The sequence below is a fragment of the Antricoccus suffuscus genome (genome assembly GCF_003003235.1).
GTDB lineage: Bacteria > Actinomycetota > Actinomycetes > Mycobacteriales > Antricoccaceae > Antricoccus > Antricoccus suffuscus.
This window is the reverse complement of the sequence record NZ_PVUE01000004.1, coordinates 172,623-230,293: the sequence shown is the minus strand read 5'-3', so window position 1 is coordinate 230,293 and position 57,671 is coordinate 172,623. Positions and strand designations below refer to the sequence as shown.

The 57,671-nt window shown below is 63.3% G+C and carries 52 protein-coding genes (2 of these 52 cut by a window edge); 19 read left to right on the top strand and 33 right to left on the bottom strand.

From position 1 onward, the window contains the following. Positions 1 to 815 carry the 5' portion of an MBL fold metallo-hydrolase gene (locus CLV47_RS07465; RefSeq protein WP_106348391.1) on the bottom strand. Its footprint begins 160 nt before the window's first position, so the window shows 815 of its 975 coding nt (coding positions 1–815); its start codon is at positions 813 to 815; its stop codon lies beyond the left edge, outside the window. A gap of 90 nt (positions 816 to 905) precedes the next feature. Then, positions 906 to 1,535: a TetR/AcrR family transcriptional regulator gene (locus CLV47_RS07460; protein WP_106348390.1), complete on the bottom strand. Its 630-nt coding sequence runs from the start codon at positions 1,533 to 1,535 to the stop codon at positions 906 to 908. A gap of 201 nt (positions 1,536 to 1,736) precedes the next feature. Between CLV47_RS07460 and CLV47_RS07455 the strand changes: the two genes are divergently transcribed. From CLV47_RS07455 to CLV47_RS07445, 3 genes are all read left to right on the top strand, one after another. Continuing rightward, positions 1,737 to 2,099 carry a hypothetical protein gene (locus CLV47_RS07455; RefSeq protein WP_106348389.1) on the top strand — a complete coding sequence of 121 codons (363 nt, stop codon included), beginning with the start codon at positions 1,737 to 1,739 and terminating at the stop codon, positions 2,097 to 2,099. Then, positions 2,065 to 3,168: an alpha/beta fold hydrolase gene (locus tag CLV47_RS07450; RefSeq protein WP_106348388.1), complete on the top strand. Its 1,104-nt coding sequence runs from the start codon at positions 2,065 to 2,067 to the stop codon at positions 3,166 to 3,168. Before CLV47_RS07455 ends, CLV47_RS07450 begins: the two co-directional genes overlap by 35 nt. Positions 3,169 to 3,461: 293 nt before the next feature. Beyond that, entirely contained in the window at positions 3,462 to 4,226 is a 765-nt protein-coding gene (locus CLV47_RS07445; protein WP_170110992.1) for a TetR/AcrR family transcriptional regulator, read from the top strand. Positions 4,227 to 4,229: 3 nt separating this feature from the next. Here the strand turns inward: CLV47_RS07445 and CLV47_RS07440 are convergent, their stop codons facing one another. From CLV47_RS07440 to CLV47_RS07410, 7 genes are all read right to left on the bottom strand, one after another. After that, positions 4,230 to 5,795: an AMP-binding protein gene (locus tag CLV47_RS07440; protein WP_238145270.1), complete on the bottom strand. Its 1,566-nt coding sequence runs from the start codon at positions 5,793 to 5,795 to the stop codon at positions 4,230 to 4,232. Positions 5,796 to 5,816: 21 nt separating this feature from the next. Beyond that, complete coding sequence (locus CLV47_RS07435; RefSeq protein ID WP_106348385.1) at positions 5,817 to 6,956, bottom strand: thiolase C-terminal domain-containing protein; 1,140 nt, start codon at positions 6,954 to 6,956, stop codon at positions 5,817 to 5,819. Continuing rightward, complete coding sequence (locus tag CLV47_RS07430; protein ID WP_106348384.1) at positions 6,953 to 7,369, bottom strand: Zn-ribbon domain-containing OB-fold protein; 417 nt, start codon at positions 7,367 to 7,369, stop codon at positions 6,953 to 6,955. The genes CLV47_RS07435 and CLV47_RS07430 overlap by 4 nt, the downstream gene beginning before the upstream one ends. A 9-nt stretch (positions 7,370 to 7,378) precedes the next feature. After that, positions 7,379 to 8,224, bottom strand: a complete 846-nt coding sequence (locus CLV47_RS07425; RefSeq protein WP_106348383.1) for a MaoC/PaaZ C-terminal domain-containing protein — start codon at positions 8,222 to 8,224, stop codon at positions 7,379 to 7,381. A 342-nt stretch (positions 8,225 to 8,566) separates the two neighbouring features. Then, positions 8,567 to 9,124 (bottom strand): MFS transporter, encoded by a 558-nt coding sequence (locus tag CLV47_RS07420; RefSeq protein WP_202862441.1) that lies wholly within the window; start codon positions 9,122 to 9,124, stop codon positions 8,567 to 8,569. Between the two features lie 131 nt (positions 9,125 to 9,255). Continuing rightward, positions 9,256 to 9,918, bottom strand: a complete 663-nt coding sequence (locus tag CLV47_RS07415; protein WP_106348382.1) for a DedA family protein — start codon at positions 9,916 to 9,918, stop codon at positions 9,256 to 9,258. Between the two features lie 84 nt (positions 9,919 to 10,002). Continuing rightward, positions 10,003 to 10,554 carry a Chromate resistance protein ChrB gene (locus CLV47_RS07410; RefSeq protein ID WP_106348381.1) on the bottom strand — a complete coding sequence of 184 codons (552 nt, stop codon included), beginning with the start codon at positions 10,552 to 10,554 and terminating at the stop codon, positions 10,003 to 10,005. Positions 10,555 to 10,777: 223 nt separating this feature from the next. Here CLV47_RS07410 and CLV47_RS07405 point away from each other — a divergent pair, with 223 nt between their 5' ends. The 3 genes from CLV47_RS07405 to CLV47_RS07395 all read left to right on the top strand — a co-directional run bounded on the left by CLV47_RS07405 (position 10,778) and on the right by CLV47_RS07395 (position 13,340). Beyond that, positions 10,778 to 11,701, top strand: coding sequence for an alpha/beta hydrolase (locus CLV47_RS07405; RefSeq protein WP_106348380.1), 924 nt, complete (start codon positions 10,778 to 10,780; stop codon positions 11,699 to 11,701). 71 nt (positions 11,702 to 11,772) lie between these two features. Further along, entirely contained in the window at positions 11,773 to 12,417 is a 645-nt protein-coding gene (locus CLV47_RS07400; protein WP_106348379.1) for a DUF1707 SHOCT-like domain-containing protein, read from the top strand. After that, positions 12,414 to 13,340: an aldose 1-epimerase family protein gene (locus CLV47_RS07395; RefSeq protein WP_106348378.1), complete on the top strand. Its 927-nt coding sequence runs from the start codon at positions 12,414 to 12,416 to the stop codon at positions 13,338 to 13,340. The genes CLV47_RS07400 and CLV47_RS07395 overlap by 4 nt, the downstream gene beginning before the upstream one ends. A 6-nt stretch (positions 13,341 to 13,346) precedes the next feature. On the opposite strand, the gene CLV47_RS07390 is transcribed toward CLV47_RS07395, so the two are convergent. From CLV47_RS07390 to CLV47_RS07360, 7 genes are all read right to left on the bottom strand, one after another. Continuing rightward, positions 13,347 to 14,042: a DUF998 domain-containing protein gene (locus CLV47_RS07390; RefSeq protein WP_106348377.1), complete on the bottom strand. Its 696-nt coding sequence runs from the start codon at positions 14,040 to 14,042 to the stop codon at positions 13,347 to 13,349. Between the two features lie 59 nt (positions 14,043 to 14,101). Beyond that, positions 14,102 to 16,015, bottom strand: coding sequence for a cation:proton antiporter (locus tag CLV47_RS07385; RefSeq protein WP_202862440.1), 1,914 nt, complete (start codon positions 16,013 to 16,015; stop codon positions 14,102 to 14,104). Positions 16,016 to 16,155: 140 nt separating this feature from the next. After that, positions 16,156 to 16,929: an SDR family NAD(P)-dependent oxidoreductase gene (locus CLV47_RS07380; protein WP_106348376.1), complete on the bottom strand. Its 774-nt coding sequence runs from the start codon at positions 16,927 to 16,929 to the stop codon at positions 16,156 to 16,158. Positions 16,930 to 17,066: 137 nt separating this feature from the next. Then, a complete protein-coding gene (locus CLV47_RS07375) occupies positions 17,067 to 18,053 on the bottom strand; it encodes a Gfo/Idh/MocA family protein (protein WP_106348375.1) in 987 nt (328 codons plus the stop codon). Positions 18,054 to 18,088: 35 nt separating this feature from the next. Then, complete coding sequence (locus tag CLV47_RS07370; RefSeq protein ID WP_106348374.1) at positions 18,089 to 19,297, bottom strand: NAD(P)/FAD-dependent oxidoreductase; 1,209 nt, start codon at positions 19,295 to 19,297, stop codon at positions 18,089 to 18,091. Beyond that, a complete protein-coding gene (locus tag CLV47_RS07365) occupies positions 19,294 to 19,485 on the bottom strand; it encodes a ferredoxin (RefSeq protein ID WP_106348373.1) in 192 nt (63 codons plus the stop codon). Before CLV47_RS07365 ends, CLV47_RS07370 begins: the two co-directional genes overlap by 4 nt. A gap of 28 nt (positions 19,486 to 19,513) precedes the next feature. Then, complete coding sequence (locus CLV47_RS07360; RefSeq protein ID WP_106348372.1) at positions 19,514 to 20,128, bottom strand: TetR/AcrR family transcriptional regulator; 615 nt, start codon at positions 20,126 to 20,128, stop codon at positions 19,514 to 19,516. Positions 20,129 to 20,215: 87 nt separating this feature from the next. Here CLV47_RS07360 and CLV47_RS07355 point away from each other — a divergent pair, with 87 nt between their 5' ends. Then, positions 20,216 to 20,866, top strand: coding sequence for a low temperature requirement protein A (locus CLV47_RS07355; protein WP_202862439.1), 651 nt, complete (start codon positions 20,216 to 20,218; stop codon positions 20,864 to 20,866). Here CLV47_RS07355 and CLV47_RS07350 read toward each other — a convergent pair. Beyond that, positions 20,811 to 21,269 (bottom strand): MarR family winged helix-turn-helix transcriptional regulator, encoded by a 459-nt coding sequence (locus CLV47_RS07350; RefSeq protein ID WP_106348371.1) that lies wholly within the window; start codon positions 21,267 to 21,269, stop codon positions 20,811 to 20,813. The two genes, CLV47_RS07355 and CLV47_RS07350, sit on opposite strands and share 56 nt — an antisense overlap. Positions 21,270 to 21,412: 143 nt before the next feature. On the opposite strand from CLV47_RS07350, the gene CLV47_RS07345 reads away from it, so the two are divergent. After that, on the top strand, positions 21,413 to 22,861 hold the full coding sequence (locus CLV47_RS07345; RefSeq protein WP_106348422.1) for an MFS transporter: 1,449 nt from the start codon (positions 21,413 to 21,415) through the stop codon (positions 22,859 to 22,861). 86 nt (positions 22,862 to 22,947) lie between these two features. Here the strand turns inward: CLV47_RS07345 and CLV47_RS07340 are convergent, their stop codons facing one another. After that, positions 22,948 to 26,193, bottom strand: a complete 3,246-nt coding sequence (locus CLV47_RS07340) for a DEAD/DEAH box helicase (RefSeq protein ID WP_106348370.1) — start codon at positions 26,191 to 26,193, stop codon at positions 22,948 to 22,950. 46 nt (positions 26,194 to 26,239) lie between these two features. Continuing rightward, positions 26,240 to 27,043, bottom strand: a complete 804-nt coding sequence (locus CLV47_RS07335; protein ID WP_106348369.1) for a thioesterase family protein — start codon at positions 27,041 to 27,043, stop codon at positions 26,240 to 26,242. 103 nt (positions 27,044 to 27,146) lie between these two features. Between CLV47_RS07335 and CLV47_RS07330 the strand changes: the two genes are divergently transcribed. Both CLV47_RS07330 and CLV47_RS07325 read left to right on the top strand, forming a co-directional pair. Next, the gene (locus CLV47_RS07330) at positions 27,147 to 28,355 is read left to right on the top strand and encodes an MFS transporter (protein WP_106348368.1); all 1,209 of its coding nucleotides are present in this window, start codon (positions 27,147 to 27,149) and stop codon (positions 28,353 to 28,355) included. Positions 28,356 to 28,561: 206 nt separating this feature from the next. Further along, positions 28,562 to 29,242 carry a response regulator transcription factor gene (locus tag CLV47_RS07325; RefSeq protein WP_106348367.1) on the top strand — a complete coding sequence of 227 codons (681 nt, stop codon included), beginning with the start codon at positions 28,562 to 28,564 and terminating at the stop codon, positions 29,240 to 29,242. A gap of 19 nt (positions 29,243 to 29,261) precedes the next feature. Here CLV47_RS07325 and CLV47_RS07320 read toward each other — a convergent pair whose 3' ends face one another. The 4 genes from CLV47_RS07320 to CLV47_RS07305 form a co-directional block, all read right to left on the bottom strand. Beyond that, positions 29,262 to 30,413 (bottom strand): cytochrome P450, encoded by a 1,152-nt coding sequence (locus CLV47_RS07320; protein WP_106348366.1) that lies wholly within the window; start codon positions 30,411 to 30,413, stop codon positions 29,262 to 29,264. A 168-nt stretch (positions 30,414 to 30,581) separates the two neighbouring features. Next, positions 30,582 to 31,025, bottom strand: coding sequence for a VOC family protein (locus CLV47_RS07315; RefSeq protein WP_106348365.1), 444 nt, complete (start codon positions 31,023 to 31,025; stop codon positions 30,582 to 30,584). Positions 31,026 to 31,143: 118 nt separating this feature from the next. Then, complete coding sequence (locus tag CLV47_RS07310; RefSeq protein WP_106348364.1) at positions 31,144 to 32,304, bottom strand: serine hydrolase domain-containing protein; 1,161 nt, start codon at positions 32,302 to 32,304, stop codon at positions 31,144 to 31,146. Between the two features lie 234 nt (positions 32,305 to 32,538). Next, the gene (locus CLV47_RS07305) at positions 32,539 to 33,189 is read right to left on the bottom strand and encodes a TetR/AcrR family transcriptional regulator (protein WP_146135311.1); all 651 of its coding nucleotides are present in this window, start codon (positions 33,187 to 33,189) and stop codon (positions 32,539 to 32,541) included. Positions 33,190 to 33,245: 56 nt separating this feature from the next. Between CLV47_RS07305 and CLV47_RS07300 the strand changes: the two genes are divergently transcribed. The 6 genes from CLV47_RS07300 to CLV47_RS07275 all read left to right on the top strand — a co-directional run bounded on the left by CLV47_RS07300 (position 33,246) and on the right by CLV47_RS07275 (position 39,328). Next, complete coding sequence (locus tag CLV47_RS07300; protein WP_106348362.1) at positions 33,246 to 33,392, top strand: DUF1059 domain-containing protein; 147 nt, start codon at positions 33,246 to 33,248, stop codon at positions 33,390 to 33,392. Positions 33,393 to 33,523: 131 nt separating this feature from the next. Then, positions 33,524 to 33,835, top strand: coding sequence for a 2Fe-2S iron-sulfur cluster-binding protein (locus tag CLV47_RS07295; protein ID WP_202862437.1), 312 nt, complete (start codon positions 33,524 to 33,526; stop codon positions 33,833 to 33,835). A gap of 107 nt (positions 33,836 to 33,942) precedes the next feature. Beyond that, positions 33,943 to 35,259 carry a cytochrome P450 gene (locus tag CLV47_RS07290; RefSeq protein ID WP_106348421.1) on the top strand — a complete coding sequence of 439 codons (1,317 nt, stop codon included), beginning with the start codon at positions 33,943 to 33,945 and terminating at the stop codon, positions 35,257 to 35,259. Between the two features lie 78 nt (positions 35,260 to 35,337). Beyond that, positions 35,338 to 36,594 carry an NAD(P)/FAD-dependent oxidoreductase gene (locus tag CLV47_RS07285; RefSeq protein ID WP_106348360.1) on the top strand — a complete coding sequence of 419 codons (1,257 nt, stop codon included), beginning with the start codon at positions 35,338 to 35,340 and terminating at the stop codon, positions 36,592 to 36,594. 123 nt (positions 36,595 to 36,717) lie between these two features. Continuing rightward, a complete protein-coding gene (locus tag CLV47_RS07280) occupies positions 36,718 to 38,829 on the top strand; it encodes a S9 family peptidase (protein WP_106348359.1) in 2,112 nt (703 codons plus the stop codon). A 304-nt stretch (positions 38,830 to 39,133) separates the two neighbouring features. Beyond that, entirely contained in the window at positions 39,134 to 39,328 is a 195-nt protein-coding gene (locus CLV47_RS07275; RefSeq protein WP_106348358.1) for a hypothetical protein, read from the top strand. 5 nt (positions 39,329 to 39,333) lie between these two features. On the opposite strand, the gene CLV47_RS07270 is transcribed toward CLV47_RS07275, so the two are convergent. From CLV47_RS07270 to CLV47_RS07245, 6 genes are all read right to left on the bottom strand, one after another. Further along, positions 39,334 to 40,767, bottom strand: a complete 1,434-nt coding sequence (locus CLV47_RS07270) for an amidase (protein WP_106348357.1) — start codon at positions 40,765 to 40,767, stop codon at positions 39,334 to 39,336. 47 nt (positions 40,768 to 40,814) lie between these two features. Next, a complete protein-coding gene (locus CLV47_RS07265; RefSeq protein WP_106348356.1) occupies positions 40,815 to 42,248 on the bottom strand; it encodes an amidase in 1,434 nt (477 codons plus the stop codon). Between the two features lie 75 nt (positions 42,249 to 42,323). After that, positions 42,324 to 43,295, bottom strand: a complete 972-nt coding sequence (locus tag CLV47_RS07260; protein ID WP_106348355.1) for an ABC transporter permease — start codon at positions 43,293 to 43,295, stop codon at positions 42,324 to 42,326. Continuing rightward, positions 43,292 to 44,236 carry an ABC transporter permease gene (locus tag CLV47_RS07255; RefSeq protein ID WP_106348354.1) on the bottom strand — a complete coding sequence of 315 codons (945 nt, stop codon included), beginning with the start codon at positions 44,234 to 44,236 and terminating at the stop codon, positions 43,292 to 43,294. Before CLV47_RS07255 ends, CLV47_RS07260 begins: the two co-directional genes overlap by 4 nt. A gap of 42 nt (positions 44,237 to 44,278) precedes the next feature. Further along, positions 44,279 to 45,901 (bottom strand): ABC transporter substrate-binding protein, encoded by a 1,623-nt coding sequence (locus CLV47_RS07250; protein WP_238145276.1) that lies wholly within the window; start codon positions 45,899 to 45,901, stop codon positions 44,279 to 44,281. Between the two features lie 23 nt (positions 45,902 to 45,924). Then, a complete protein-coding gene (locus CLV47_RS07245; RefSeq protein WP_106348352.1) occupies positions 45,925 to 48,069 on the bottom strand; it encodes a dipeptide ABC transporter ATP-binding protein in 2,145 nt (714 codons plus the stop codon). A gap of 452 nt (positions 48,070 to 48,521) precedes the next feature. On the opposite strand from CLV47_RS07245, the gene CLV47_RS07240 reads away from it, so the two are divergent. Together CLV47_RS07240 and CLV47_RS07235 are read left to right on the top strand one after the other, a co-directional pair. Continuing rightward, positions 48,522 to 49,229 (top strand): TetR/AcrR family transcriptional regulator, encoded by a 708-nt coding sequence (locus CLV47_RS07240; protein ID WP_106348351.1) that lies wholly within the window; start codon positions 48,522 to 48,524, stop codon positions 49,227 to 49,229. Between the two features lie 181 nt (positions 49,230 to 49,410). After that, positions 49,411 to 50,775: an aspartate aminotransferase family protein gene (locus tag CLV47_RS07235; protein WP_106348350.1), complete on the top strand. Its 1,365-nt coding sequence runs from the start codon at positions 49,411 to 49,413 to the stop codon at positions 50,773 to 50,775. Positions 50,776 to 50,933: 158 nt separating this feature from the next. Here the strand turns inward: CLV47_RS07235 and CLV47_RS07230 are convergent, their stop codons facing one another. Both CLV47_RS07230 and CLV47_RS07225 read right to left on the bottom strand, forming a co-directional pair. Further along, positions 50,934 to 53,507, bottom strand: coding sequence for a CaiB/BaiF CoA transferase family protein (locus CLV47_RS07230; RefSeq protein ID WP_106348349.1), 2,574 nt, complete (start codon positions 53,505 to 53,507; stop codon positions 50,934 to 50,936). An 87-nt stretch (positions 53,508 to 53,594) separates the two neighbouring features. Then, positions 53,595 to 54,272 carry a DedA family protein gene (locus tag CLV47_RS07225; protein ID WP_202862436.1) on the bottom strand — a complete coding sequence of 226 codons (678 nt, stop codon included), beginning with the start codon at positions 54,270 to 54,272 and terminating at the stop codon, positions 53,595 to 53,597. Between the two features lie 124 nt (positions 54,273 to 54,396). Here CLV47_RS07225 and CLV47_RS07220 point away from each other — a divergent pair, with 124 nt between their 5' ends. Further along, the gene (locus CLV47_RS07220; protein WP_202862435.1) at positions 54,397 to 55,119 is read left to right on the top strand and encodes a YdeI/OmpD-associated family protein; all 723 of its coding nucleotides are present in this window, start codon (positions 54,397 to 54,399) and stop codon (positions 55,117 to 55,119) included. Between the two features lie 72 nt (positions 55,120 to 55,191). On the opposite strand, the gene CLV47_RS07215 is transcribed toward CLV47_RS07220, so the two are convergent. After that, the gene (locus CLV47_RS07215) at positions 55,192 to 55,818 is read right to left on the bottom strand and encodes an isochorismatase family protein (RefSeq protein WP_106348347.1); all 627 of its coding nucleotides are present in this window, start codon (positions 55,816 to 55,818) and stop codon (positions 55,192 to 55,194) included. Continuing rightward, positions 55,815 to 57,671, bottom strand: partial view of a hydantoinase B/oxoprolinase family protein gene (locus CLV47_RS07210; RefSeq protein WP_106348346.1) — the 3' portion only. The gene runs 15 nt beyond the window's last position; only the last 1,857 of its 1,872 coding nucleotides appear in the window; the start codon falls outside the window, past its right edge — the gene reads right to left on this strand; its stop codon occupies positions 55,815 to 55,817. Before CLV47_RS07210 ends, CLV47_RS07215 begins: the two co-directional genes overlap by 4 nt.

Below are 57,671 nucleotides of genomic sequence, written 5' to 3'. Positions count from 1 at the left end.
AGCGCTTCATGTGTCGACTCGAACGCCTCTTTGACCGTGCCGCCGCTTTTATGTACGGCACCGACCTTCTCGCGCATGACGGCCAGGAACTCGCGGGTCTGCTCGATCGCCGCATCCACCGACTCGCGGCCGCGCGCCACATCTCCGCGGCCACCGACGAGCGCTTCTGCGCCGAAGGACTTCACCCGGTCCAATGTCCCACTGGACCAATCCATGTGGAACGCGTCGCCGGTGTAAAGCGCTGCGGAGGCCTCGACGAGGTCGCCGGCGAACAGAACTCCGGACTTGGGGATCCACGCCACGATGTCACCGGCTGTGTGGCCGCGCCCGCAGTACTGCAAAACCAGCTCGCCACGGTCGCCGCCGAGCTCGATCGTCAGGCGGTCGGAGAACGTCAGGTCTGGCCAGGTAAGCCCGGGAATGCTGTCCGGGTCGCGGAACAACCGCGGCATACGCCCGAACTCACTCTCCCAGTCCTCCTTGCCACGTTCCGCGATCAACTTGCGGGTGTTCTCATGCGTAACAATGATTTCTGCGTCGAATGCGGACGCACCGAGGACGCGTACGGCGTGGTAATGCGACAGCACCAGATACCGGAATGGTTTCTCCGTGTGCTCGCGAAGCTGTTCCAGCCAGCTTTTCGCAGCCGTGGGAGTGGCGAGCGCTTCGAACCCGATGAGGAACTCGTCTGCCTCAACGGCACCGACATTGGGATCACCTTCCGCGGTAAGCGCGTACACGCCGTCTGCAAGAATCTCGAAATTCTGCGTCTTATCCGCGAGGTCCTCGGATGAGGCGAATGCTTTGCTTGCCATATCGCAACTCCTTTACCAACTAGCTACGAATCTGCACCCAATCTGCCGTGCCGTCAACTAACGGGCGCACCACAACCGAGTACGGCGCGGTCAGGCCGTCACCATCTTGAGACCTAGTACGGCGAGGTTGTCCGCGAGCTCGGCTGGCGTGACTCCTGTGCCCGGGGTGTACCACCGAACAATGTCAATCGCGAGCGAGGTCAACGCCATCGTCGCGTAGCGAACATCGGGCACCGAGAACTCGCCGCAGTCGACGCCGCGCTGCACTTCGTCTCGCACGCCGACCTCTATCTCGCGCCGGATCCTGTCGATTTCGGCACGGTGCTCGGCGTTCAGATGTTGCAGCTCGTATTCGCAGACCCGCGCGACCGTCGTGTGCTCGGCGTGCCAGAAGGTGAACTCACGCAGAATCACCTCCAGCCGCTGCGCGGACCCGGCCGTTTGGTCGATCTCGGCAAGGGCAGCGCGCAGCCGATCTCGCGCCGTACTGTGGCCGACGAGTGCGATCTGGAACAGCATCGCCTCCTTAGACGGGTAGTGCACATACATCGCCGCCGGACTCAATCCAGACTTGGTCGACACATCTCGGGTCGTCGTCGCATGAAAGCCGCGAGCGGCAAACTCGTCGAGTGCGACTATGAGCAAGCGTCGAGCCGAGGCGTTTTCGATCGCTGCAAAGACTTCGTTGGGGGAATTCCCGTGCGCCGATGCGACGGTCATCTCAGTGTGGCCCCATTCACCAATGATTGATGTTCCATCGAATCTCCGCGCATACTAATTACGCGCCTACTAAGCAAGCGCTCACATAGCGTATCTCCGGCGCCAGAAAAGCGCGCACCAAACAGCCATTCAATTGCGTCGAGTTGCCCACCGGTGGACCTTCGCCGAAATTACGCATCAACCGAAGGAGTCGGACGCCTAATGGCATCCAATCGCAAACCGCTATGGCGCCAAATCTTCGATGCGGTTGACGGGATTGTGACGCCGCAACTGGAAGCGTTCGTCCGGAGCGAGCAATTCTGCAAGGAGCTTGGGCGATTTGGAAAGGCGCAGGCATTCCTCGAGTCCCAGGCCCGGGATGCCAGCGCGAGGATGTGGCACATCCTCAACCTTCCAGCGGGTTCGGACATCTCGCGGCTGCGTAAGCAACTCGGGGCACTTGATCGCGAGGTCCGCCGCCTGACGCTGCAACTGGAGCAGGAGCGCCAGGCTCCGGAATCACCCGCCGTACCGTTGAAGGAGAAGGGCAATGGCCTCGATGCCCACACCGCAGACGCTGCTTGATACGCCGCAGGCCGTGATCAATCGGGTCCGCACCGACGTAGACCGCGGAATCGGTCGGACGCGTAATGCGATCAAGGTGCTTGCCGGACATCGGCCGCGGACGGCCGCGTCACCGAAGGACGTGGTCTGGAGCCACGGCCGAAGCAGGATGTGGCGCTACCGCAGCGACGCGGTCACCCTCGGCCCACCGCTGCTGATCGTATTCAGCCTGGTCAGCAGGAGCCGAATCCTCGACCTCACGCCCGGCAACAGCTTCATCGAACGACTGGTCGACGCCGGCTTCGACGTCTTCATGATCGACTGGGGGGTGCCGGACGAACGGGACGCCAGCAACCGGCTCGAAGACTACGTCGATGACTACATCCCCTCGGCGGTCAGCAAGATACGCGATATCACCGGTTCGCCCGACATCAACTTGCTCGGCTACTGCTTCGGCGGCGACCTAACGCTCCTCTACGCCGCGCGCCACCCAGACGCGCCGTTGCGCAGCCTCACGGTGATGGCAACGCCGGTGGATTTCCGACACCTCGGCCCGATGACCGACAGCTTCCGAATCGGCGGGCTCGACATCGAGGACTTCATCGGTGACGACGGAAACGTACCGGCCAACACGATCCGGCAAGGGTTTCGGGTGTTGACGCCGACCTCGGAGGTAAGTCGCTACGTCAACCTGCTGGACAAACTCTGGAACGACGACTACCTCGCGTCGTACCAGACCATGACTGGCTGGTCCGACGATCACATCCCCTTCCCGGGCGCGGCCGCACGCGAGACCGTCAAGATGCTGGTGCACGACAACGGCATGATCAATGACGAGCTCTACATCGGAAACGACAGGGTGCATCTGAGCGATATCACGGTGCCATTCTTTGCGGTGCGCGCTACCCGCGACCACATCGTGCCCGAAAAGGCCGCCGCACCGCTGATCGACCTCGTTGGCTCCGAAGACAAAACCGAACTGGCACTCAACGCGGGACACATTGGGCTTGTCGTTGGAAAGACAGCACACAAGACCACCATCCCGACCATTCTTGAGTTCCTCACCAGGAAGAGCCACGTCCTGGTCTAGTTCTGATCGTGCCCTGAGAATTTGATCGGTCCGCCTCTCGTCGAGATGCGGAGCGGCGAGGTCTGCCGCAGTGTCAGGGAGGGTGGGCGGACCACGCCCGCCGTCATCCGGGGGGAACGACGGCGACTGTGGTCACGGTATCGGGGGAGATGACGACCGCATGGTTCAGCCATGCGGTCGTCATCCGTTTTGCGCTTGTCGCAGCCGGGCAGGAATAGTCGACATTAATGTCGACTCAAGGGTGCGTAGTGGCGCTTCTGTGTGCGACTATTACGCAGACAGAGAGGTGTGGAATGCCTGACTCACAGCAGAAGCGTCCACTCGACCCGTCCGATCGCGCGAGCGCAAGTTCGTCTCCGAAGAGGGCGAACGGACCGCGCACGAGAGGCGGCTGGCTGCCAGCCGGCACCGCCGCAGACCGTCGCGCAGTCCATAGCGAGCGCGGCACCGCGCGCGGACAGAAAACCCGGCGCCACCTCCTCGATGCCGCGCGCCGCGTATTCGAACGGACCGGCTACATCGACACTTCGATCGAGGACATCGTCAAGGAAGCCAAGGTATCGCGAGGCAGTTTCTATACCTACTTCGCCACCAAGCTTGACGTCTTCCGCGTCCTGTCCGCCGAGGTCGGCGCCAAAGTAGCCGAGGCGGTGTCCAGCCAGCCCGACGGTGAACGGCTCGATCCGATCGAAGCGCTTCGCGCCTCCAACCGCCGCTACATCGAAGTCTACGAAGAGAATCTCGCGATCTATGACATAGCTCGGCAGGTATCGACCATTGACGCTGACGTGCTTCAGCATCGGGTGGCCGTACGCCGCGCGCACATCGAACGCACCTCCGAACGTATTACTCGGTGGCAGCGCCGAGGCGTCGCCGACCCGGCCATCGACCCGACGACAACCGCGGCAGCACTTGTCTCCATGACCGGTAACTTCTGCTACTGGTGGTTTGTCGGCCGCGAGGACTACGACCGCAACCAGGCAGAGTCGACCATCACCGACATCTGGGTCCGCGCCGTCGATCTACGTCGCCGTCCCCGAAAAGCATGGCTCGACTGAGCTTCAGCTCAATTCGTCGAGGAGGGTCTTGCGCAGCGCGGAGTGACTGAGCTTGCCAGTCGCCGTCCTTGGCAACTCCCGAAACTCCAACGTCCGCGGGCGCTTGTACGCCGCCAACTTCCCGTTGCAGTGATCCAGGATCTCCTTCGCCAGCGCATCGTCGCCAGTCACGGACGCGACCGGCTGTACCACCGCGTGCACCCGGTTGCCCCAGTCAGGATCTGGCAGGCCGACAACGCCGGCATCCTCGACCGCTGGATGTTCGAGCAATACAGATTCGATCTCCGCCGGATAGATATTTACGCCACCGGACAGGATCATGTCCGATCGCCGGTCGGCCAGGAACAGCCAGCCGTCTTCATCGAGGTATCCCATGTCGCCCATGGTGAACACGTCGCCGCGCCACGCGGCGGCCGTCTTGTCTGGGTCCTTGTAGTACGAGAATGTCTCGCCGCTGCGGATATACACGGTGCCTATCTCGCCGGCGGGCAGCAGATTCCCTTGCTCGTCGTGGATCTCGACCTCGACACCGTCATCCCAACCGCGACCTACGGTGCCGGGATGTTGCAGCCACGCCTCCGGACGGACCGAGGTGCCGCCGCCTTCGGTCGACGCGTAGTACTCGTAGATGACCGGCCCCCACCAGTCGATCATCGCCTGCTTCTCGTGCACCGGGCACGGAGCGGCGGCGTGAACGACGTAGTTGAGCGATGAGTGGTCGTACTTGTCACGCACCTCGTCCGGCAACGCCAAGAGCCGGTGAAACATCGTAGGCACCATGTGGGTAGCGGTCACCTGGTAACGCTCAATCAGGCGTAGGCAGTCCTCCGGAGTCCACTTATGCATGAGAACCAGCGTCTGGCCCAGTTGTAATGCGTTGAGGCCAAAGCCATTGGGCGCCGCGTGGTAGAGCGGTGCAACGCACAGATGTACGCCGGGCCCGGCCGGCCAGCTCATCCTGCGGGTAAGCGGCGGGATCGAGGCCGCCAGGGCCAACTCCGGGGTCGTGTCGACAGTTGGCTTACGAACGCCCTTCGGCCGTCCGGTCGTGCCGGAGGTGTAGAGCATCCGCTGTCCGAGTCGACGTACCGACGAATCGACCGGCCCCGCGTCCGGGATCTCTGCTATATCCCGATAGCCGGGCAGCGCCCCGACGGCGAACCGCTTGTCCATCGGCAGCCCAACAGCGTCAGCCGCAGCCGTCGCTGTATCGGCGTACTCCGAGCTGACGAACAGCATCTTCGCCTCGCTGTCGCCGAGGATGTATTCGATCTCGGGTGCCGTCAAATGCCAGTTGACGGGCGTGTAGTAGATGCCAAGCTGAGAAGTGGCGAGCTGGATCGCCACGGCTGCGGGCATATTGCCGATGACAGTGGCAATCGTGTCACCGGCCGTCAACCCCTGCCGGAGCAGCTCCGCGGAGATCGCGTCGGTCCATTCCCGGAGCTCGCCGTACGACATCTTGTTTCCGTCGACGTCGATGAGCGCTACCCGGTCTGGCTGTACGTCGGCAATCTCCCAGAGCCCAAGGGCTCCGTCGATCAGGAACGGACGGACTTCGTCACTCACCAGCTTGGCATCCATGCGCGGCTACGGCTTCCGGTTAGCCAGCACGAGTGTCGAGGCCGCGGTGAACATGCCACCGACGCCTTGCACGACGCTGAGCTCGACGTCATCAACTTGACGGAACGCCTCGTTGCGCAGCTGACGTACCGACTCCTGGATCGCAAACATGCCGTACATCCCGCTGTGCGTGTAACGCAGGCCGCCACCGTTGGTGTTCATCGGCAGCTTGCCTCCCGGGGATGTGTTGCCCTCGGCGATGAAGTCCGCGGCGTCCTCGTGAGCGACGAAGCCGAGGTCGCCGAGCCCATACAGAGGCAGATGCGCGAACGCGTCGTAGATCATCAGATGGTCGACGTCACCGGTGGTGATCCCGGCTTCTTCGAACGCATCCTTGCTGGAGTTGCGGAAGCCCTTCGAAGTCGTCAGGTCGTCCATCATCGAGACCACGGGCGAGTCGGAGGCCTCGCCCGAGCCGAGCAGATAGACCGGCGGCCGCGGACCGTCCTCGGCGCGTGCGGCGGAGGTGATCACCAGCGCGCCGCCGCCGTCGGTAGCGACACAGCACTCCATCTTGTGGAACGGGTAGGCGATCATCGGCGACGCCTTCACGTCGTCGATCGTGACCAGCTTATTGCGGCTCGCCCGAGGGTTGCCCTCGGACCACTTGCTCTGTGCCACAACGACTTCCGCGAGCGCGTCGGTCGACATGCCGCGGTCCTTCAGGAACCGCAGCACCGGCAGCGTGAACATGTTGAACGGCGACGAGACTCCATACGGCCCCTCGAACTGCCGCGCGATGCTGTCCGCGCCCATCGCACGCGGCGGCTTGCCGACATGCGACCGACCGGACTCCCCGTGCAGCACTAGCACCGTCTCACATTGGCCGGCGGCGATTGCCGCGGCAGCATGACGCACGTGCACCAGGAAGGAGCAGCCGCCGACGCTGGTGCCGTCGTACCACCTGGGCGTGATCCCCATGTAGTGCGCGACCTCGATCGGCGACGAACTCGCGCTGGTGATCCCGTCGACATCGGAGAGGTCCAGCCCGGCATCGGCGAGCGCAAGGTGCGCCGCCTCTACACGTAACTCAATTTCTGAAACACCTGGTACGGCGCCGATCCGACTTTCGGCTGCGCCGCGAATCGCGACCTGTGCGGGCTTCACTTGGCATCACCTGTGGGACGGAAGACGGGAATGGACATGTCGCCGCGCTGCTCGAACTCGACCTGGAGCGGCATATCTAGGACCAGGTTTTCCGGAGTCGGCTCCACGCCGACGATGTTGCTCAACATCCGGACGCCCTCTTCGAGCTTGACGATCGCGATGGCGTACGGCGGCTCAAAACCCGGTGCTGGGCGCTCGCTGATCACATAGCTGTCGAGGGTGCCCTTGCCCGAAGACTGCACCCACTCCAGTTCGTCGTCGATACCGTACGGCGACTGCGACCTCGGGTAAAAGACGTAGTTGCCAGTGTTCTTGCTGCGCTGAATCCACAGTTCGCCGCGCGCCGTGCCATCCCAATAGGGCTGGGTCGACGCGGTCGCCTTGGGTATCGGCTTATCGGTCTTGGTGCTCATTCCGCTCCTTTAGCGAGTTGTCAGTACGCCGCGGTCAAGGACGACGTCGCCGCTCGAGTCCGAGGTCTGGAAAAGATGGGTCTTGCCGTCACTCCACACGTTTACCGTCAGTGTCTCGCCGGGGAGGACGGGTTTGCTGAAGCGTCCATATATAGAAGCGAAGGAGTTGCCGTCGACGCCGACCGCCCGACTGATCACGCGGGCCGTGACGCCGTACGTGCACATGCCATGCAGGATCGGCTTGCTGAAGCCGCCCTTGGCGGCGAACTTCGGGTCGGCGTGCAACGGGTTGCGGTCGCCAGACAGCCGGTAGAGCAGCGCTTGGTCGGGGCGGATCGTCACGTTGATCGAGTGGTCCGGCTTGCGGTCGGGTGCGGCCCATTCTGAGGATGGTCCACGGTCGCCACCGAAGCCACCTTCGCCGCGTATGAAGGCGGCAGACCGAGTGGTGAACAGCGGCTTCCCTGCATCGTCGACCGCTTCGATCTCAGTGCTGACGAGCGCGCCTGAGCCCTTGTCGAAGATTCCGGTGACTTTGCTGCTCAGCTGCGCGCTTCCCTCTACTGGCAGCGGCTGATGCAGAATGAGCTCCTGCTCGGCGTGGACCAGCTTCGTACGGTCGATATCGCCCGACGGAACGTGCAGACCCTTGGTCTTCTGGGTGACGACGACGGCGTACACAGGGAGGACCTGCTGTTCGATGCCTTCCGAGTTTTCGGTCGTGAGCTCAAGCTCGCTGAGCGGATCGTCCTGTCCGGCGCCGACGCCGAGCGCGTAAAGCAGAGCGTCCTTAGAGTCCCAGCTTGCCGATACCGGCCCCGCCGTACGTCCGACCGCGTCGAGATCAATGCTCATTTCTTGCTCTCCTTCAGTTCAGGTTGCCCAGGTGGAGCTACTTCGACATACATGTGCTCGGATGGCTGGCACCGTCCAGTGCAGAATCCCGGTCTAAGAAGTCATCCCTTGGTTACCGTAATCCGACCGCCGCGAACGCCGTGGACCCGGCCCGTGATGCACCTAACTCAAGGCTCGCGGCCTACCGAACATTAATCGACAACGATGTCGATTAATGCGAGCACATTAACTCACGGCAAATGCCGACGGCAACCCTCATGATTCCGGGGGATGCCGGCACTGCCAGCGAGGCCGGTTTGCAGACGACCATGGCCACGATCGCCGTACACATTCACGCCCCGCCTAACTGCCGCGGTTACTCGGGCCGTCCGTGCGGCGAGTCGTAGTGGTCAGCGTCACGATCAGTACCAGGACCGCGGCCAGAGCACCCAGGCCTAGACCCAGCGTTCCTACTGCTGCGATAGCGCCAACAAGAAGCGGGCCGCCGGCATCGCCGAGCTCGCGGCCGACCTCCGCCGCACCCATGGTCTGGCCGAGTCGCTCGGTAGGAGTGCCGCTGGCGAGCCGCGCGAAACCCAACGGTGTGACCAGCCCCGATCCGGCGCCGACCAGGACCGCCGTCGACACCAGTCCACCGAGGCCGTGCAGTGCCACTGACATACCGAAACCGGCCGCAGCCAGGAGAAGGCCCGCGGCCATCCCGGCACCGCTCGGTAGCCATCCCGCATCTAGCGCCCGTCCGGTCCACGGCTGTACGAGGGCGGCTGTGGCAGCCAGGATAGACACCACCGCGCCGGTCGCCAGCGGCCCGAGTCCTGCCGCTGCGCCAGCCACCGGCAGGAAGCCGACACCCACAGCTAGCGCGGCGGTGGCGCCGGCCAGCGCCGCAGTCGGCTGCACGAACGACGCTCTTGCCAGCCGCCGGCCGAGATCAACGATGGTTTGGCGCCGCCGCGGCCGCGAACAGCGGCGCGAGTAGTCGGGTTCGATGAGCCGGTAGTGCGGGCCCGGCGCCGGCGGGCGCGTCCCGATTACTGCTCACTGGGACCGCGCACCGTCCCTCCGGAAGGATCAGATTCCTTGCGCCGACGTAGCCGATGCCTAATCACGAGCCCGACGATCAGGACGATCCCGCCAGCAACCGCATACAGCGAGTAACGCCCGATCGCGTGATAGATCGCAGTGAGGTGGTTACCGGCCAGGTAGCCTAGCGAGACCCATAATCCTGTCCATAACGCCGCACCGATTGCGTTGTATATCAAGAATCGTCGCCAGCTCATCTTGATAATCCCGGCCATGATGCCGTTGACCTGGCGTAGACCTTCGATGAAACGGGCGACGACGATGATCCCCGCACCGTGTTTGTTGAAGAATTGTTCGGCGCTGGCCAGCCGTTTCGGGGTGAGGAATACGTATCGGCCGAATCGTAGCGCGAGCGGCCGACCACCGAAATGTCCGATCGCGTATCCGATATTGTCGCCGAGCACTGCGGCCGCGAAGCCGATCAAGCCCACCGCGACGATGTTCAACTGCCCGGCGCCGGCGTACACCGCCGCGGCGATCAGGATCGTCTCGCCCGGCACCGGGATACCGAAATCCTCGATGAGCACCAGCGCGCCGACGGCGAGGTAGCCGTAATTCTGCAGGACCGGGGCGAGTGTTCCCAAGAAGCCGGGCAGGACCGGCGCGCTCATGCGCTCCCCCAGACCTTCAGCTGCACCGAGGCAGTCGCCAACGGGCGGGCGGGGCCGCGCTCTTCGGCAGCACGAAGCAACATCTCAGATCTCGTGCAGCGCATCGAAAACCAGATCGGTGTAGCCGGCCAACAGCTCGACGCAATGGGCAAGTTCTCGTTCGGCGGTGACTGACGACGGAGGGCCCAGAACGTCACGGGCCTTCAGGGCGCGATACCAGCGGCGTAGTCGCTCCAGGCTCTGCTCTTCTTCTTCCAGCTCGGCGAGGGTGAACTTTTGTTTCGTTATCTCGCGGTCTATCTCCGCCGCGAATTTCGCGCAGTCGCCGACGAACTCACGCCACTCGTCTTCCCTTTGCGCGGTAAACATTTCCGCGAGGCGCGCATCGTCATGTGTCGCCCGGCCGGCCGCATCGAGCATGACAATCTCGCCGCCGCCTCGGTCCGTCAGGGCTCGGATCTTGACGATGCCCTCCGTGAAGGCTGGCAGGTCCGGAATCATCCACGTCCCCTGACCGAGCGACAACGCGCCGATCCGGCGCAACTCCCGCCACACCGCTACGCGGTGCCGTGAGGGATCGGCGGGCACCCGTACCAGTAGCAACAACCATCGCGATACCTGCCGTCGGTGCGTCACATCGCTGATTGTAGCGCCCGTTACTTCTGAATATGGATCGTTTTCCGGTCCGCGGGCAGCCTCAGTGTCTTTCGCGGGGCCCCTTACCGCGGGTCACCCTGTTAAGCGGACTGCACATCGACGATCATGAAAGGGAAAACGACGACGGCCGCTTCCTCTCCGGTAGATTCGGGACAGCCGCAGGTTCGTTAGCTTGATCTGCAAGAAATGACGGGGAGTCCACATGCCGCTCGATCCTCAGTTTCGCGCCGTACTCGACCAACTCGACGCCATGGGCGCGATCCCGCTGATTCGCGGCTCCGCCGACGACACCAAAGCCCACTACAAGGCGATCTCGATGGCCCGGCGCGCGGAGGGCTACACGCCTGAAGAGGTCGCCGACGTACGCGACGACACCGTCGACGGACCGGGCGGCCCCGTCCCGGTGCGCGTCTACACGCCGCTCACTGATCGCGGACGGTTGGTGACCTACGCGCACGGAGGTGGTTGGGTCGTCGGCGATCTCGACACCCACGATCCGGTATGCCGCCGGGTGGCCAACGCGCTCGGCGCCGTCGTGGTGTCAGTCGACTACCGGCTCGCCCCTGAGCATCCGCATCCCGCGCCGCTCGACGACTTCGTCGCCGGGATCGAGTGGGCCGCAGCGACGTACCCGGACCGCCCACATGCAATCGCTGGGGGCAGCGCCGGCGCGAGCCTATCGGCCGGGGCGGCAATCCGGGTGCGCGACAACGGCGGCCCGCAGCTCGCCGCACAGGTCCTCATCTACCCCTCGACCGACACCTCGATGAGTAGTCCATCCGTCGACGAAAACGCAGATGGCTACTTCCTGACGAAGTCGGACATGCAGTGGTTCTACGACCAGTACGTGCCCGACAAGTCCACCCGCACCGACCCGGTACTCGACGTACTGCATGCGCCCGACCTCAGCGGTCTTGCGCCGGCCGTGATCGCGACCGCCGAGTTCGACCCGCTGCGCGACGACGGTGCGGCGTACGCCAAGAAGCTCGAGGCTGCCGGCGTACCGGTGACCTACCTACCCGGCCCCGGTCTCATCCATGGCTACTTCTCGTTCCTGGGGGTCGTGGACAAGGCCGACGAGCGCAGCAAGCAGGTCCTCGACGCCACCGATAAGCTCCTCGGCTAGACCTCCTTCCAACGATCCGCGGGGCGAGTTGCCGCGGATCGCGTGGCGGGCCGGGCGGTAACGTAGAGGTCATGGACCTCGAACCACGCCCCGAGAACCCAGCCGTACCTCCGTCGACCGTCTCCGACGACGCCCGGCAGCAGGTCACCGACCGGTTGCAGCGCGCGGTCGGCGACGGACTGCTCACGCTTGAGGAGTTCATGGCGCGCCTCGATGTCGTCTACGGCGCGGTCACCAATGATGAACTGCGAACCGCGACCCGGGACATCCCGGCCGCGCCCAATGTCGGCACGTCTCGGACGATCAAATGGTTGTTCAACATCTTCGGAGACGAGCAGCGCGCCGGCGCGTGGCGGGCCGCCGACTCGATCACCGGGATCAGCATCTTCGGTGACATCTCACTCGATCTGCGCGGCGCGTACGTCGACAGCGGCGAGGTCGTGATCCGCACCTGGCTGTTGTTCGGCGATGCCGAGCTCATCGTGCCCGAAGGGATCGAGGTCGACCTCAACGGATTCACCCTGTTCGGCGACCGCAAACTCGATCTGGCGCCCGTACCGCGAATCCCGGGTACGCCGCGGATCCGACTCCTCGCCTTCTCGCTGTTCGGCGATGCGCATGTACGCAACACCAAGCGCAACGACAGCCTGCGGGAGCGCTTTCAGCGCATGCTCGGACGCGAACCCGAGTCCCCAACCGACAAGGACGGCGCATGACCACCACCGACGTACACCCCTCCGGCGAGCAGCACGAAATCACCTTCGGCAAGCAACGCGCGACCATCGTTGAGGTCGGCGGCGGCGTACGCGAGTATCACGACGGCGACCGTCCGGTGCTGCACCCGTACGACGTCACCGCGATCTGCGACGGAGCCCACGGCGCACCCCTGATCCCATGGCCAAACCGGATGGCGGACGGTAAGTACCGCTTCGACGACATCGACTACCAGGTCGACCTCACCGAACCCGAAAAGCACAACGCCATCCATGGGTTCCTCCGGTGGCGTTCATGGAACGTCACCGATCAGGGGGCGGACTTCGTCACGATGGCGATCCGGCTGCATCCGATGAGCGGATATCCGTTCACGCTTGATGTTTCGACGACGTACCGTCTCAGCAACGACGGCCTGACCGTAAGCACCACCGCGACCAACCTGGGCAGTTCCGCACTGCCATACGCGCATGGACAGCATCCGTACCTATCGCCCGGCGACGGCGTAGTGGACGGCTGCTCGCTCGAGCTCCAGGCCGAAACCCGCATCGACACCGACGCAGAACGCCAGCTGCCTACCGGTCTAGAAGGCGTGGCCGGTACGCCGTACGACTTCCGCGAGGCCAGGAAGGTCAACGATGTGCAGATTGACTACGCCTTCACAGATCTCACCCGCGACTCGGACGGCAGGGCATGGATCCGGCTGACCGGCACCGACGGGAAAACAGCGGCCCAGTGGGTCGATGCGCATTACCCGATCATCCAGGTCTACACCGCTGACACGCTTCATCCCGATCGGCGCCGCCGTGGACTGGGCGCGGAACCGATGACCTGCCCGCCGAACGCTTTCCAAACCGGTGAAGGGATCATCCGTCTCGAGCCGGGTCAGTCGATCACGACGACGTGGGGGGTCCGGCTCGAAGGCTGAGACTGCTTACGGCATCGACGTCCTGGCGACAACCTCGGCCCGGGCAGGTACGACGACCGAAATCCGCGCGACCATGCACATGAGATAGATGAGCACGACGTCCAGCACGACCGAGCTCGATTCGTAGAGCGCCCACGCCGAGTGCGGGCCGAGTCCGGTGATGTCGATGCCCGTCGCGGCCAGCACCAGCAGGCCCAGGCTGAGTTCGCTCGCAAACGCGAGCACGCAGATCGTGATCCGCAATGGCTTAGGCGGCTGTCTGCGGGCCATCGTCACCCGGATGACTGCCGCGATGGGAAGCACAATGAGCGCGAGACTCGCGAAGAGCGTGTGCGCTCTGCCGGCGAGCGTCGGTATCGACTGGTCGGGATCGGCCGGCACAAGACCGGTAAGTACGACGCCAACCGCCCAGATTGCGATCAGGATAGTTACTGCGCGCGGTGGGGGCGGGAATCGGCGTAGATCGGCGATCGCCATAGTCATCGATCCCGCGGCCAATAGTATGAGCGTGATGGTGAACGTCCAGCCAAACGGCCCGACGCCGTACTGGCTCATCGAGACCTTCGGCGGCAAGAAATCACCCTTGCCGATCTGCATCACAATCGACGAGACAACGGTGGCGTGCATAAGCCAGAGTGCGGCCCGGTCCAATGTGCGCACACTTGCTCGGGTAACGGTTCGGCCCCCCGCGTCATCCGTCATGGCTTGATTGTTCACGGTCGACAGTGCATTTGCCAAGTTCTTAGGGGTCGGCCACCTCGCTACGTCACGTCTTCTTCACGCACCATAGAGATCAGCGCGCCGTCGTCGTACGGCAGCTTCATGTCGGCGTGCGCGACCTCCGTGGCGCCGTTTCGCTGCACGAACATCACCACGGTGTCGTCTCCGTAGTAGTCGGTGAAGTCGTCGTAGGTGAACTCCTTCGAAAGCCGCGTGTACTTGAGCCGCATACCCGAGAGCATCCGTTCGTCTAGCTCGGCACGCGAGAAGGACGGGACGAAAGCGAAGTGCGCGCTCAGATGCCCGGCGGTGTCCCTGCGGGCGTTGCCCGTGCCGGTGGTCTTGGAATCACGGTGCAGCTGGAAGGTGTTGGCCCGGCCGAAGACATGCACGAACTCGCGTGCGGCGGTCGCGTTAATCTCGTCCTCCGGCGTACACGCGAGGAAGCTACCGATGCCCGCAAGATCCATATCCTTGACTGCGTACTCCGAAATAATGTTGGCCGTCTCGGTCTGCAGACCGGCCATTCGCGCGTTCGCCAGATCGGCGTAGTTGCGCGCGACGACGAGCGTGCTCACCCCGTGCTCCTCCAGCAGCGCTGCCGCGTCGATGACCCAGCGATTGACACCGGCGAACATGATGCCCTGCGGTTTGGCGGTCGCCAGCGACAGCCGCTCGCCCACCCGGCCGATACCGAATCCGTAGATCGCGACCGTGCATACGATCACGATAAAGACCAGCGGCACCATCGAGGAGGCCTGTCCGGCAAGTTTGTCCAGTTCCGCGGCCTGCGCGAGGAGCGCGGTCTTATCGCTGCCCGTGGCAACCTGCGCGTCCGCGAGCAGGCCCTGTGCGGCGTTCGCGAATCCCAGCGCGAAGATGCTAGCCACCGCCGCCGCGACGATTCCCCGCGGCGCCATGCATGACAAAAGTGTCTTTTCCTGCCGAGTGACATTAGTGCCCAGGAGCCCCAGCCAGACACTGACCGGCCGCACAATCAGGACTAGCGCGGCCAGGAAGATCAGCGCCTGCGGTGCCACATCGACGATCTGGGCTGGGCTGACCCGGCCGGCAAGTACGACGAACAACGCACCCACGAAGAGAATTTGCAGATGTTCCTTGAACTCGGCGACGTGCTCGAGGTGCAGACCTGGCCGGTTGCCGAGGTAGACCCCGAGCACCGTCACCGTGAGCAGTCCGCTCTCCTCCTGCAGGACGTTGGACACGACCAGCGCGCTGACCGCCGCGGCCAGGAACACCACGCCATGCAGGAAGTCGGGAATCGCCTGGCGACGCATCAACACCTCGAGCAGTACGCCGAGGGCTAACCCGATCCCGAAACCGATCAAGACCGTCTTGCCGAGGACGAGCAGCACGGTGGAGAACGCGGCTTCGGCCTCGCCGGCCAGGATCCCCTGGAAGACAAGCAGAGCGAGGACCGCGCCGATCGGATCGACGACAATTCCTTCCCAGCGCAGCAGTGAGGACACCCGACGCGTCGGGCGCAGCGCGCGCAAGATCGGGTTGATGACGGTCGGCCCGGTGACCACCAGGATCGCGCCGATCAGCAGCGCGATCTTGAGGTTGAACCCCAGCAGCCAGGCCGCCACCGTGATCATCACCCACGCGAGTGCAACGGTAAGCGAGCAGAGTCGTCGTACCGGACTTCCGAGACCCCGCACATGCTCCAGCCGCAGCGACAGGCTTCCCTCGAACAGGATGATCCCGACGGTCAACGTGACACAGTCCAGTACGACGTCCTGCCCGAGGACATGCTCGGCCGATACGACTTGGCCGAGGCCGAACCCGACTGTCAGCAGCAACAGGATCGACGGGAACCTCAACCGCCATGCGACCCACTGACACACGACGCTGAGCGCGATGACGAGGCAGATGTAGCCAGCCGGAGAAATGCGGCCGAGCACGTCGTACGCGTTGGCCAGGAAGTCGGACATCTAGAACACGATTCCGGCTGCCGCGGCGCCCCGCAACTAATTGCCCCGTCGGGATTGTCACAGGTCTTTGCCCTGCGTTTCCCGGGGTGGATCTGGCCGCGACTTCCAGGCCAAACCCATCCCGGAAAGCACGCGCGGTGCTAGTGGGCTCCCATACCGCCATCGACGCGGTACTGCACGCCGGTCAGGAAATTGCTCTCATCAGAGGCGAGGAACAGCACGAGGTTGGCGATGTCGGTCGATTCGGCGTATCGGCCCAACGGGATATTGCTGGTAAACCGGGCCTGCGCGGCCTCCGGGTCCGCCGGGTTCACGCCCTTTTCCAACGCCCGCATCATGCGCGTGTTGACCGGCGATGGGTGGATGGAGTTGACGCGCACGCCGTATGGCGCAGACTCAAGCGCCGCCGTGCGGGTCAACCCGACGACGCCATGTTTGGACGCCGTGTACGGGCCGATGCCCATGCTCCCGCGCAGCCCGGCGACCGACGAGGTATTGATGACACTGCCGCTCTTCTTCGCATTCATGACGGGCAGCACATGTTTGAGACCCAGGAACACGCCGCGCAGGTTCACGCTGATCACCCGGTCGAAGTCTTCCACTGCAGTCTCGACCAGCGGGACGGCCACCTTCCCCTCGATACCGGCGTTGTTGAAGAACACGTCAATCCCGCCGTACGCCTCGACCGCCTGCTGAACGTAGGACTTGACATCCGATTCCTGCGACACGTCTGCGGTGATGGCGAGTACGTCGCCGAGCTTCGACAGCCTGTCGCGGGTCGCCAAGAACTCGTCGCTGTCGAGGTCGACGATCGCCACCCGGGCGCCACGTTTGACGAACTCCTCGGCAACGGTCGCGCCCAAGCCACGCGCTCCGCCGGTGATTACTACGCTACGTCCCTGAAAATCTGCCACTTCGTGTCCTCTCAGTCGTTACCTGCGGACTATGCCATCGACGACCGCATTCCCGCTAGAGGAACGTGAATGACGAGTGCTTCGGGGTCGCTACGATTGCGGGCATTTCCCGCTCGCTGCGTCGCGAGGACCGCAGTTCACGGGGCTTCGTTGTGGTGGACGCCGAGCTGCTCGCAGGCGTCGTTCAACAGGGTCTGCACCGCCAATGTGTCGTCGAGCGGCATCATTGCGCTTTCGGTACGCCCCGCGCGCATGCCGTCGGTGACCTCGATCAGTTCGTGCGAGTAGCCGACGCCAAGGGGCTCGCGGGTGATGTGTTCGGGCTCCGCACCGGAACGGTGTAGCACGATCGCCTTCGGATGATGAAAACGCGGCGGGACGTCGATCCAGCCCTTAGTGCCGAAGATCCGCGCGTAGCCCGGCAGCGAGTGGCGCAGCGAGATCTGAAGCGCAGCGGACTTGCCGTCGTCGTACCCGAGCAGCAGACCGGCCTCCAGGTCGACGCCCGTCGGCGCCAAGGAACCGGTAGCGACGATTTTCTCCGGCGTACCAAGGAAATGTTGTGCGAACGAGACGACGTAGACACCGAGGTCGAGCATCGCGCCGCCGCCTTGGGCAGGGTCGAACAGCCTGTCCGCCGGGTCGTAAGGGCGATCGACTCCGAGCTCTGCTTGTACGGCGCGGACTTCACCAATCGCACCGTCCGCGATCAGGTCGCGCGCGGCGACGATCGCCGGCTGGAAGCGGGTCCACATCGCCTCCATACAAAAGATCCGCGCCGCACGCGCCCGCTCGACGATTTCCCGTGCGCCTGCGACCGTGGCGGTAAACGTCTTCTCAATGAGCAGCGCCTTGCCGGCATCGAGCGCCGACCGAGCGATCGCCAAGTGCTGCGGATGCGGCGTGGCGACGTAGATGACGTCGACCTCGGGATCTGCAACGAGTGAGTCGTATGAGCCGTGCGCGACCGGGATCGCGTGACGGGCGGCAAAACCGTCCGCCCGCTCCTGCGAGCGCGACCCGACAGCGGTGATCACGGCGCTCTCGACGTACTGGAAATCTGGTACGACGAGATCCGCGATCCGTCCAGGGCCGGCTATCCCCCAGCGAACTTTACGTTCCATGACGGCCACGCTACCTGCCCGCGTCGCGTGACTAGTCAGGCCGAGGCGCGTTCGCGACCGAACTCGAGGGCCTCCGCCCAGCTCGCGCGGCCGGCGATCAGCGGGCGAAACTTCATCAGGTGCCGCGGCTGGTTGATCGCGAACGCACCGACCACCGTGTCGCCCTCCCGATAGAGCGACAGGAACGAGCCATCGTCAGTCGAGCCGATAACTACCTGCACCTCGTCGGAAGGGATGCCGATGAAGCGGATGTTGGCGTCGTACCAGTCGGACCAGAAGTACGGCGCGCCGCTAAATGGCTTGCGCGCCTGCGGATCCACCGCGCTCTGGCCTGCGTGCCGGCCCTGGTCACCCGCCGAGGTCCAGTGTTCGAGCCGCATCAGCCGGTCGAAGGTCGGGTTGACCCAGCGCGCGACGTCACCGGCGGCGTACACGCCCGGCGCACCGGTCCACAGCGTCTCGTCACAGACGATGCCATTGTCCAGCCGCAAACCGGAATCACCCAGCCAGCCGGTCGCCGGATCCGCACCCGTACCGACAACGACCAGGTCCGCTTCGAGGACGGCGCCGTCCGAGAGAATCACGCGTTCGACATGCCCGTCGCCCTCCAGCCGGTCGACGGGTACGCCGCACATCAGTTGCGTGCCGTTGCGCTGATGCAATGCGGCGCACGCGGCGCCCATCTGCTCGCCGATCGCGCGCACCAATGGGGTGGGCAACGCCTCGACGATCGTCACCGGCAGACCACGCGCCCGTCCCGCCGACGCGATCTCCGAGCCGATGAAGCCACCACCAACGACCACCAACCGGGTCGCCCGATCGAGACCGGCTCGCAGCACCCGCGCGTCGTCCAGGGTGCGCAACGTCAGTACGCCGCCCAGCGTGCCTACTTCCGGCATCGTCCGGGCGGTAGACCCGGTGGCTATCACGAGCGCGTCGTACCGGTGCTCGGTCGCGCCGGTGTGCACCACTTGTTCGGCGACGTCGAGACCAGTGGCCGGCTGGCCCAGGAAGAGGTCGACGCCGAGTTGCTCGCGCATCGCTTCTTCGGTCCGATAGAACGTCGGCTGCGGCTGCTCGTCGGTGAGATAGGTCTTGGACAGCGGCGGTCGGTCGTAAGGCAGATGCTCCTCGGCGCCGATCAGCGAAATCCGTCCGGCGTACCCCGTCTTGCGGGCACCCTCGACGGCACGCAGTCCGGCGACCGAGGCGCCGACGATGACGAGGTGGTCGACGTCCGTCACCGCTCGATCCGCAGCGACCGCGTCGGGCAGCTCTCGACGGCCCGCTCGACAAGTTCCAGCTCGTCGTCGGTGAAGTCCGGTTTGATGACGGTCATCGTGCCGTCGTCGTTGGTTTCGAAGTGCTCGGCCGAAATCGACTCGCAGATGCCCAGCCCTTGGCATCGCTCTTGGTCGTGAATGATCTTCATCTTTAACTCGGCTCCCGTTCTGTCGGCGCTAGATCTTGAGTCTGGGTGAATCGAGCTCGTGGTCCACGATAGATAGCGCGATCGCGGCGTACTCGCGGGCGATCTCTCTCGGACTTTTTGGCCCGTCAGATCGGTACCAAAACGCGACTGACTGGCACATCCCGACCAGCGCACGGGCGGTCCCGTCGGGGATCTCGGCCGTGAACACGCCGGTCTCGACACCCACCGCAAGCAGGTCGGCGATACGGCGTTCGACGGCCCGCCTTGCTTCGGCGTACGAGTGACTGGTCTCTTCCTTCAGAAAGCGAAATTCCGGGTCCAGGAATGCGAAGTCCGCGTGGTAGGTCATGTGGAGTACGACGGCCTCGATCGTGTTGGCGAGCTGCGTCCGCAAGTCGTCGCCGGCCGCGGCCATGGCCAGCCGGACCCGCTCGACGACCGCGTGAATCGAGATGTCGATCAACGCTGCGAGCATCGCCTCTTTATTGCGATGGTGGTAATACAGTCCCGGCACGGTGACTCCGACGCGCGACGCGATGTCGCGCACCGAGGCACCGTGGTAGCCATGCTCGCGGAAGGCCGCCAACGCCCCGCGCAAGACAGGCGTGAGCTGGAGTTCGTCGTACTCTCGCCACTGGTCCATCCGCGCCTCTCTGGATTTGCTCGAACTATATCCCCGACGCGAGCGCCAATCTGAGTTTCGGCAAAATGTGCAATTGAGATCTGACGCTTGTCGTCGCGGTTCGGAGTTGCCGCCGCGCAGCTGGCGGACCTGCTCGCGACCGGGCACGCCACCAGCGCCGTAGTCGCGTTCGCATTTGCGCTGTTCGCAATCCTGGCAGGCTGGATCAACTTTTCCTGGTTCGCATCCGCATTTGACACCGACGTAGTCGACTTGTCACTCATTCCCACCTTCGTCGCGATCGCGGTACTCGGCGCTCTCGAACTGCTGCTCCCGGTAGTAGCCCAAGGGCGGGCAGGCGGTACACCGTGGCACCCACACCACATCGCCGACCGGTACGGCGGGTTCGCGATCATCGCACTCGGTGAGGGCATTGTCGGCACCGTCGCGTCCTCTCGTAGTGCGTTAGGCGGATCGTCCGGGCTCGATTGGGACGTGGACGCGGTACTGGTCGTGGTCGCGGGGATCGGACTCACCTTCGCGATGTGGTGGACGTACTTCCTCACGCCGTACGGCGATCTGTTGCGCCTTCGCCCGAGCCGGGGCTATCTCTTCGGCTGCGGCCATATCCTGTCGCGGATCGCGAGGCGAGTTGTCGCGGACGGTCGAGCAAGTTGTCGCGGATCGCGAGGTCGGCCTCTAGCTACGACTCGGGACGGGGCCACGGCCGGCCGTCGAGCCGCTCGATATCGGTATTGAAGCGCTTGAGCCAACGAGAGAATTCGGCCACTTCCTCGGGCTTCCAATCGGCCAGTACGCGCTCGAGGCCATTGGTGTTGAACGCCCGCTCGGCCTCGAGCCTGCTCGACCCCTCAGCCGTGATTCGAAACTTGCGCGCCATGCCGCCACCGGGATCCGGGATGCGCTCGACGAGCGCCGCGGACAACAACGCGGCCGTCTGCCGGTTCAGGGTTGATGTGTCCAGTCCAAACGCGTCGCTAAGCTCGCCTATCGACATCGGGCCTTGCACGCCGATGCGGCTGAGCACGATGTACGCGCTGCGGTCGAGCCGCTCATCGTTGTCGCGCGGACGAGCACGCAAATCCATATGCCGACCCAGCACCATCGTTTCGAATTCGACTAAATGGGTGGGCTTGTCCATCTCACGATCCTCCCTCTCCTGTGCGATCGGGCACACGTCGGGTCACGGCTATCGCCAAACACCACGCCCGTGTAACGTGCACAATGCACAGAATATGCACGATACACATTCGGGAGCAGCAGTTCCAACGTAAGGAGATGCGCGTGGACAGTTCCACGAAACCGGTGGTTCACCCAGGCCGCTTGATCGGCGTACTCGCATTCACCGGCATCGTCGGCGCGCTCATGCAGACACTCGTAGTCCCCTTGATCGGCGTACTGCCGAAGATCCTGGACACCTCGGCGTCCAATGCCACGTGGGTCATCACCGTGACTCTGCTCGCCGGTGCCGTAGCCACGCCCGTGATCGGTCGACTGGGCGACATGTACGGCAAGCGCCGCGTTCTGTTGATATGCACCGCGCCACTCATTTTGGGATCGGTCGTGTGCGCGACGGCCTCATCACTGGCGCCGATGATCATCGGCCGTGGCTTGCAGGGACTCGGGGTCGGTCTGATCCCGCTCGGTATCAGCGCGATGCGCGACCTGCTTCCTCCCGAGCGACTGCACTCCTCGATCGCCTTAATGAGCGCCTCGATGGGCATCGGCGGCGCGCTCGGCCTGCCTGTCGCGGCCGCGGTCGCCGAGAACGCTAGCTGGCGGGTGCTGTTCTGGGCAGTCGCGGTACTCAGCGCGATCATCTTCGTACTGCTGTGGATCATCATTCCGGAAATCCCTGTCAGCGGGAAGGTCGGCCGCTTCGACGTCATCGGCGCGATCGGTCTCGGCGTGGCCTTGGTCTGCTTCCTGATGGCGGTGTCGAAGGGCGGCGACTGGGGATGGGCGAACGCGAAGACACTTCAGCTTTTCGGCGCGGCCGTCGTTGTCGCACTGATCTGGGGCTGGTGGGAACTGCGCGTCTCCAGTCCGCTGGTTGACCTTCGGATGACGGCTGGTCGTCAAGTGCTACTCACCAACGTCGCATCGGTGGTCGTAGGTTTCGGGATGTACGCATCCTCGTTGATCATCCCGCAGCTGATGCAACTGCCGTCCGCGACCGGCTACGGCCTTGGACAGTCGATGCTTGCCATGGGACTGTGGATGGCGCCCGGCGGCCTGATGATGATGGCGGTCTCGCCGATCGGCGGTCGCATCTCGTCTACTCACGGGCCAAAACTCACACTGCTGCTCGGCTGTCTGGTGATCGCTGCCGGCTACGGATCCTCGATCTTCCTAATGGGGTCGATCTGGGGACTGATGATCGCCGTCTGCATTATCTGTGGCGGCGTCGGTCTGGCGTACGGCGCGATGCCGGCACTCATCATGGCCGCCGTACCACTGTCGGCCACCGCCTCCGCCAACAGCGTCAACACCCTGATGCGTTCCATCGGCACCTCGATGTCCGCGGCGGTGGTCGGCGTGGTCCTGGCGCAGATGAGTACGCAGGTCGGTGGGTACAACCTGCCGACCGAGGCGGGATTCCGCACCGGTCTGCTCATCGCCTGCGGTGTCGCGATTGTCGCCGCAGCAATCACGCTGGCTATTTCGTCCGGGCCTCGACGGACCGCGCCCGAGCCCGAACCCGCACTGGCGGCGCCGGTTCCCAGCGCCTAGTCCACTACCTGCGTAGAGTCCGGCCGCTACGTCTGAAGCGCGCGTTGCGGCTACGCTCGTGCCTCGCGGCGCTCAACGGGCGAGACTCAATCGGTGAAGAGGCTCCGAATATCGGCGGCGCTCAACGCCGCGTCTTGCATCCCGTCGCCACCCATCACCGAGTCGAACAACTTCGCCTTGCGGCCCTTCAGCGCCATCACCTTCTCCTCGATGGTGTCGGCGGCGACGTATCGGTAGACCATGACCGTCTTGTCTTGGCCGATCCGGTGCGCGCGGTCGATCGCCTGCGTCTCCGTGGCGGGGTTCCACCACGGATCCATCACGAAGCAATAGTCGGCCTCGGTCAGGTTGAGGCCAAAACCGCCCGCCTTGAGGCTGATCAAGAACACCGGAGCATCGCCGTCCTTGAACGACGAGATCACCGCGGCCCGGTTACGGGTGCTGCCATCGAGGTAGCAATAGGGGACGCCCGCCGCATCGAGCTTCTGCTTGATCCGTCCGAGGAAGCTGGTGAACTGGCTGAACACCAGCGCACGATGACCCTCCCCGGCGAGCTCAGTCAACTGCTCGCATAACAACTCAACCTTTGCCGACGGCACGTTGGCGTAGTCGTCCTCGACGAGACTGGCATCCAGCGCGAGTTGGCGCAGCAAGGTCAGCGACCGCAAGATCACGAACCGGTTGGCGTCGAGGTCGTTGATCATCCCCAGGACCTTCTGGCGCTCGCGCTGTAGGTGTGTCTGGTAGATCTTGCGGTGCTTGGGCAGCAGTTCGACCTCGACGACCTGTTCTTGTTTGGGCGGAAGCTCCGAGGCGACCTTCTCCTTGGTACGCCGCAACATCAATGGTCGGATCCGTCGTTGGAGCTGCGCCAGCAGCTCGGTGCTGTTGCCGCGTTCGATCGGCTTGCGATAGGTGTCGGCGAACCTGTCGGGCCGCGGGAAAAGCCCCGGGGCGACGATCGACAGCATCGCCCACAGGTCCATCAGGCTATTTTCCAGCGGCGTACCGGTGACGGCGAGCTTGAACGGCACGGGCAGGCGGCGTACGCATTGGTAGGTCTTCGCGCGGTAATTTTTGACGAACTGTGCTTCGTCAAGAATCAACCCGGACCACGGCAGGCCGGCGTACGACTCGAAGTCGATCCGCAGCAAGGTGTACGACGTGATCACGATGTCGGCGCCGGCGACCAACGCGGCGGTGTCGCTCTTACGCTTGGCCTCGGTCTGATCGATTGACACGACGCGCAGATGTGGCGCGAATCGTTGGACCTCCCGCGCCCAGTTGGACACCACGCTCGACGGCGCCACCACCAGGAACGGCGGCGCCTCCGGATCACCCTGGCGAGCCCGGCAGATCAGCGCGATGGTCTGGAGCGTCTTGCCCAGGCCCATGTCGTCGGCGAGGATGCCGCCGAGCCCGTGGTCGAACAAGAAGGCCAACCATTGGAAGCCGGTCAGCTGGTAGGGCCGCAGCTCGGCGTCGAGCGTGGTCGGCACCGGCGCCGGGTCGGCGGGTTGGTCATCGAGCAGCCCGGCCATTGTCTCGGCCCACCGCGACGACTGATTTTCAACGACCCCGAGCTCGACCAGGTCCTCCCAGAACCCAGCGTGGTATTTGCTGATCCTTAGTGACTCGCCCTCGTGTTCCTGGAGCTCACGGGCCTCGGCGATGAGCCGGCGCAGCGCCTCGAACTCGGCGCGTTGCAGGCTGAAGTATGCGCCCGATTTGAGCATCAGGAACTCGTCGTCGCGAGCGAGCGCGGCGAACAGCTCGATGAACGGCACCGTCTGGTCGTCGACGGTGACCTGGACACCCAGGTCGTACCAGTCGGCCTCGCCGGGTAGGTCCGAGGTCGACACGCGTACGACGGGCGCGGTCTCGATGTAGCGGTAGTCCGGCAGGTCACCGTTGATCTCGACTAGGACGTCGTGCCCGCGCAGCGCGGAGATCGTCTCGTTGACGAACGCCGCAGCGTCGATGCTCATTAACGCGACGGGCGGCCGCTCGGCGTCGTCGAGTGGCATGCCGACCGCGACCGGCAGCGCGCGCACCAGCGCCGTTTCGGCGGCCAGGTCGCGCACGGCATGGCCCGGCTCGTCCGCGGCATCGGAGCCGACCGCGAACCGCGACGTCGCCTCGCCGACGGCGTACTGCACCTTCCAACGCAGCCGCAGACTGAGGTCCGGCTGTGGGTCCACGATGACGACGAGGGTCGGCGCGGAGATAGACGGCAGGTCGACCGAGTCATCGGAGGACGTGATCCGGGTGGTATTACGCAGCCGCGGGTAGAACTCGTCGGCCAGCCGGTCGATGTCCGCACGCGGCACCGTCATGTCCTGCGGGTCGAACACCCAGTCCCGCAGATCACGGCTGGGCCGCGCAGCAAGCTTGGCGATCGTCAGCGTGCCGGGCCGGCGGGGCTCCTCCGGTGCCGTCTCGTGAAACAGACTGTGCGTGGGCGAGCCGAGCCAGCCGATGCCTGCCGGCGAGAATACGTCGCCTCCGATGCTGACCCGCGGCGCTATCGCGAAGTCTTCACCGCTGCGCCGCACGTCAAGCACGATCTCTGCCGGCTGGGCCGAGAGCACGAGTTCGGTGGGCGTCGCCGTACCCCGCGACTCGAGCAGCAGCGGTATCCCGGCGTCGGACATCGTCGACAAGAACGACCAGAGCATCGGACCGACCGCGCTCAGCGACGTCCACCCACCGCTGCCGTAGTAGCGGTAGTCGCTGCGCAGCTGCGTGTAGGAGTAGAACTCGCTCAGCTGTTCGCGGTGCCGCGGCGGGAAGCCACGGTCCCCGCGCAGACTCGCCCACGAGAGCCCACTGCTGACCCAACGGCCGCTGCGGCCCCACCCGACGGGTCGTACGCCGAGGCCGATCGGCGTACTCTGCCGGTCTCCGGTGATGCTGCGATCAACCCGAAACATCAGGCCGACCGGCTGATGGCGGGACTGCTGTTGACGTGCAGGAGACTGCCCGGCGAGCTGGCCGAGGCGGCTGTCCCACGTCGCGCTGGAGACCCGCGACTGTTCCCCGCGAGCGCTTCGAACCGCGATCATCAAGGCTGCGGCGTGCTTGCAGTCGAAGCCGACCGGGCAGCTGCACGAACCGGCAGGCTCGGCGCGATCGTTGAAATAGACCGTCGTGTTGTAGGGCTTCGGCTGGGTGCCGTCGACCCGTCCGCGCAGCTGTAGCGGATCTTCCGCGACGTCGATTTTGCTGACCAGGCCGCGCCGCGCATAGGACCGCCCGCGCTTGAACGACTCGCTACCAACCATGCGGATGATGACGGAGTCGTCGAGCAGTTCAGCTAACGCCACGGACATGCCGCGAGGATAACGCGCGACGCCGACACGGCTCGCGGCGCTGGCGCTACGGAGTGCGTACGCCGGTCAGCTGGGTCGCCTGCCCGACAAGCCTGCCTTTGCTGTCCCACGCATACGTCGTCTCGTCCATCCGGTCGTTACCGATGTCGAGGCTTTTGGTGAAGACCCGGACCGGACCGGGCGCGGGCAGCCGACGAATGTACGCCGAAAGCTGCATCGTCGGCGCCCAACCCGCAAGTCCCATGTCAAAGGAGATCGGCGGAGTCGGGTCGAGCGGTATCAGCAGGCTCATGGGGTCCCAGGCTGCGCCGTCCGCGAGGCGGATCCAGCCGCCGATCGTGCCGGCATGTCCCGGTTCACCCCGCGTGAACCCCATCCCCTTCGGGTCGAACCGTTGCTCGACCATGTCCATCATCGGTACGTCGAAGCCGGCGCCCGGCGCCGACCTGGGCATCAGGTCACAGTCCGACTCGTCCGGGATGTCGGGCGGCGTCGCCGCCGTCCACCACGCGTCCGCGTCGTCGAGCACGCCCTGGACCAGCAGCGAGTCGACGCACGGCTTGTCGTTTTGCAGGAGAGTGGCGCGCAGCTGCGACGCGCCTCGACCCGCTCGCAGTACGTCGACCTGCACCGTTGCGGGCCCGACGTCCGGCGCTTGCAGGAAGCTGCTACTGATTGCCTGCAGATGCGGATGCGAGTCACCGACCATATCGGCGGCGGCCCGCGCGACGATCCCGAGCAGGTAACCGCCTTGCGGTTTGACTCCGACCGTCCATTGCTCGCTGATGTATGCGTCGTACATTCCCGCGCCGACGGCCGTAACCGCGGTCGCCTTCTCATAAATCCCCATCGGACGAGCCTACCGGGCGCGGCGCGGCAGATTCTTTCCCGACTACATCGATAAGCCCGCCCCACAATCGGTCCGTCGCGACGCGGTGACAGGATGACCACCTATGCGGATCAAGAACGACGTCCCCCGCGACGTCCTGACGATGGCCGGGGTCGCGCTATGCGTCTCGCTGGGCTTCGGCATCGTCGCGCCGGCGATCCCGCTTTTCGCAACCCAGTTCGGGGTGTCGGCGACCGCGGCCGGCGTCGTCGTTTCGTCGTTCGCCTTGATGCGTCTAATTTTCGGTCTCGTCGCGGGCCGACTGGCCGACCGCCTCGGTGGCCGCACCAGTCTCATCATTGGCCTCGCCGTCGTCGCGGTATCCAGTCTGCTGGCGGGCGTCGCGCAGGACTACCCACAGTTGCTGATCTTGCGCGGGATCGGCGGTATGGGTTCGGCCTTGTTCGGCGTCGCATCAATGGCGATCGTGCTCAACGCCGCCGGCAAACAGCTGCGCGGCCAAGCGATGAGCATCTACCGCATGGGTTTTCTGGTCGGCGGCATCATCGGTCCAGCGGCTGGGGGCGCGGTACTGGGCATCTCCCTGCGTGCACCGTTCTTCTTGTACGGCGGCACCCTCGCACTTGCTGGGGTTGTCGGGCTTGTGTTCCTCGGCCGGGATGCTGAAAAAGCCACGCCGAGCGACTCTGACGAGGGGGACGCCGTACCCGAGACCCCTGCACCGGACCGGACGTTCGGCGAAGTTCTGCGCACCCGCGAGTATCAGGCCGCCCTGACCACCAACTTCGCCGTAGGGCTAGCGGTTTTCGGAATCCGAAGTACGGTCCTACCGCTGTTGATCGTGGAGCATCTGCACGCCTCACCGGGTTGGGTCGGTGTCGCTTTTTTGGTGTCGGCGCTCGTGCAGACTGCGTTGATGTTTCCCGCCGGCAAATGGTCCGACACGGCAGGAAGGCGGCCGCCACTTGTTGTTGGCTCGGCGATCGCGGGCGCGGGCCTGCTCATGCTCGCGTTCGCCGGATCGCTCGCGATGGCCCTCATCGCGATCGGCCTGTTCAGTGCTGGCTCTGCGTTTCTGGGGACCGTTCCAGGCGCCCTTGTCGGCGATGTCGCAGGAAAGCGCAGCGGCACGGTGCTCGCGGTATTCAACATGGCCAGTGACTTCGGCGCCGTGATCGGGCCGGTGGTCGCCGGCTGGCTCGTCGATCAAGGGTCGTACACGGCCGCGTTCGGGCTCGGGGCAGGCGTCGTACTGCTCTCCGGCGTACTCGGGATGCGGTTGCGTCCCCGTGAGGCTTCCACGATTCGGTAGGAAGTTTGACCCTTCCAGAAGACCTCGAGCGATACCGCGGCTGCCGCGGCCACCTGAATTGCCGATCCGGTCGCGTGGGCGAGTGATACTACGGTGATCGCTATGGCCATCAGCGATATTCCCTCACGCAGATGCGGCCGTTCGGCCACGCTGCTCGGCAACCCGAGCGACCGTCCTCGCGCGGCTCCGGATGAGGTGGACCTTCCATGCGTGTAGTGATTGCCGAGGATGAAGTACTGCTGCGCGAAGGTCTCAGACACGTGCTTGACACCGACGGGTTCGACGTGATCGCTACGGTCGGCACGGCCGTGGAGCTCGACCAGGTGGTTACGCGCATGCGCCCAGATCTGGTGATCACTGACATCAGGATGCCTCCGACTCACACTGATGAGGGGCTTCTGGCCGCGCTGAGGATCAAGAAGACGACGCCGTCCATCGCGGTGGTGGTGTTATCGCAGTATGTGCAGCGCCGGTATGCCACCGAGTTACTCCAACGGGACGGCGGGGGCGTGGGCTACCTGCTCAAACAACGCATCGCCGATGTGCCCACGTTTACGGCAGACCTGCGACGGGTCGCCTCCGGAGGCACCGCACTCGACCCTGACGTCGTGTCGGTGATGGTAACGCGGGCCAGCGTTCTAGGCGGGGCCGTCGGGACGCTGACGCCTCGACAACTCGAGGTGCTGGGCTTGATGGCCCAGGGCCGCAGCAATGCGGCCATCGCGAGCGAGCTACACCTGAGTGAGAAGTCTGTCGTGCAGCACACTTCGCACATCTACGACGCGTTCGGCTTACCGGTCGACGCCGATGACCACCGCAGGGTCCTGGCAGTCATCCGCTATCTGACGGACGCCGGCGAGGCCCGCGCCTCGCGGCACGGACCGTGAGGTACGAAACGTCGACCAGCTATCGGACGGCCAGAGTGAGTCGGCGCGGTTTACGGAAGATCAGGCCGACCGGCGTCTCGCTGCGGCGTACGTCGAGGTGGGCCTCCGGCAGGTGCCGCCGCAGCGCGAAGATCGCCTCGCGCGCTTCCAGCCGGGCGAGGTGTACGCCGAGGCAGTAGTGCGGACCGAGCGCGAATCCAAGCTGACGGGTGAGATTCGCCCGATCTGGATTGAAGGTGTCAGGATCGGCGAACTGCCGCGGATCCCGGTTCGCGCCGCTGACCGAGACCATCACCAGGTCACCGCGGCGAATCTGGGCGGCGCCGATCTGGATATCGGTCGTCGCGTAGCGGTCCAACCGGGCGGCGGCCGGCTCGATCCGCAGCGACTCCTCGATCGCCCGGTCCACCGCGCGCTCGTCGAGCGCATCCGGGCTTTCGGCGAGCGGGTCGGCACCGCGTCGCCAGAGGTACTGCACGGCATGCGCAATCATCCCTTCGACCGTTTCGACGCCGCCGATCATCATGATCGCAAGGTTGCCGACCGTTTCCTCGACGGTGAGCGGATCGGCGCCCGAGGTCGCGGCATCGAGCAACGGACTCGCCTCGGTCCGTCGTACCGTCTCGAGCACCCGGGAGCGCAGTTCGTCGAGGGCACGCGTCGGGACCGCAGCCGGACGGCCCGCCGCGTCGGCTTCAAACGCGGCAGCCAGCAGGTGGTGCCACTCGACGACCTCGGCCGCCGACGTACGCGGCAGCCCCAGAGTCTCGGCCAGTACGGCGATCGCGAGAGGTTGCGCAAGCTCGGACAGCACCTCGATGCTCGCCCGGTCGGCGCGGGCCACGACGAGCCCGTCTGCGATCCGTCGGGTTGCCTCGGTGAGTCGCTGCCGAATGGCGGCCGGACGATACGGCGCGGCAAAAGCCCCGCGGTGGCGAGAATGTGCCGCCCCGTCGACGGTCAGCATGCTCTCGCCAGTGAGCCGTGCGGTCGAGAATCGAGCGTCCTGGACGGTGAAGGTGCCTGAGTCCTTCAACACTTGCACCGCCTCGTCGTACCCGGTGACCAGCCAGCCGTCGAGCTCATCGACCCACAGCACCGGGGAGCTTTCACGGCACGCCCGCAGGACTGGGTGCGGGTCGTTTGTCAGCGCCTCAAGGTCGATCGGCATGTTGTCCAGTCTGTCAGTCGCGCAGTTGGGTGCTGCGTTTGTGTACGACGTCCGGACATTTCGTTGCACTTAGATCGCGAGCAGCTATAAGAGGCTGTTCAAGATCAACATCACCGACGCGACGGATGTCGGTCCCGCCTCGACTGTCCCCACGTCCTCTCGGCCGGACTACTGACCGCCGGAGGCGCCCTCACCTGGCGTGCCCGCCGGCGGTCGTAACCCTGGCTCGACCGGCGCTAGGAGCTCGACCCGGTTGCCCGGACCGTCAGCGGTATGGCACCGCTCGTTACCCGGAAAGTTATACCGCTGGCTCCAGTCAACGTCGAACCCAAGCTCGACCAGCCGCTCAGTGATGGCCTCAAGTTCGGCCACACTAGCGAACTGCACCGCCGGATGCGCTTTGAGGGCGGGTGAAAACGGGTCCTCGACCCCGACATGGATCTCCGCTGTCACCGCTCCCGAGTCGTCGTATGCCCGGAACCACACCCCGCCTTTGGGCTTGAGATCTTCGGGCTTCTCCACCTCGGTCAGTCCGAGACCGTCGGCGTAAAACCGTCGGGCCTCGTCCTCGGTCCCAGGGGGGCAGGCGACCTGGACATGATGCAGCCTCATCTTGCTCCTCCTGCTCGCATTTGGTCTATCTATAGACAGGCTAAGCAGGAGAGCCAGCCGTCGTGTTGCCCGCCGTGCGACGAGTCCCTCGCCGGGCATTCGTATCTAGCAGCCTCGGCTAGGCGGACTTCAGGGTCGCGGCGATCTTACGCATGAGCTTTGTCGGCGGATGGCCATCGAGATTCGAGATATTCATGAGGATGACGACCGAATTGTCCGTCCCCTGCTGTCCCATAACGGCAAGGGTAAAGCCGAAGCCCTCGCCGGTATGTCCCCACCAACCGGCGATCTCGCCAATACCAAGCGCGTACTGGTCGTACTCGGGGCCTTTATCTAACGGCGCACCGACGAGTCGCGCGGCCTGGAGCTGCGGGTTGAGCAAGGTCCCATTGGCCAGCGCAGGCGCGTAGATCTGCAAGTCCGCGAGGGTCGAGACCATAGCCCCGGACCCCGCGAAGATGGAGAAGTTGTTGCCCTGCGGCTCCATCTTCGTGTTATCGGGCTGGTAGCCGACAGCGTGCGGTTTTGGCCAGTCTGAGTCACTCGTCGCGTAGGCCGTGTGCGTGAGCTTTAGCGGCGTGAAGATCTGCTGCTGAAGCACCTGGGCAATGGGCATGCCGGTGACCATCTCGATGATCCGGCCCAGCACTACGGTGTTGGTGTTTGTGTAGACGTGCTTGGCTCCGGGCGGAAACTGCGCCGGCTCGGTTGCTGCAAAGCCGATGAGCTCGTCGGCCGTGAACTCTTTATCTGGATTCGCCGAGTAGGCCTTGATGAAGGCGTCGTTGGTGTATTCCGGCAGCCCACTCGTCATATTCGCTAGCTGTCGAACGGTGATCTGGTTGGCGTTCGGAAGGTTGGGCATCCATTTCGCGATCGTGTCGTCCAGACTTAGCTTGCCCGCTTCGACCAACTGCAGAGCCGCGGTAACCACGAAAGACTTCGTCACGCTGCGCAGCGGCCACGTCATCTCGGTGGTCAGCGGCGCCTTCGTCTTGAGGTTGGCGACGCCGACGGTCGCCGTATAGTCGCCCTTGTCGGCGAGATGAATTCCAACGACCGCCCCTGGCACGTTGTACGTCGCCACTGCCTCAGCGATGTCATCATCGATCGCCTTCTTGAGGGCCGGCTTGAGGGTGGTCACGGAGGCCACCTCTGGGACGGTGCTGGGCGGGGATTTGCTGGCCGTGCTCGCCGTCTTAGGTTGGGCGGCACAGCCACCGACTACGAGCGCGAGAATCGGAACGAGCCAAGCCGCGCGGATCCTGTACTTTGCCACGACGCACCCTCAATCGGCGCCACCGCCGTGCCGCTTGCCGCGGAACGCCCCCCGACGCATTTCCGAGATTACTACCGATCGAGACTCAGCGATATGGGCTGGCGGGTTGCCGCCAGTTCCGATATCGCACTTACTGCGGCTATGCTCGGCGCCATGGTCACGCGAAGTTTCCATCGCACGGCGCTTCGAGGTAGTCGCAGGACAAGTCCACCGTCAGTGGTGAGACTTTGAATGCTAGTCCGGTCGTCGAGCCGCAGGCAGCGCCAGTTGCCAGATATCGGTCAGCTCATCCAGCATGAGTTCTCGGTCGATGCGCTGCAGGCCCTGGACGACGAGCCTGAACGCGAGCTGATCAAGCTGGATGATCAGAAGCTGAAGCCGCAGGTGCGCCTGAGTTCGTTGGTCAGACGAGACACTGGCAAGGTAGTCGGACATCTCGTCCGCGAAACCCGCAATCGTTCCCTCGGTCTTCTCGGCGAGATGAGGATCGGAGGTCATGGCCTCTCGCACGGCCCGCAGCATCAGTCCGTGCTTCTGATACCAGTTGAGCGTCCTACCCAATGCGGCCCGCAGCACGTCCCGGCCGCCGTCGATCAGCGCAGCATCGACCTGTTGCCAGTACGCCGGAGTATCGGCGAGATTAGTACGCATGATCGCGAGGAGAACGGTGGACTTGTCGGTGAAATGAAGGTAGAACGTCGCCCTCGAAACGTTAGCCGCCTTGGTTATACCGCTGACGGTGGTTCGCCAGTAACCTTCGCTCTCGAAGATGGCTTCCGCCGCGGCCAGCAACCGTTGATGAGTCAGTTCCCGAAGCTCGTCTCGCGCGGTCATACCGGGACGACTGTCGGCAACTCGCTGGAAGTCTGGCGGCGGCGCACTCACGGCGCGACTTTAGCAGAACGATTCGTATGCAAAGACCACCATCGAGAGGACATGAAGTGGACCTGTACCTGAACTGCCCCTGCGGCGAGGTCGTGGAAGGCGAAGACGAGGACCAACTCGTAGAGAAGACGCAGGAGCATCTGCGCAACGCCCATCCGGAGCGCACCTACACCCGTGAGCAGATCCTCTTCTTCGCTTCCTAGGTGTGAGGTTCGCATAAAGAACCCGCATGCCGGTCAGCCATCAAAGATTTGACGCGACAGAGCGCCATTGACTAGACACTATGTCTAGCGTAGGTTCAGTCACATTATTTTTGACGCGAGGAGCACGCGGCGTGGAAGTTACCTTTGTATTGCAGGACAAGACGACTCGCACCGTTGAGGCCGAGCCGGGCTGGAAGCTCATGGAAGTCGCGGTCGACAATGCCGTTCCCGGTATCGACGGGGACTGCGGCGGAGAGGCGGCCTGCGCGACTTGCCACGTGTATGTGAGCCCTCAGTGGCGCGAAGCGACCGGCGAGCGCACGAGCGACGAGCAAGCAATGCTCGACAACACGTTTGGCGTGCGCGAGGACAGCCGCCTCTGCTGCCAGATCACGACGGATGAGGAGCTCGACGGACTGATCGTCGAGGTCGTCGGCAGCTAGATCGAAGCATCTCGCCGCTCGCGGGATGCCCCAGACCACCAAAGCGACACCCGAACCAGGCGATGATCAAACTCCACTTTCGCCGCAACGATCTGGAAGAGACAAACATGACCATCACAGATTCGCATGACGCGGCATTAACTGCGGAGCAGGCCGAGGCGCGCGAGCGCATCTATGCGTTGCCCCTGGAGTCGCTGGACCCGGCCAATGAGGCTCACTATCCGTCCGGTGACATCCACTGGGTCTTCGAGCGCCTGCGCGCCGAGGATCCGGTGCACTTCACGGCGGCGGAACACTCCGAATATGGTCACTACTGGTCGCTGACGAAGTGGGACGATATCCGGGCCGCGGACACCAACCCGAAGGACTTCTCCGCGAACGGCATCATTACGTTGGCTCGTCCAGTGCCCGAGTCGATGACGGAGGAGGAAATGGAGGCCCAGCGACGTCAGGGCATCACCTCGCTACTGAGCATGGACCCGCCGGACCACGAGATCCACCGCGGTGCGGTGTCCGAGGCCGTGGCTCCCGCGAACCTCGCCGCAATGGAGCCCCTGATCCGCGAACGCGCCGGGGCGATCCTGGACGGCCTGCCGATCGGACAGGAGTTTGACTGGGTCGACAAGGTCTCCATCGAACTCACGGCAATGACGTTGGCGACCCTCTTCGACTACCCCCAGGAGCAGCGCCGGAAGCTGACATGGTGGTCCGATGTGATCACCTCGGCCCCCGGTCCCGGCCGGGCGGTCGAGAACCAAGAGGACCGGGTAGTCGCGATGAACGAATTCTTCGACACCTTCAACGACATGTTCACGCGCCGCCAGTCGGAAGAGCCACGTGTGGACTTCCTTTCCCTGCTGGCGCACAGTCCGCACGCCACGGACTTCACGGACCGGGAACTCTTCGGCGATGGAATCGTGCTCCTGGTCGGCGGCAATGACACCACGCGCAACACGATCACCGGCTCGGTATATGCGCTGAGTAAGAACCCGACGGAGAATGCGAAGCTGCGGGCCAACCCCGCACTGATCCCCTCGATGGTGTCCGAGACGATCAGGTGGCAGACACCGCTCACCCATATGACTCGCCGGACCACCCGCGACGTCGAAATTAACGGCAAGATCATCCCCAAGGGCGACCGTGTCGCGATGTGGTACGTGTCGGGGAACCGCGACGAAGACAAGATCCAGAATGCCGCGTCGTACATCATCGACCGTAAGAATCCCCGTCAGCACCTTTCCTTCGGGTTCGGAATCCACCGTTGCCTGGGTAACAAGCTGGCCGAGTTGCAGCTACGGATCATCTGGGAAGAAATGCTCGCGCGTTTCCCGGAAATCAACGTCATCGGCGAGCCCGTGCGTAGCCACAGCAGCTTCATCAAGGGCTACGAGTCGATGACCGTCGTCATCCCCCGGCGCAACTGACCTACGCGATGGTGAGCGGCGATGATCCAGCGGTTCTTGTGATCCGTTGCCAGGCACTGATGGCGAGAACGGTGTGACATGAACCAGTCAGCAGTAGTGATCATCGGCGCCGGCCAAGCCGGCTGCCAAGCCGCAGCCTCGCTGCGGCAGGGCGGGTTCGAGGGCTCGATCACTTTGGTGAACGGCGAGCCCGGCCTGCCGTATCAGCGACCGCCGCTATCGAAGGGATACCTGCTGGGCAAGGTCGATGCGGCCAAGCTGCTGCTTCGACGGGATCACTGGTACCCGAAACAGCGGGTGGATCTGATCTCAGATCAGGTGGTGGCTATCGACAGAGCGGGCCATCAGGTCCAGTTGGCCGGCGGTCCTACGCTGGCGTATGACCATCTGATCCTGGCGACGGGCTCCCGCAACCGGGAGCTGCCGGTCCCCGGTGCCGAGCTGGGCGGCGTAATCGGTATGCGCACGCAAGCCGATGCAGATGCACTGGCGGGTCGGGTCGGCGACGGGGTCGAGGTTGTGGTGGTCGGTGCGGGCTTCATCGGCCTGGAGTTCGCGGCGGTGGCGGCCGCGTTGGGCGCCTCGGTGCATGTGCTGGAGCAGGCCGATCGCCCGATGGCCCGGGCGGTCTCGGCGGCGACGTCCGATTTCTTCCGTCAGGCCCATGAGGACTGGGGCGTGCGGCTCGAGTTCGGGCGGGGCGTGATCGGCATCGGCGGCGATAACGGGGTGGCGACGAGCGCGACACTGACGGACGCACGGATCGTGCCGGCCGATCTGGTCGTGTACGGGATCGGCGTCGTACCCGAGACCACGCTTGCCGAGCGTGCCGGGCTCGGGGTCGACAACGGGATCCGGGTCGATGAGCAGCTACTCACCGACGACCCAGATATCTCGGCGATCGGCGATGCCGTCAGCTTCCCCAGTGCGTACGCCGGAGGCCGGATGATCCGTCTTGAGTGCGTCCAGAACGCCGCTGACCAAGCACGCCATGTCGCCGCTCGGCTGACCGGTGCGAGCGCGGCGTACGACGCACTGCCGTGGTTCTGGTCCGACCAAGGCGACCTCAAATTGCAGATAGCCGGGCTCGCCGACACCGACGACGACAGCGTGGAACTGGTCTCGCCGGAGCCACGCCAGCGGACCGTTTTGCGCTACCGCGCCGACCGGCTCGTCGCTGTCGAGACCGTCAACCGACCTGGCGACCATATGCTCGCCCGCCGAATCCTGGCCGGCAGCGCCAGTAGCGCCGGGCCCACAAGCGCAGAGGCGACCGTGGCCGGGTTCGACCTGAAGACCTGGCACGAAGCCCAAGACCTGGTCGCTGCCGGTTAGCGGGCCACGCAACCCCGTCTGCCAGAACCCGGCAGTCTTCGAATCGTTCAGTCTTCTGGGCGATACCTGAGCGGGCCAGATCGGTTGTGGACTAGGGACCGCGCGCCGTGATAGGAGTACGTGATGACTCGACCCGAGGACACAAACCAGACCCCATTTCACGACCTGCAGCAGTACGTGGCGATCCCACGTGTCGGCGGTCTTGCAATCAACTCAGACGGCACCCGGCTGGTCACGTCTGTCTCGACGCTCAACCCGAAGGGCACCGGCTACGTCTCGGCCCTGTGGGACGTCGACCCGACCGGATCCCGTGCGGCGTACCGGATCACGCGCAGCGCGAAGGGCGAATCCAACGCGGCCTTCGCCTCAAATGGCGACCTCTACTTCACTTCCGCTCGGCCGGATCCGGACGCTACAGACGATGAAGACACGGCACAGTCGCTCTGGGTCTCCCCTGCGGCCGGCGGCGAGGCACACGCCGTGGTCACCCGCGCAGGGGCCGTCAATGCTGTTATTGCTGCGAAGGACGCCGGCGTCGTTGTCGTGACTGCGTCGGTCATGCCCGGCGCAGAAGACGAGCCTTCGGACGAGACCATCCGCAAAGCTCGCAAGAAGGCCGACGTGGCGGCAATCCTCCATGACGGCTACCCGGTTCGTTACTGGGATGCCGACCTCGGGCCGGCCCGGCCACACCTGTTTGCGGTCGAGACTCCCGACGAGCAAGGCAGCCGCCCGTCGACCGTGGATGCGCCGTCCGGCAGGAAGATCCGCGATCTCACAAATGACATCGCCGCGGGTCTGGTCAACGCGAGCCCGGTGATCAGCCCAGACGGTACGACGATCCTCACGAACCTCGCCGTACCACTGGCACGTGGCGACCAGCGTTCGGTGATCGCGCGGATCGACGTCGCTACAGGCGACCGCACGATCGTGCTCGATGACGACGGCTACGATCTGTCCCCCGGGCCGATCAGTCCAGATGGCTCGAAAGCGGTCCTTGTCCGCGAGTCACGCAGTACGCCGGAACGCGCGCCGCGGATTACCCTCGTCGTGCTCGACCTCGCGACCGGCGTCGCCACCGATCTGGCCTCGGGCTGGGACCGGTGGGCGAGCCCGAAGGCCTGGCTGCCAGACGGTTCCGGCGTACTCGTGGTCGCCGACCAGGATGGCCGTGCGCCGGTGTTCAGGATCAACGTCGAGTCGGGCTCGGTCGACCAGGTCACCCATGATGACGCGGCGTACTCCGACGTCGTAGTCGGAGCTAACGGCGTCGCCTACGGGCTGAGGTCGTCGTACGCGTTTCCGTCCGAGATCCTCCAGATCGACTTGACCACAGGCAATGTCGCCCAACTGCACGGGCCGGTCACGCGACCGCCGCTGCCCGGAAACCTGGCAGAAGTCGGCGCCCAGGCGCCCGACGGCACTCGCGTCAGGTCCTGGATCGCCCTTCCCCCAGGCGCTTCCGCCGAGAGCCCGGCGCCGCTGCTGCTGTGGATTCACGGCGGTCCGCTCGGTTCGTGGAACGCATGGAGCTGGCGGTGGAACCCGTGGCTGATGGTCGCTCAGGGGTACGCCGTACTGCTGCCCGACCCGGCGCTGTCGACCGGCTATGGACAGGACTTCGTGCAGCGAGGCTGGGGGCGCTGGGGCGCCGAACCTTTCACAGATCTCATGGCGGCGACCGATGCCGCGGTCGCCCGCCCGGATATCGACGCGGACCGGACGGCCGCAATGGGAGGCTCGTTTGGCGGTTACATGGCCAACTGGGTCGCCGGCCACACCAACCGGTTCAAGGCGATCGTTACGCACGCCTCACTGTGGGCGCTCGATCAGTTCGGGCCGACTACCGACGCGTCGCATTACTGGAGCAAGGAGATGACGCCGCAGATGGCGGTGGACAACTCTCCGCACCGGTTCGTCAAAGAAATCGCCACCCCGATGCTCGTCGTACACGGCGACAAGGACTACCGCGTGCCGATCGGCGAGGGGCTGCGTCTGTGGTACGAGCTGTTGTCGCAGTCCCAGCTCGCGACCGACGAGGACGGCCGTACGCCGCACCGTTTCCTCTACTTCCCTAACGAGAACCACTGGGTGCTCAGCCCGCAGCACGCCAGGATCTGGTACGGCGTCGTACACAACTTCCTCGCCACGCACATTGGTCTCGACGTACCGGAGCTGCCCGCCGAACTCGGTCTCATCCCGCCGCCGAGTACGACGACCGACAAGCCCGCGTGACATGTCCCGCCTATTGGTTGACTGCTTAGAGTCTGACGGCGCCGAATCCATGAATCCCTCACGCTCCTGGGTGATGATCCGCAAGGAGAGAGCCGGTCGGGTAATAGCAACGCAGCACGCAATGGCCGACCCGCCTCCCAACTTTGTTGGCATAGTCGTTGTCTATGTCGCCATGGGTAATCGATGGCTACCGCCTCGCGGTCCTCGTCCCTACCGTCGTAGTTGTGCCCATATGACCTGACACCCCGAACAAACACGACCCCTTGAATCGGAATTCGCGGAGCATCCAGACGGCGGTTCCGCGATGACTTCGCACCCAAACCGCCTCACCGTAGCAGGAGCTCACGGCCCCGGCGTACTGCTCGCGGTCACCATCGCCGCGGTCGCGACCGTGATCGGCAAACTGCTGCCGATCGTCGGCGGACCGGTGTCCGGAATCGCCATCGGCGTACTACTCCTTTCCGACACGCAACCGGTCACCGATCCTCGGTGTTGCTAGCAGCTTCAGCGATCGATCGATTCGCACATTGAGGGGCGACGTTTCCACCGTTGCGTACATTGTTCGAACGCGTGTGCCAGCTGAAGTACGCTAAGGTCGGACTGCCATCGTCCAACGATTTGAATCCCGACCGGCAAACCCTGCGGCGTAAAGGAGCATGGAACAGATATGGCCGGCAGGCCAGTTAGCGTGATCCGCGACGCTGAGCGCATCCAAGCCACGTAGTTGTCCATTTCGATCTCACCGATAGAACGCGGATATTCCAGCTTCGCATCGAACGGCGCAACCTGATTAACTGGACATAGGAAGAACTCATAACCACTAAGGAATTGGCGTACTCGGTGATACGTCAAGGTACGAGTCTCGTGCGCCCAAGCAACTTCTTCTGCAGTGCGTTTGAGTCCATCCTCAATATTCCAAATCACTGTCTCCTTCAGGAGTTCACGGTGATTGCGTAGCCGCTCACGGCCAGAGAGAGCGAAACTCGCGCTGCGCAGGATTTCATAAGCCTCATCGGCGCCGTCGAAATTCGGTGTCGCCTCCTCGATAATGCAACCCACGGACTCGAACGCCGTCAGTTGGCTCTCGATGGCAGCCGTGACCTGAGGTTCTACTGGTAGCCCGCCCAGATCTGATGACCACGCGATACGAACCCCACGGAAATCACGTTCTAGGCGGCCACGGTAATCCGGTGGCGCTGAACTGATCGAGATCGGGGCTCGATGATCCGGCCCTGCCATTACGCTAAGCATGAGTGCCACGTCTCCTACCGTGCGAGCCATCGGACCCTTCACAGTTAGACCCGCCCAAGCATCTTTGCTAGGCCAGCTAGGAACGCGCCCGGGCGATGGCCGAAATCCGACGACATTATTGAAGTTGCCAGGATTTCGCAACGAACCACCACTGTCGCCGCCGTCGGCTATGGGCAGCATTCCACTTGCGAGGGCGGCGCCTGCGCCGCCACTGCTCCCCCCAGCAGACTTGGTGACGTCAAAAGGATTCCGCGTTGTGCCAAATACTGGGTTGAAGGTGTGGGATCCCGCGCCGAATTCGGGTACGTTGGTCTTGCCAATTGTTATGCCGCCGGCCGCTCGGAGCCGTTCCACTACTAGGCAGTCAAAGTCCGGGACATAATCCCGATACAGAGGTGATCCGAAGGTAGTCCGCATACCGCGCGTCTCATGTAGATCCTTATGCGCGATGGGGAGCCCGTGAAGTGGACCAATCGTGCCCCCAGAGTTGAGCTGATGGTCTGCGTCATCAGCCAGTCCGAGTGCCTCATCGCGGTCAAGCAGACTAACAATCGCATTCACAGTAGGGTTGTACCGCTCGATCTGATCGTAGTGCGCTTCCATCACCTCGCGTGCTGTCAGTTCCTTGGTTCGGATACAGCGAGCGATCTCGGTCGCAGGCCAAAAGCAGATATCTGTCGCTGTCATTCCGAGAGTCCCATCTCGTTCGCCACCAGGTTGTCCGTACAGTTTCGTCACCGTTTCGGGTGGAGGAGGTCTGGCCACCGCTCACCGAGGCCCAATGTTCGTTCTAGTACTTCAGCGATCTGCAGCACCGGGATGTCCTTATGCCATCCGCCTGCGATCTGGATTCCCACCGGAAGACCCGCCTTCGTCCACCCGCACGGAAGCGAGATCGACGGCTGCCCCGTCAGATTGAACGGGTACAGCAAGTATGCACGTCCAAGTGTCTGGTCGAATGCTTGTCCGGCGATTTCGGTCTGGCCACGACCCGGGATCGCTGACCACGCCTCGATCGGCATCGCGGGACTAACGAAGAAGTCAACTGCTTCGAACATCTCGACCGACTTTGCATATAACGCACCCCGCTTCGCTTCAGCTCGCCTCAGGTCAACTGCCGAGTACTTCCGGCCGGCGTCGATGAGCGCATGCAGGGTACTTTCAATCCAGTCAGGGTGTTCATCAGCCATGTCTCCAAACCCAGCCGCCATCGAGGTCGACCACAGCACCCGGTGGAACTCCGACGGATTCTCCCATCCTGGCGACGCCTCCTCGACGACACAGCCGAGATCGCCAAGCAGGTGGACCGCGTGCTGCACAATCTCCACAACCTCAGTTTCAACGGGCCCATACCCCATATCAGGGCTCCACCGGACTTTCAGCCCTGCCAGCGGGCGATCCGCCTCCGGCAACCGAACAAATGGATCAAGCGGAGCATCGATGGTTCCCGCGTCACGCTCGTCAGGTCCTGCCAACACCGATAACATCATCGCGGCATCGGCGACAGTCCGCGCAATCGAACCCCAATGCGTCCGGTGGGACCAGTATTCCCGATACGGATATAAAGACACTCGTCCGAACGACGGTTTGAATCCCACTACCCCACATAACGCTGCCGGGATCCGGATCGAACCGGCACCATCGCCGCCCTGCGCAAACGGGCCGAACCCTGACGCGACAGCCGCCGCTGCGCCTCCGGAGGATCCGCCACTGGTGCGATCGAGCTTCCACGGGTTCAGCGTGGTCTCCGCGACGAGGTTATCGGTCATATCTTTGTGCCCGGCATTTGGTGCGTTCGTTTTACCCAGCAACAGTCCTCCGGAACTGCGTAGCCGAGCCGCAGCGGCCGAGTCTTCGTCTGGGACATTGTCGGTAAAGAACTTTGAACCCATCGTCGTGCGGATGCCCGCCGTACGGACCAGATCCTTTATGGAATAAGGTATCCCGTCCATCGGGCCGTTCAAGTCACCGTGCTTCGCGCGATCGTCAGCGGCAGCGGCCTGTACCCGCGCCAGGTCATCAGTCCGCGTAATAAACGCGTGCACCGTTGGGTCGTGCTCATCCATCCGGGCCAGCACCGACTCCAGAATCTCCGACGGCAATACCTCTCGTGCACGGATCATCCCGCCCAGCTCCGTCGCTGAGCGACTCCACAACTGCGAACCCATAACTATCTCCTCATATTCGCTTTCTGTCCTGACCTGAGTCAGTTCGGTCGGTGTACCTAATGATGTAGATCCAGCTCACCCCCGCCGACCAGCCTTACGTGCGCGGCTCAGGCGGTCCTTTCGACTGCGTTCGAGGTCGAGAATCGCGCGAGCGCGCGTGTCGATCAGACCGCGAATGCCCTCGCCGAGGAGGTTCAGGGACATGACGCTCAGCACGATCATGATGCCCGGGAATACGATGAAAGTAGGCGCTATCGTGATGAATGCTCGCGCCTCGCCAACCATGTTTCCCCAGGTCGGCGTCGGCGGTTGGACTCCTAGCCCGAGAAAGCTCAACGAACTGTCAGCGAGCAGGGCCGAGGCATAGATGAAAACGGTTTGCACCAATATGGTTGATGCCGAATTCGGAAGGATGTGCGTCAGTAAGATTCTCGGGCCACTGACCGCGGCAGAGCGCGCGGCGGCCACGTAGCCCTTCTCGCGCAACGAGAGCACTCTGCTGCGGACCACTCTCGCGATGTGCGGCGTAAACACTGTGCCTAGCGCGATGATTTCTCCCCACACTCCCGAACGTAGGACGATGAGTAGCGCAATCGCAAGGACGATTGCGGGAAACGCCATGATCCCGTCCATCAGCCGCATGATTGGCCCCGAAAGGCGATCGTAGAAGCCGGTGAGTGTTCCGATGAACGTTCCTAGGACGAGTGCCATACCGGTGATGGCTAAGCCGATACCAAGCGAGGTACGTCCGGCGTATACGATCCGCGCAAGAATGTCGCGCCCGTATTCATCTGTACCAAGCCAATGCGCACTTCTTGGACCGGCCAATCGCGCTGACGGATCGATCGCGCTGTACGACTGCAGCAGCAGTGGGCCGACCGCGGATACCAATAAGATCAGTACGAAGATTGCGCCCCAAATGATCGTTGGGGCATCCCTTCGCCACAGGGCAGCCAGGCCCAACCTGAGGCGTGCAAACTTCCCTTTGCCAACTTTCGGGTCGCGTATTGACAGGGCGGTGGTATCAAGCGCCAGTTGGCTACTCATCGCACACGCACCTTAGGGTCGGCGACGATATAGAGCAGGTCGGCGATCAAGTTCACGATGACGAACAGCACCGCTATTGTGAGAGTCAGCCCGAGGATGAGTGGATAGTCACGTGCCTGAATTCCGTTGTACAACGTCAGTCCCCAGCCCGGTATGACGAAGACCATCTCAAGTACGATTGCACCGCCCAGTAGATGGCCGAAGCTGGCACCGGCGACTGTGATGGTGGGAAGTAGCGCGTTTGGCAGGACGTGTCTATAGAGCAGCGTGCGTTCCTTCACCCCCTTCGCGCGTCCGGTGCGCAGATAGAGGTTGAGGAGTTCTCCTGAGATGCTCTCTCGAAGGGTTGCTACAAACAGTGCTAGTTGATGGGACATGAGAACGACGATCGGCAACACGAGGTATCTCAAGCCTTCAATTGGATGACTCAGTAGGTCGACGTATCCGCTCACTGGGAAGATCTCGACGAAGACCCCTAAGAACAGCACCAGCATGAGCGCAAGCCAGAATGACGGAAGGGCCAGCCCGAAGGCGGTAACCGGGCTAAGTAGCCGGGCCCAGAGCGAGCGCGGCTTGGCTGCTGCTTTGAGCGCGAGCGGAACAGCGAGCGCCACGCTCATGATTGTGCTGGCGACGGCCATGAAAATTGTCGGCACCGCATGGTCAATGATCACCTTCGTCACCGGTTGTGAGAACGTGATGGACGTGCCGAGGTCGCCGGTCGCCGCATTGGTAATCCATCCGAAGTACTGCAGGATAAGCGGTCCGTCGAGATGCATTGCCTTGGTCAGCGCGTCGATCTGGTCTTGCGTTGCGTAGGGGCCAAGCATCGCTGTCGCCGGTTGCCCGGGGACGAGCCGAATGATGAAGAACATCGCCGTGCCCACCAAGATCAGTACAATGACCAGGTCGCGCAGGCGTCGTATGAGCAGACGTGCCATGAAGCGACTCCTCTTCCTGAAGGTGATCGGTTTGCGACCCGGTTACGCGGCCAGGTAGCAGTTCCAGAAGATGCTCTGCGTGAATGTGGAAACGTCTTTAAGGCTGGTGGAGTAGACATCGAATACCTTGTTGGGGGCGACGCTGATTACCGGCAGTTCCTCCCACACCAGTTGCTGAATCTGGTCGACGATTTTCTTTGCCTCGGCCGGGTCTTTCGATATCTGATATTTCGCCTTGAGCGTGTCTAGGTCGCCCGAGTGGAACTCGCCGGGGCGGTTGGGCGCCAGTGGGAGGACCTGACTTGGTGAGGTGACGGTCCCGTTATACGCGGAGAAGCTAATGTCCCAGTTTGACGAGTCGGTGGAGATCTTCGAGATCATCGTGGGGAAATCGTAAACTTGCATGTCCGTTTTGAGTCCGAGCTTCTCCAATTGCGACTGGAGCACCACCGCCATCTGGTAGTACTTCGGATATGTCTGGGTCGTCACGAGCCGGATGGGCTTGTTTGCTGTAACGCCCGCCGCCTCGAACAACTTCTTCGCCTTCTTTGGGTCGAAGGTCTCGTAAATGTCCTTACCAGCTTGGGAGTACATTGGCTTGTCGACTGAGAAGACCAGCGCCCCGCTGAGGGGTGACCAGAACTCCTTTGGCCCGAACGACGCCTGAGCCATCGCCTTCTTATCGATCGCCATATTCAGTGCCTGTCGTGCTTTGAGATCACTGAAACTGCTGTCCGCAGAGTGATTGATCAGAATAGTCGCAACAAGGCCGCTGTCGGCAACGCGAGCTTTTAGATTCGGGCTGTTCTTAAGTGCCTCGTACTCGTCAGCGTTCACTGATTGAGCCCACTGAAACTGGCCGGACTTTAGCCCGTTTAGCTGTTGGGCTGGGTCGGGTACAAATCGAAACTCAATAGTGTCGATGTAGGCCTTCTTGGCGCCGGCGAGGCCGCTTGAGGTGTCATCGCGACTGGAGTATCCGTCGAAGCGCACGAGTACGACCGATTGGCCGTGCTTATATTCCTTGAGTTTGTATGGCCCGGTACCGATTATCTTGTCGTCGGCGATCGGGGACGTCCCTGCCTCTTCAGCTACGGCGGCTGGGACAATTATCGCCGGTTGTGTTGTCGCGGCCAGGTCGTCAATGAAGGAGTAACGAGGCTGGTGGAGGGTAATTGTTACCGCCTGCGGATCGGTGGAGGCTATCGAGGCGACATCCTTGGCCACGGACTTTCCTACTGCAGAGACAAGTTGCCAGCGTTTCAGGCTAGCGATCACGTCCCCTGCGGTCATCCGATCGCCGTTGTGGAACTTCACATCCGATCGCAGTTTGATGGTGTATGTTAAGCCGTCGGCGGACTTCTCGTACCCACTGGCAAGCATGGGCGCTGGCTGGTAGTTCTTGTCGATCACGAAGAGTTGCTCAAAGATGTTGATCGCCACGCGGATTGTCAGTGATCCGGTGTTCTGAGCCATATCGAGCGTCTGCGGGTCGCCGGACAGCGCGGCGACGACGGCGCCGCCCTGTACCGGTGAACTGGGAGCGTCGTTTGCGCTACCTCCAGTCGCGTTACAGCCGGTAATTGCGATCGAAGCGATGACAGCAATTGCCGCGGATCTGCGGATAGTAAGGCTACGGCGCTTATAGAGCCTAGATAGTTGCATCTTCACGTGAAACCCCGCTTTTGTTAATAGGAATAGTCGTCTTGCTTAACCAACGCAGATGGCGTGGGCTGGTGTCTGGAGGCCACAAGTGGGAAGTGGCATGCCGTGCGTTGCTCGTCGTTGATCGGCGCGAGTGGTGGCTTATCCGTGTCGCAGATGCTCTGGCGGCGCGGGCATCGGTCTCGAAAGCTACAGCCGATCGACGTATCTACGTTCGCCGTTTCCGTATCTAGACCGTCAACCGTTACGGCAGATCGCTCGTCTCTGGATCTCGGATTGTGAGGATCCGGGTTCGCGGCGAGGAGCATCTGCGTATATGGGTGCGCTGGGCCCGCAATAAGTGCCTCCGCGGAGGCGATTTCGACGATGGTGCCGAGGTACATGACCCCAATCCTGTCGGCAACCGAGAGCACGAGGCTCAGATTGTGTGTAATGAATAGGTATGTAAGTTCGTGCTCGGCCTGCAGCCGTCTGAGCAAGTTGACGATCTGGCCTTGTACGGACACGTCCAACGCCGATGTCGGCTCATCCGCAACTATCAGCTTCGGCGAGGTCGCAACCGCCCGGGCTATCGCCACACGCTGACGTTGCCCGCCGGAAAGCTCCGAAGGCCTCTTGTGAACGTAAGACCTAGGTAGGTTCACCTCGTCGAGCAGTTGATTGATGCGGTCTGTCCGATCGGAGGTACTAAGCTTCACGAGCGACTTGAGCGGTTCGGCCAGTGCCTGGCCAACGGTTTGACGAGGATCGAGCGAGCCGTTCGGGTCCTGAAATATGACCTGTACGTGACGCCGGAAGTTGCGGTCCGCCGAACGGCCACGTAAATGCGTCACGTCGGCGCCGTCGAGAGTCAGAGTACCGGTCGTGACCGGCTCGAGGCGCGAAATCAGTCTGCCCAGCGTTGTCTTGCCGGACCCGCTTTCGCCTACCAAACAGAAGAATTCACCACGCCTGAAGGTAAAACTGACGTCATCGACCGCTCGGACTGCGCTCAGACCAGCCGTGGAGTTCGACTTCATCGACTCGCTACGGGCGTTGCCGGCGTAGACCTTGGAAACGCTACCGAGCGCCAGGTAGCCAGGTCGAGTTGGTTCTCCGACTCTGCGCCGGTTGTCCGGGGCTTCGCTTGTCACGTCGGCCGCCAACCGCGCCATGCTTGCGTTGTCTATTGCAAGAGGGTTCCAGCAGGCGACTCGCCGCATACGCGTCTCGGGGTTTGTGGCCCCAGACCGGCCCGTTGGTGCGCCAGATGTAACTGCGAGCTGGGGCTCAGTCCCTGTACACTCCTCCGTTACGAACGCGCACCTGTCGGCGTATCTGCATCCGCCGAGTTGCTCGGCCGGCGACGGTACGAATCCAGGAATCGTCATCAGGTCGCCTCGACCGACCCGACCCGGACGCGGAATGCAGTCGAGCAAAGCTTTCGTGTACGGGTGCTTCGGCGCCAACAGCATCTGTTGACAAGCGCCCTCTTCGACCAGACGGCCGGCGTACATCACTGCAATCTTGTCTGCGACTTCTGCCGCAATCCCCATGTCGTGAGTGATCAGAATGATTGCCATGTTGCGCTCACGCTGCAAATTTAAAAGCAACGTCAGGATCTCGGCCTGGATCGTGACGTCAAGCGCGGTCGTCGGTTCGTCTGCGATCAAGAGTTCGGGATCACACATAAGCGACATCGCGATCATCGCGCGCTGTTGCATGCCCCCAGAGAGCTGGTGTGGGTACATGCCCAGGCAGCTTTCGGGGTCTGATATTCCGACCTGGGCCAAAAGGTCGGCCGCTTTCTCTCTAGCGCGGGACTCTTGCATTCCGTGAGCAGCTTCCACGAGTTGCGGTCCAATACGCTTGGTCGGGTTGAGCGCCTCCATGCACTCTTGGAAGATCATCGACACTCTGCGGCCGCGAATCTGTGACATTTCACGTCGGCTCGCCCCGACGAGATCAAAGCCGTCAAAGCGGGCCTCGCCAGACAGCTCGACCGATGAGGTGAACTCCAGAAGACGCATCAGCGACAATGCCGTCACAGTCTTGCCGCTGCCAGACTCGCCGACGATGCAGAGCGTCTCCCCCCGCTCGACACTGAACGAGACGTTGTCGACGAGGTCGACGGACGCGTCTATCCCGACTGCCGTGACTCTGAAGCCTGAGACATCAAGTAGAGGCATGCGATCCCTTCGGGTAGCAGTAACAGAGCACGCTTCAGAGCAATGACCTGAACTTTGTGATCATTGGCGAACGGGTATGGCTGTAGGGCTAAACAGGTCTTGGGTTTTGCAAACCGCCGCGGCCACAGAGACACACGTGCGGAACGATCGTTACGCCGTTGGTGAAGTGAGATTAGTTTGAAACGGCTGGAGAGTCAACACTCTCAACAAATGAATCTCCGGCCGACTCGCTCCGGAGACGCACGGCATGCGGATCATCCGAACCGACTAAGATCGCCGGCAGGCTTCGGTTGGGTCGTCTGCGGACCGTTGCTCGCCCATGTGTCGGCTAGACACGTAGGGCAGGCACACGATCGACGTCAAGGGTGGGGTTACAGTGTCGGACAGTTGTTCAGGATCCGGCTTGAGGAATTGCCTCGCTCTTCTATTATCTGGCACAGAGCAAGACACACATGTTAGGCAATACGTTGACGGTCGAGAGTGCGATTGAGGAGTATCGGCGGCGCTATGCTGCCGCCGAAGCGGCGCATAACGGCAGCAGGAGCGACCTGCGCCAGAAGATCATGGACGCCACCCTCGAGCTGGCTGCATCCGAAGGGGTTGCGGGTGCTTCGGTCAGAAAGATCGCGTCTGCCGTCGAAATGCGCGTCGCGACGATGTACTCCTACTTTCCCGGCGGCAAGGACGAGCTAGTCTCCGAGGCAATGCTTCAGCGCGTGCAGGAGTTCTATGCGAATCAAGCGAGCGGTCTGCGATCTGACGACCAAGCAATCGAGAACCTGCGCAGTCTCGTCTTCCGGCACGTCAGGTGGTCACTCGACCATCCGAAGTCAACCCCGGCGTGGGAAGTTATCGTCGCATCAGACCGCATCTCCCCCGTCCTATCTGAGCACGTTCGCAGCGAACTAGAGCGAATGGCGACCGATTACCGGGCCCTGCTTGTTCGCCTTCTCCTCGTCCTCGGGGTCGAGGCTCCCGATACGGCGGGATTCGCGGAAATGCTTGTCATTCTCTGCAATGACGCTTTTAGATGGACCGGCCGCGGACAGCGACTACAACAGCCCCTCGCCGCCGAAGAATTTGCGTGGATCGCGATACGAGGAGCGATCAACCTACGCGACACCAACCGCTCACACTCGCATTCGGTACGGCCTCACTGATCATCTCGATCCAGTAGATCCCACCGATCGAGTTGCTGGCTCTTGACGCTGGATCAACTCTGTTCTAACGTCTCTGCGCGTAACGCTTGTTACGGTACGGTAGGTCAAACCTACATAAACCCGACGAAGCGGCGCCTCATCCGGCTGAAGCTTCTTCGTCTCAAAGAAGGTCAGTGAACCCATGTCTAATCAACGAACTACTGTCGACACCTACGGCGACTTACGAGGACGCCTCCCGAAGTCGTCGGGATATCACGACCGCGTGTCGAGAGTTATACCGCTAGGACTCGCCTCGCGAGCACGAAACCGAGACGTACAGGTAACTATGGACAACGCGTCTGGCGCATACCTCACCGACATAGATGGCAATCGTTACGTAGATTGTTTTCTCGCGCTCGGCCCCATGTTCTTCGGCAACTCCCCGCGACCAGTAATCGACGCGGTGACGGATTCGATCAATACTGCACTGCAGTTCTCCGGACAGAACCTCAACGAAGCAAGACTCGCAGAGCGAGTGCTGGCCCTTCAGCCGTGGGCGGACAAGTTGACCTTCGCTAACACAGGCAGCGAGGCAGTACAGTCCGCGCTCCGGATAGCGCGTGGCACAACGGGCCGGAATGTCATCGTCAAGTTCGAGGGCCATTACCATGGCTGGATCGACCCAGTATTCGTGAACACGCCTGGAACGCCGCTCACAGCACACCACGGCGGCAAAGTCGAAATCGCGCACACCAACCACGGGCTTGCGGTGCCGGGAAACATAGTAGTCGCCAACTGGGGTGACCTCGATTCATTCACACAGTTGATGGCCGAAATCGGCGACCAGGTGGCTGCGGTCATAATCGAAGCGTCAGTCTCGGGCGCAGGCAACTATCTGCCGCCCCCTGGACTGATGGAGGGCATTAAAAGCGTCACCCACAAGCACGGTGGACTTGTAATTCTGGATGAAGTAATCACTGGGTTTCGATTCGCGCCAGGGGGGATCGCGAGTATTCTTGACTTCCAGCCCGACCTCGCCACATATGCGAAGGCAATCGGCTCTGGTTTCCCCATTGCCCTAGTCGCAGGGACGGACGCAGCAATGGAATCCGTGTTGGACGGCCGAGTCACTATCGGTGGAACGTACAACGCGACCCCATCCTCCGTCGCGGCGGCCCTCGCCGTACTAGATATGATCGAGGACGGCGGCAACGCGATGTATGCCAGAGTCAACGGACTGGCGAAACGTCTAGCGACCGGCTTTGAACAGGCTGCGGCGGATATGAGCGTGCCGATCAAGGTTAACCACCTCGCATCACTGGTCAAAGTATTCTTCGGACGCACTGATTTCAAGAACTCATACTCAGATCTGATTACATCAGATTCCGCTGCCATGGCCGACGTGTCCGAACGAATGTTGGCGCATGGTACCTACGTCGCACCTAAAGGAATGTTCTTCCTGAGCACCGAACACACTGAACGCGATATCGACACGATCATTCGAGGGTTCCATTCGGCATTGGAGGAGAGAGGCGGCGCGGGGAGTCACGGGCTGAGGACTCGGTGACCCTGACGCCATTGGAATAGCTGTGGTGTACAGTTCGCCGGTTGGCTCAGTCTGTTTGGGTTGAACCTCGCCAGGATCTGGTACGGCGTCGTACACAACTTCCTCGCCACGCACATTGGTCTCGACGTACCGGAGCTGCCCGCCGAGCTCGGCCTGACCTAGACGACGCCCTCCTCGAAGAGCGCCTTTACTTCCACGTCGGACAGGCCCAGTATCCGGGTGAGTACCTCGGCGGTGTCCTCGCCGTAGTTCGGTCCGTTGCGCTGCTTGACGCCGCCGACGTGCGGAGGTGTAGCGCTCATCTGTACCGGCAGTTGCTTCACCGGCCACACACCATTTTCGGTTTGCTTCAGCTTGACCAGCCATTCACGGTGACGCAACTGCGGGTCATTGTCGACGCGGTCTTCCGCATTTTGGGCGACCCCGGCCGGTACGCCGGAAGCCTGCAGCGCACCCATCAGCTCGTATCGTTCCCGTGTCGCCGTCTCGGCCCCGACGAGCGCGTCGAGCTCGTCTTGGTGCGCCAGTCGCTGCTCGAGCGTGGCGAACCGTTCGTCGTCAACCCACTGAGGGTGGCCGAGCACCTCGGCGGTCGCGACCCACTGCGATTGGGTGAAGCAGGCGATCGCGATCCATCGATCATCGCCGTCCGCCCGGTAGATACCGTGCGGCGCGGCCGGTTTGTCTGGCGAGCGGTTTCCGCGCCGACTCCAGGTCCGGCCGTTGGCGGTGTAGTCGAGGATCGCGGTCCCAGCCAGGTACATCCCGGTTTCTACCTGGGACGCGTCGATGTGGCAGCCCCGGCCAGTCTGGTCGCGGCGGTAGAGCCCAGCGAGAATCGCCGTCGCGGCGTTGTAAGCGCCGAACCAGTCCAGGTAGCTATAGCCGATCCCGGCCGGCGGCCAGGGCGCCGGGAATCCGGACATGTCGGTGAGACCGGAGAACGCCTGCGCGGTCGGTCCGAATGCCTTGGCGCGGTCGTAGGTGCCCCGTTCGCCGAGGCCGGACTGTTGCACGTAGACCACGTCCGGGTTCAGCTCTTTGAGCCGGTCGTAACCCAGACCCATCCGCTTCATCGTGCCCGGCGAGTAACCCTCGATCACCACGTCGGCGTCCCGAATCAAGTCCTCAAGAATCTGCTTTCCCCGTGGATCCTTGAGGTTCAGCGAGATCGCGGACTTGCCCGTGTTGATCTCCATGAAGTTGGCGGACTTGTTGAACGTGTCCAGCGGCGTGGGCGTCATCGGGGCGCGCGCAGCGTCCCGTTCGGCGGGGCCGCCGGGCGGATAGACGACCTCGGTGAAGCGCATCCCATCCAGGCGCGACTCGTGCTCAACCTTGATCACATCCGCGCCGAAGGCGGCCAGGAATTTGCCGGCGCCCGCGGACGCGAGCATCCAACTGAGGTCGACGACGCGTAGCCCGGCGAGCGCGAACGGCTTGCCGTACGGCGATGTTGCGGCCGCCCGCTCTGGGTTCGCGGCGCCCGAGCCGACGTCCCGAGAGGCGGTCCATTCCTCGACGATGGTGCCGTTGTGTTCACCGACCAAAGGCGCTCGCGGGCCGACGACCCAGTCGACCTGGTCGCATACCCACCGCGCACCCACGTCGACGAAGCCCTCGCCGACCTCGGGGTACTGCACTTCAGCGAACGAGTCACGCGCCTTCCAATGCTCGTCGGCGAGATTCTCCTCCGGCGTACGCACCGGCGCCCATGGCAGTCCCCGGCCGATCATCTCCCGCCAAAAATCGCTGTCGTAGGTGAACCGGCGTACGAGACGATCCATCACCGAAGCGATGTGCTCGCGCCGCTGAGCCCGGAAGTCGGGGTCCTCCCACTCCGGGTCGTCAAGTTCGCCCTGCATTCCGTACTTCCGCAACGCCGCGATGTCGCCCGACCAGCTGGACGGAAAGTTGCGCACGTACGTGACGTACGGCAGCAGGTAGCGTCCGTCTTTGGTCTGAGTCAGCGCCTTCGGCGTTGTCACCGGCGACGAGTGCCGCCCCGTCTGGCGACGATGCGGCCGGCGAAGCGTCAGCCAGTTAGGCAGGTCGAGCTCGGTGTTTACCGCGTTCGCCTGGTGCACCGCGCACGACAGATATTGGCCTTGTCCGCGCGCACCGCGATACAGCAAGGCGGCCATCACGGCGATCACGCCCTGCTCGCCCGCGACGTGGTAGGCCTGCCACATCTGCGGCGCGATCGGCGGCGTGTCGTAATGACCGTCCGGCTCGGGATCGTAGCCCGAGTTCATCGCCATCCCACCGAGCGCCAGATGAACTAGATCGCTTCCTTGGAAGTCCGCCCATGGGCCATCCTCGCCGAACGGCGTGATCCGCAAATAGATCAGACCCGGGTTCGCGCCGGACAGCGCCTCATAACCGAGGCCACGGTCGGCCAGATACGAGCCGGGCCGAGAATCGATCAGTACGTCGGCATGCTGAGCGAGCACCTCGAACTCGCGCTGCCCCTCGGGCGAGTCGAGGTCCAACGTCACCGATCGCTTGGCGACGTTGTAGTGCCAGAAGTAGAGACTGTGGTCTGGGTCTGGCTCGTCGCGGTAGAAAGGGCCGTAACCGCGGGTCATTTCTCCGCCGATCGGTTCTACCTTGACCACGTCTGCGCCGAGGCCTGCCAACAGCTTGCCGGCGTACTCGCCAAGCTCGTTGGCGATCTCGAGCACCTTCAGTCCGCCCAGATAGGTGCCCTTTTCCGTCGCTGTCTCGCTCATATGCCCTCTTCCGTGATTGCAGTCACCGCAGGTGAGAGCACCACAACAGGCCGCTAGTGCGCATGCAGTTGCGCCTGATCATCCTGCTCATCGGCCCACTGGAATGGACAGTACATCACCGGTCCGGACCGGATCGGATCTCCCAGTTGGCGCCTGACTTGGCACAGGTCCGTCGCCGTCACTGGCGGTCTCGGGTTTGCAGACCCACCGCCTGATCGCGTCAATGGCCAGTCCAAGCAGCACCGAAAGAGCGATCCCGAGCGGGATGCTCAGCACTGGATGACTACCTGCCCACGTCCCCACGAGCGCGCCGAGTCCGATCATGTACGCCGTCCAGCTCGCGCCACCAATGATGCTCAGCGGGACGAATCGTCGCCGCGACAACCCGGTCGCACCCGCTGTCATATTCACCAACACGCGGCCGACTGGAACATAACGTGCGGTCAGCAGCACGGAAGCCGGCCGGTTATCCAACTCGTGGCCGGCACGATCCAGCGCGTGCCTTACCCCCGGCCGGCGCATCCACGCGAACCTCGAGATACCAAGCCGCCGCCCGAGGGCGTAAGCGATGTTGTCCCCCACGGCCGCCCCTGCGGCGGCCACCACTCCAAGGGCCAGGAGCGACGGATGCCCCGTCGATACCGCAAGCGCGGCCATCGCGACGACGGCAGCCTCGCTCGGAACCGGGGGGAAGAACCCGTCGAGCACGCACAGCGTGAACAGCACGACGTACAGCACGCCCGATCCGGCGATGGCGGCGATCAAGTCTATGGCTCAATTCAACCGACGTCCACCGGGCAGATCGATCGCGCAGATACCCGTCTTTGGGGTGGTGTTAGCCCCCAGGCATAGCGACCGCGCTGCAAAATTCCCGCCCACGCGACGGCACATGGCAAGATCGTTGCATGCCCGCTCGCCCTCGAAAGCCAACCGCATGATCGGCACTCCGGGTGGTTCGGACGAACGGCCAGCGTTGTTCTTCTCCGGACCCGACGAATTTCGGTCCTGGCTGGCGAAGAACCACGACACGGCACCAGATCTCTGGATGGGTCTCAACAAGAAGCATGTGACCAATCGCGGACTGACCTGGGAGCAGGCAGTCCTCGAAGCTCTGTGCTTCGGCTGGATTGACTCGCAGGTACAGCGGATCGACGAGGACGCCATCCGACAGCGCTGGACGCCGCGACGACCAGGCAGTGTCTGGAGTCGCATCAACGTCGCGGCCGTCGCCGCCCTGAGCGAGGCCGGCCGGATGATGCCAGCTGGTCTAGCGGCCTTTGAGCGCCGGAAGCCCGACAGGGAGGCGATCTACTCCTACGAGCAAGCCTCGGTCACACTGCGTCCGGACCTGCTCGAACAGCTCAACGCCAACGTAATCGCAACGGCGTTCTTCGAGGCGGCCACACCGTCGTACCGGAAGCTCTGCATCAACTGGGTGATGAGCGCGAAGCAGGAAGCGACTCGCCAGAAGCGCATCGCGCAATTGATCGACGACAGCACCAACGGACGACTCATCCCCTCACAGCGGTACGGCAAGGAACCGGCGTGGGTACGCCGCGTGCGTGACGAGTTGGGCATCCGGAGTACAAATGTGCCGCCACACAGCGACTGACGGTGATCGTTGCTGCGAGTCGCAACAAATGTGCCGCTCACGAGACTCGTGGCCTCGGGCGATTCTTGACAGCTAAACGGTCAGCCCTGACAAGTAGTCGATGACGTCAGACTCGGTCACCACTTCGGCGTACTTTGCCTGCAGGTCATGCAATGCCGCGTCGTGGGCGGGCGCGTCACGATCGCCGACCGCGTCACGTACGACCAGCGGGATGAGCCCGTTCTGCAACGCATCGAGCGCGGTCGCGCGCACACAGCCACTGGTGCTTACGCCCAGCACGACCGCCGTATCGACGCGCAGTGAGTGCAGCGTGCTGGCCAGCGACGTACCGAAGAACGCGCTCGCGTACTGCTTGATGAGCACCACCTCGTCCTCAGCAGGCGCCACCTCGGGCATCAGCGCAGACATCGGTCCGCCACCGATGAGCGCACGCAGCGCCGGGACCTTCTTTAAGAAGACGCCGCCATCAATTCCGTCAGGGCCGAAGACCACCCGGGTATGCAGCACCGGTACGCCGCTTGCCCGCGCCGCCGCGATCACTCGTGCCGCGGATTGCAGGCAGGAGCGCGATCCCACGTCGAATGGGCTCGACGGATCGAAGTACGCCGCCATCAAGTCGACCGCGATCACCGCAGGCCGAGCGCCGGGCTGCAGTCGTCCTGCAAACCCGGCCCCGAACTGGTCAGCCGGTTCGGTCATGCCGGTACCGGGGGCATGGGTCGCGGTAGGCCGGTCTCCTCTTCACAGCGCTCGAGAATGGTCTCCATCGGCGGGCCCATGTTGAAGGTGGGCAAGTCCCCATCACGGCCGGCGTCGATCTCGGCGCGCAGCGTACTTGTCGCGCCCGCGTCGACGACACCATCCTCATCACAGACCACGCCATACCGCCGGGCGCCGTCCACGCTCACCAGTCCGCGTCGTACCTCAAGCCCGACCAGCTCCGGATCGCGCTTGATCGGATCGCCCCAGCCGCCGCCGCCCCAAGTCACAAAGTGCAGTACTTCCCCCTTTTTGACCGGGTAGTTGTGGATCTTGCTGGCGAGGATCTCGGTGCTACCGTCCTCGCGCACCAGCCACTTGCGCCCACGCGTACCCGGCTCGCCACCGTTGACTCCCCAGGGATACGTCAGCCAGCGGTCGTCGTGAATCGCGATCGTGCCGTTTTCGAGGAATCGGTAGGCGACGTCGACCGCGTTGCCGCCTCGGTGAAGACCCGAGCCGCCGCTGTCGGTGACGGTCTCCATCATCTCGATCCGCAGCGGGTAGTACGACTCGAGATACTCGCAGGGGATGTTGACGAACGACGGCCACAGCGAATGCCCGTCTGGGCCGTCACCGATCGGCCTGCCCGGGATGCCGCCGAACCCGATTGAGTAGAGCTGAAACCACTCCCCCTTGCGCTCGCCCTCGCCGTAGTTGCCCGAATACATGAAATGCGGCGACGAGGAGAAGCCGGCGGCATTGAGCAGGTCTGGGTTCGTCTGACCGAGCAGGCCGCCAAATAGGTCGAAGATCCGCCCGATGCCGTGGTTGCGTGCGTTGAGGGCCGCCGGGTATTCGGGCTTCCAGAAGGACTTCTCGGGAATGATCACGTCGACCAGTGGATAGAAGCCGTCGTTCCACAGGATCTGCGGGTCGGCCACCGTGATCATGTAGATCCCGAAGAACATTCGGGCGAGGTTCTCATTGATGTAATAGTTGATCGGTCCTTGCGCCTGCGGGCTGCTGCCGCTGAAGTCGAGAGTGACCTTGTCACCGACCCTGGTGAGGCTCAGCTTCAGCTCGTAGGGCCCATAACCGACACCGTCATCACAGATGTAGTCGGTAAACGACAGCGTCTCCCCTTCCTTGAACACCGCCTGTAACAGCACCTTCATCGCCCGATAGTTGCGGTCCAGCAGGTCATCCAACGCGGAGGTGTAGGTGTCGACACCGAAGCGCGAGCACATCTCCTGGACACGGCGCGACGCCGTACGGCAGGCGGCGACGATCCCGTTAAGGTCGGCACGGTTCCACTCGGGTTTGCGGACCTGGTTGAGGATGATCCGCAACGCATCATCGTCGATGGCGCCCTTCTTGTAGAGCTTGAACGGCGGGATGACCACGCCCTCTTCGAAGATCGTCTTCGCGTCGGTGGGCATGGACGCCGGCGTCTTGCCGCCCACGTCGGTCATGTGCCCGAACATTGACGACCAGCCGACAATCCGCCCCTCGAAGTAGATCGGCATCACGATCAGCCAATCGTTGGCGTGACTGATCGCGGCCCCGCACGCGTACGGGTCGGACGTAAGCAGTACGTCGCCCTCTTCGATGTCACCGTCGAAATTCTCGAGGAAGTCAGGGATCGACAGGCCGAACTGGCCGACGACCATCTTGCCTTCCGGGTCGCCGATCAGCGGGAATTCGTCATGCTGCTCGCGGATGCCCGGCGACAGCGCCGTACGGAATAGGACCTCGTCCATCTCGTAGCGCGCGTTACGCAGCCCGTTTTCGACCAGGTCGAGCGTGACGAGGTCGACGTCGACCCGGTGAAGTTGTTCAGATGCGGTCTC

Coding starts and splice junctions, on each gene's coding strand:
- CLV47_RS07460 (WP_106348390.1), bottom strand. CDS start 1,535: ATGACCGTCGCATCGGCGCACGGGAATTCCCCCAACGAAGTCTTTGCA.
- CLV47_RS07455 (WP_106348389.1), top strand. CDS start 1,737: ATGGCATCCAATCGCAAACCGCTATGGCGCCAAATCTTCGATGCGGTT.
- CLV47_RS07450 (WP_106348388.1), top strand. CDS start 2,065: ATGGCCTCGATGCCCACACCGCAGACGCTGCTTGATACGCCGCAGGCC.
- CLV47_RS07445 (WP_170110992.1), top strand. CDS start 3,462: ATGCCTGACTCACAGCAGAAGCGTCCACTCGACCCGTCCGATCGCGCG.
- CLV47_RS07430 (WP_106348384.1), bottom strand. CDS start 7,369: ATGAGCACCAAGACCGATAAGCCGATACCCAAGGCGACCGCGTCGACC.
- CLV47_RS07425 (WP_106348383.1), bottom strand. CDS start 8,224: ATGAGCATTGATCTCGACGCGGTCGGACGTACGGCGGGGCCGGTATCG.
- CLV47_RS07415 (WP_106348382.1), bottom strand. CDS start 9,918: ATGAGCGCGCCGGTCCTGCCCGGCTTCTTGGGAACACTCGCCCCGGTC.
- CLV47_RS07405 (WP_106348380.1), top strand. CDS start 10,778: ATGCCGCTCGATCCTCAGTTTCGCGCCGTACTCGACCAACTCGACGCC.
- CLV47_RS07400 (WP_106348379.1), top strand. CDS start 11,773: ATGGACCTCGAACCACGCCCCGAGAACCCAGCCGTACCTCCGTCGACC.
- CLV47_RS07395 (WP_106348378.1), top strand. CDS start 12,414: ATGACCACCACCGACGTACACCCCTCCGGCGAGCAGCACGAAATCACC.
- CLV47_RS07390 (WP_106348377.1), bottom strand. CDS start 14,042: ATGACGGATGACGCGGGGGGCCGAACCGTTACCCGAGCAAGTGTGCGC.
- CLV47_RS07385 (WP_202862440.1), bottom strand. CDS start 16,015: ATGTCCGACTTCCTGGCCAACGCGTACGACGTGCTCGGCCGCATTTCT.
- CLV47_RS07375 (WP_106348375.1), bottom strand. CDS start 18,053: ATGGAACGTAAAGTTCGCTGGGGGATAGCCGGCCCTGGACGGATCGCG.
- CLV47_RS07365 (WP_106348373.1), bottom strand. CDS start 19,485: ATGAAGATCATTCACGACCAAGAGCGATGCCAAGGGCTGGGCATCTGC.
- CLV47_RS07360 (WP_106348372.1), bottom strand. CDS start 20,128: ATGGACCAGTGGCGAGAGTACGACGAACTCCAGCTCACGCCTGTCTTG.
- CLV47_RS07350 (WP_106348371.1), bottom strand. CDS start 21,269: ATGGACAAGCCCACCCATTTAGTCGAATTCGAAACGATGGTGCTGGGT.
- CLV47_RS07340 (WP_106348370.1), bottom strand. CDS start 26,193: ATGTCCGTGGCGTTAGCTGAACTGCTCGACGACTCCGTCATCATCCGC.
- CLV47_RS07335 (WP_106348369.1), bottom strand. CDS start 27,043: ATGGGGATTTATGAGAAGGCGACCGCGGTTACGGCCGTCGGCGCGGGA.
- CLV47_RS07330 (WP_106348368.1), top strand. CDS start 27,147: ATGCGGATCAAGAACGACGTCCCCCGCGACGTCCTGACGATGGCCGGG.
- CLV47_RS07325 (WP_106348367.1), top strand. CDS start 28,562: ATGCGTGTAGTGATTGCCGAGGATGAAGTACTGCTGCGCGAAGGTCTC.
- CLV47_RS07320 (WP_106348366.1), bottom strand. CDS start 30,413: ATGCCGATCGACCTTGAGGCGCTGACAAACGACCCGCACCCAGTCCTG.
- CLV47_RS07315 (WP_106348365.1), bottom strand. CDS start 31,025: ATGAGGCTGCATCATGTCCAGGTCGCCTGCCCCCCTGGGACCGAGGAC.
- CLV47_RS07290 (WP_106348421.1), top strand. CDS start 33,943: ATGACCATCACAGATTCGCATGACGCGGCATTAACTGCGGAGCAGGCC.
- CLV47_RS07285 (WP_106348360.1), top strand. CDS start 35,338: ATGAACCAGTCAGCAGTAGTGATCATCGGCGCCGGCCAAGCCGGCTGC.
- CLV47_RS07280 (WP_106348359.1), top strand. CDS start 36,718: ATGACTCGACCCGAGGACACAAACCAGACCCCATTTCACGACCTGCAG.
- CLV47_RS07275 (WP_106348358.1), top strand. CDS start 39,134: ATGACTTCGCACCCAAACCGCCTCACCGTAGCAGGAGCTCACGGCCCC.
- CLV47_RS07270 (WP_106348357.1), bottom strand. CDS start 40,767: ATGACAGCGACAGATATCTGCTTTTGGCCTGCGACCGAGATCGCTCGC.
- CLV47_RS07265 (WP_106348356.1), bottom strand. CDS start 42,248: ATGGGTTCGCAGTTGTGGAGTCGCTCAGCGACGGAGCTGGGCGGGATG.
- CLV47_RS07260 (WP_106348355.1), bottom strand. CDS start 43,295: ATGAGTAGCCAACTGGCGCTTGATACCACCGCCCTGTCAATACGCGAC.
- CLV47_RS07255 (WP_106348354.1), bottom strand. CDS start 44,236: ATGGCACGTCTGCTCATACGACGCCTGCGCGACCTGGTCATTGTACTG.
- CLV47_RS07250 (WP_238145276.1), bottom strand. CDS start 45,901: ATGCAACTATCTAGGCTCTATAAGCGCCGTAGCCTTACTATCCGCAGA.
- CLV47_RS07245 (WP_106348352.1), bottom strand. CDS start 48,069: ATGCCTCTACTTGATGTCTCAGGCTTCAGAGTCACGGCAGTCGGGATA.
- CLV47_RS07240 (WP_106348351.1), top strand. CDS start 48,522: ATGTTAGGCAATACGTTGACGGTCGAGAGTGCGATTGAGGAGTATCGG.
- CLV47_RS07235 (WP_106348350.1), top strand. CDS start 49,411: ATGTCTAATCAACGAACTACTGTCGACACCTACGGCGACTTACGAGGA.
- CLV47_RS07230 (WP_106348349.1), bottom strand. CDS start 53,507: ATGAGCGAGACAGCGACGGAAAAGGGCACCTATCTGGGCGGACTGAAG.
- CLV47_RS07220 (WP_202862435.1), top strand. CDS start 54,397: ATGGCAAGATCGTTGCATGCCCGCTCGCCCTCGAAAGCCAACCGCATG.
- CLV47_RS07215 (WP_106348347.1), bottom strand. CDS start 55,818: ATGACCGAACCGGCTGACCAGTTCGGGGCCGGGTTTGCAGGACGACTG.